General features: G+C 70.8%; 37 protein-coding genes and 5 pseudogenes (1 of these 42 running past the window's edge). 22 read left to right on the top strand and 20 right to left on the bottom strand.

Annotated elements, in window-relative coordinates; translation table 11 throughout:
- The first annotated feature begins 579 nt into the window (after positions 1–579).
- The 6 genes and pseudogenes from AB0D48_RS24285 to AB0D48_RS24260 all read left to right on the top strand — a co-directional run bounded on the left by AB0D48_RS24285 (position 580) and on the right by AB0D48_RS24260 (position 4,067).
- On the top strand, positions 580–1,302 hold the full coding sequence (locus tag AB0D48_RS24285; protein ID WP_362400590.1) for a hypothetical protein: 723 nt from the start codon (positions 580–582) through the stop codon (positions 1,300–1,302).
- A gap of 70 nt (positions 1,303–1,372) precedes the next feature.
- Positions 1,373–1,573, top strand: a pseudogene (locus tag AB0D48_RS24280) (hypothetical protein); the annotation flags it as partial.
- Between the two features lie 23 nt (positions 1,574–1,596).
- Positions 1,597–1,929 carry a hypothetical protein gene (locus AB0D48_RS24275; RefSeq protein ID WP_362400604.1) on the top strand — a complete coding sequence of 111 codons (333 nt, stop codon included), beginning with the start codon at positions 1,597–1,599 and terminating at the stop codon, positions 1,927–1,929.
- Positions 1,930–1,969: 40 nt separating this feature from the next.
- A pseudogene (locus AB0D48_RS24270) lies at positions 1,970–2,275 on the top strand (tyrosinase family protein); the annotation flags it as partial.
- A 337-nt stretch (positions 2,276–2,612) separates the two neighbouring features.
- Positions 2,613–2,891, top strand: coding sequence for a hypothetical protein (locus tag AB0D48_RS24265; RefSeq protein ID WP_362400588.1), 279 nt, complete (start codon positions 2,613–2,615; stop codon positions 2,889–2,891).
- Positions 2,892–2,969: 78 nt separating this feature from the next.
- Complete coding sequence (locus AB0D48_RS24260) at positions 2,970–4,067, top strand: hypothetical protein (protein ID WP_362400585.1); 1,098 nt, start codon at positions 2,970–2,972, stop codon at positions 4,065–4,067.
- A 71-nt stretch (positions 4,068–4,138) separates the two neighbouring features.
- Here AB0D48_RS24260 and AB0D48_RS24255 read toward each other — a convergent pair whose 3' ends face one another.
- Positions 4,139–5,287 (bottom strand): hypothetical protein, encoded by a 1,149-nt coding sequence (locus AB0D48_RS24255; RefSeq protein WP_362400582.1) that lies wholly within the window; start codon positions 5,285–5,287, stop codon positions 4,139–4,141.
- Between the two features lie 196 nt (positions 5,288–5,483).
- Positions 5,484–6,587 carry a substrate-binding domain-containing protein gene (locus tag AB0D48_RS24250; RefSeq protein WP_362400579.1) on the bottom strand — a complete coding sequence of 368 codons (1,104 nt, stop codon included), beginning with the start codon at positions 6,585–6,587 and terminating at the stop codon, positions 5,484–5,486.
- Between the two features lie 329 nt (positions 6,588–6,916).
- Between AB0D48_RS24250 and AB0D48_RS24245 the strand changes: the two are divergent.
- Both AB0D48_RS24245 and AB0D48_RS24240 read left to right on the top strand, forming a co-directional pair.
- Positions 6,917–7,396, top strand: a pseudogene (locus AB0D48_RS24245) (alpha/beta hydrolase fold domain-containing protein); the annotation flags it as partial.
- A 67-nt stretch (positions 7,397–7,463) separates the two neighbouring features.
- Positions 7,464–7,616 carry a hypothetical protein gene (locus AB0D48_RS24240; RefSeq protein ID WP_362400602.1) on the top strand — a complete coding sequence of 51 codons (153 nt, stop codon included), beginning with the start codon at positions 7,464–7,466 and terminating at the stop codon, positions 7,614–7,616.
- A gap of 100 nt (positions 7,617–7,716) precedes the next feature.
- On the opposite strand, the gene AB0D48_RS24235 is transcribed toward AB0D48_RS24240, so the two are convergent.
- A complete protein-coding gene (locus tag AB0D48_RS24235; protein WP_362400599.1) occupies positions 7,717–8,136 on the bottom strand; it encodes a hypothetical protein in 420 nt (139 codons plus the stop codon).
- Positions 8,137–8,371: 235 nt separating this feature from the next.
- Between AB0D48_RS24235 and AB0D48_RS24230 the strand changes: the two genes are divergently transcribed.
- Positions 8,372–9,400, top strand: a complete 1,029-nt coding sequence (locus tag AB0D48_RS24230) for a glutathione S-transferase C-terminal domain-containing protein (protein WP_362400576.1) — start codon at positions 8,372–8,374, stop codon at positions 9,398–9,400.
- A gap of 36 nt (positions 9,401–9,436) precedes the next feature.
- On the opposite strand, the gene AB0D48_RS24225 is transcribed toward AB0D48_RS24230, so the two are convergent.
- On the bottom strand, positions 9,437–10,597 hold the full coding sequence (locus AB0D48_RS24225; protein ID WP_362400573.1) for an alpha/beta fold hydrolase: 1,161 nt from the start codon (positions 10,595–10,597) through the stop codon (positions 9,437–9,439).
- A gap of 84 nt (positions 10,598–10,681) precedes the next feature.
- On the opposite strand from AB0D48_RS24225, the gene AB0D48_RS24220 reads away from it, so the two are divergent.
- On the top strand, positions 10,682–11,659 hold the full coding sequence (locus AB0D48_RS24220) for a winged helix-turn-helix domain-containing protein (protein ID WP_362400570.1): 978 nt from the start codon (positions 10,682–10,684) through the stop codon (positions 11,657–11,659).
- Positions 11,660–11,760: 101 nt separating this feature from the next.
- Here AB0D48_RS24220 and AB0D48_RS24215 read toward each other — a convergent pair whose 3' ends face one another.
- From AB0D48_RS24215 to AB0D48_RS24205, 3 genes and pseudogenes are all read right to left on the bottom strand, one after another.
- The gene (locus tag AB0D48_RS24215; RefSeq protein ID WP_362400567.1) at positions 11,761–12,669 is read right to left on the bottom strand and encodes a geranyl diphosphate 2-C-methyltransferase; all 909 of its coding nucleotides are present in this window, start codon (positions 12,667–12,669) and stop codon (positions 11,761–11,763) included.
- A 2-nt stretch (positions 12,670–12,671) separates the two neighbouring features.
- Positions 12,672–14,009, bottom strand: a complete 1,338-nt coding sequence (locus AB0D48_RS24210; RefSeq protein ID WP_362400564.1) for a family 2 encapsulin nanocompartment cargo protein terpene cyclase — start codon at positions 14,007–14,009, stop codon at positions 12,672–12,674.
- Positions 14,010–14,107: 98 nt separating this feature from the next.
- A pseudogene (locus AB0D48_RS24205) lies at positions 14,108–14,743 on the bottom strand (family 2B encapsulin nanocompartment shell protein); the annotation flags it as partial.
- Between the two features lie 282 nt (positions 14,744–15,025).
- On the opposite strand from AB0D48_RS24205, the gene AB0D48_RS24200 reads away from it, so the two are divergent.
- The 4 genes from AB0D48_RS24200 (at position 15,026) to helR (ending at position 23,193) form a co-directional block, all read left to right on the top strand.
- Entirely contained in the window at positions 15,026–17,548 is a 2,523-nt protein-coding gene (locus AB0D48_RS24200) for a SpoIIE family protein phosphatase (protein ID WP_362400561.1), read from the top strand.
- Between the two features lie 92 nt (positions 17,549–17,640).
- Positions 17,641–17,940 (top strand): trypco2 family protein, encoded by a 300-nt coding sequence (locus tag AB0D48_RS24195; protein ID WP_362400558.1) that lies wholly within the window; start codon positions 17,641–17,643, stop codon positions 17,938–17,940.
- Positions 17,941–17,968: 28 nt separating this feature from the next.
- Positions 17,969–20,683, top strand: a complete 2,715-nt coding sequence (locus AB0D48_RS24190; protein ID WP_362400555.1) for a tetratricopeptide repeat protein — start codon at positions 17,969–17,971, stop codon at positions 20,681–20,683.
- Between the two features lie 329 nt (positions 20,684–21,012).
- Positions 21,013–23,193 (top strand): RNA polymerase recycling motor ATPase HelR, encoded by a 2,181-nt coding sequence (helR, locus tag AB0D48_RS24185; RefSeq protein ID WP_362400552.1) that lies wholly within the window; start codon positions 21,013–21,015, stop codon positions 23,191–23,193.
- 123 nt (positions 23,194–23,316) lie between these two features.
- On the opposite strand, the gene AB0D48_RS24180 is transcribed toward helR, so the two are convergent.
- A complete protein-coding gene (locus tag AB0D48_RS24180; RefSeq protein ID WP_362400549.1) occupies positions 23,317–23,643 on the bottom strand; it encodes a hypothetical protein in 327 nt (108 codons plus the stop codon).
- Between the two features lie 391 nt (positions 23,644–24,034).
- Between AB0D48_RS24180 and AB0D48_RS24175 the strand changes: the two are divergent.
- Positions 24,035–24,824, top strand: a pseudogene (locus tag AB0D48_RS24175) (aldo/keto reductase); the annotation flags it as partial.
- A 131-nt stretch (positions 24,825–24,955) separates the two neighbouring features.
- Here AB0D48_RS24175 and AB0D48_RS24170 read toward each other — a convergent pair.
- From AB0D48_RS24170 to AB0D48_RS24150, 5 genes are all read right to left on the bottom strand, one after another.
- Positions 24,956–25,216, bottom strand: a complete 261-nt coding sequence (locus AB0D48_RS24170) for a hypothetical protein (protein WP_362400546.1) — start codon at positions 25,214–25,216, stop codon at positions 24,956–24,958.
- Between the two features lie 327 nt (positions 25,217–25,543).
- A complete protein-coding gene (locus AB0D48_RS24165; protein WP_362400543.1) occupies positions 25,544–25,756 on the bottom strand; it encodes a hypothetical protein in 213 nt (70 codons plus the stop codon).
- Positions 25,757–25,896: 140 nt separating this feature from the next.
- The gene (locus tag AB0D48_RS24160) at positions 25,897–26,604 is read right to left on the bottom strand and encodes an intradiol ring-cleavage dioxygenase (RefSeq protein WP_362400540.1); all 708 of its coding nucleotides are present in this window, start codon (positions 26,602–26,604) and stop codon (positions 25,897–25,899) included.
- A gap of 125 nt (positions 26,605–26,729) precedes the next feature.
- The gene (locus AB0D48_RS24155) at positions 26,730–28,628 is read right to left on the bottom strand and encodes a glycoside hydrolase family 15 protein (protein ID WP_362400539.1); all 1,899 of its coding nucleotides are present in this window, start codon (positions 28,626–28,628) and stop codon (positions 26,730–26,732) included.
- A gap of 82 nt (positions 28,629–28,710) precedes the next feature.
- Positions 28,711–29,544 (bottom strand): class II glutamine amidotransferase, encoded by an 834-nt coding sequence (locus AB0D48_RS24150; protein ID WP_362400536.1) that lies wholly within the window; start codon positions 29,542–29,544, stop codon positions 28,711–28,713.
- Between the two features lie 366 nt (positions 29,545–29,910).
- On the opposite strand from AB0D48_RS24150, the gene AB0D48_RS24145 reads away from it, so the two are divergent.
- Entirely contained in the window at positions 29,911–30,258 is a 348-nt protein-coding gene (locus AB0D48_RS24145) for a hypothetical protein (protein ID WP_362400533.1), read from the top strand.
- A 54-nt stretch (positions 30,259–30,312) separates the two neighbouring features.
- Positions 30,313–31,278 (top strand): NAD-dependent epimerase/dehydratase family protein, encoded by a 966-nt coding sequence (locus AB0D48_RS24140; protein WP_362400530.1) that lies wholly within the window; start codon positions 30,313–30,315, stop codon positions 31,276–31,278.
- Here the strand turns inward: AB0D48_RS24140 and AB0D48_RS24135 are convergent.
- Positions 31,256–32,059 carry a pyridoxamine 5'-phosphate oxidase family protein gene (locus AB0D48_RS24135; RefSeq protein WP_362400527.1) on the bottom strand — a complete coding sequence of 268 codons (804 nt, stop codon included), beginning with the start codon at positions 32,057–32,059 and terminating at the stop codon, positions 31,256–31,258. The genes AB0D48_RS24140 and AB0D48_RS24135 overlap by 23 nt on opposite strands.
- Complete coding sequence (locus AB0D48_RS24130) at positions 32,056–33,579, bottom strand: globin domain-containing protein (protein ID WP_362400524.1); 1,524 nt, start codon at positions 33,577–33,579, stop codon at positions 32,056–32,058. The genes AB0D48_RS24135 and AB0D48_RS24130 overlap by 4 nt, the downstream gene beginning before the upstream one ends.
- 569 nt (positions 33,580–34,148) lie before the next feature.
- Here AB0D48_RS24130 and AB0D48_RS24125 point away from each other — a divergent pair.
- Entirely contained in the window at positions 34,149–35,327 is a 1,179-nt protein-coding gene (locus tag AB0D48_RS24125; protein WP_362400521.1) for a CopD family protein, read from the top strand.
- On the opposite strand, the gene AB0D48_RS24120 is transcribed toward AB0D48_RS24125, so the two are convergent.
- Positions 35,322–36,380 (bottom strand): aldo/keto reductase, encoded by a 1,059-nt coding sequence (locus AB0D48_RS24120; RefSeq protein WP_362400518.1) that lies wholly within the window; start codon positions 36,378–36,380, stop codon positions 35,322–35,324. The genes AB0D48_RS24125 and AB0D48_RS24120 overlap by 6 nt on opposite strands.
- Positions 36,381–36,477: 97 nt before the next feature.
- Here AB0D48_RS24120 and AB0D48_RS24115 point away from each other — a divergent pair, with 97 nt between their 5' ends.
- Positions 36,478–37,086 carry a TetR/AcrR family transcriptional regulator gene (locus AB0D48_RS24115; RefSeq protein WP_362400515.1) on the top strand — a complete coding sequence of 203 codons (609 nt, stop codon included), beginning with the start codon at positions 36,478–36,480 and terminating at the stop codon, positions 37,084–37,086.
- Here the strand turns inward: AB0D48_RS24115 and AB0D48_RS24110 are convergent.
- Entirely contained in the window at positions 36,987–38,264 is a 1,278-nt protein-coding gene (locus tag AB0D48_RS24110; protein WP_362400512.1) for an MFS transporter, read from the bottom strand. The two genes, AB0D48_RS24115 and AB0D48_RS24110, sit on opposite strands and share 100 nt — an antisense overlap.
- A gap of 78 nt (positions 38,265–38,342) precedes the next feature.
- On the opposite strand from AB0D48_RS24110, the gene AB0D48_RS24105 reads away from it, so the two are divergent.
- Entirely contained in the window at positions 38,343–39,242 is a 900-nt protein-coding gene (locus tag AB0D48_RS24105) for a LysR family transcriptional regulator (RefSeq protein ID WP_362400509.1), read from the top strand.
- Positions 39,243–39,244: 2 nt separating this feature from the next.
- Here the strand turns inward: AB0D48_RS24105 and AB0D48_RS24100 are convergent, their stop codons facing one another.
- A complete protein-coding gene (locus AB0D48_RS24100) occupies positions 39,245–40,129 on the bottom strand; it encodes a hypothetical protein (RefSeq protein ID WP_362400506.1) in 885 nt (294 codons plus the stop codon).
- Positions 40,130–40,229: 100 nt separating this feature from the next.
- On the bottom strand, positions 40,230–40,652 hold the full coding sequence (locus tag AB0D48_RS24095) for a DUF4345 domain-containing protein (RefSeq protein WP_362400503.1): 423 nt from the start codon (positions 40,650–40,652) through the stop codon (positions 40,230–40,232).
- An 85-nt stretch (positions 40,653–40,737) separates the two neighbouring features.
- Here AB0D48_RS24095 and AB0D48_RS24090 point away from each other — a divergent pair, with 85 nt between their 5' ends.
- Both AB0D48_RS24090 and thpR read left to right on the top strand, forming a co-directional pair.
- A complete protein-coding gene (locus AB0D48_RS24090; RefSeq protein WP_362400500.1) occupies positions 40,738–41,373 on the top strand; it encodes a helix-turn-helix domain-containing protein in 636 nt (211 codons plus the stop codon).
- The gene (gene thpR / locus AB0D48_RS24085; protein WP_362400497.1) at positions 41,370–41,990 is read left to right on the top strand and encodes an RNA 2',3'-cyclic phosphodiesterase; all 621 of its coding nucleotides are present in this window, start codon (positions 41,370–41,372) and stop codon (positions 41,988–41,990) included. The genes AB0D48_RS24090 and thpR overlap by 4 nt, the downstream gene beginning before the upstream one ends.
- A 109-nt stretch (positions 41,991–42,099) precedes the next feature.
- Here thpR and AB0D48_RS24080 read toward each other — a convergent pair whose 3' ends face one another.
- On the bottom strand, positions 42,100–42,552 hold the 3' end of the coding sequence (locus AB0D48_RS24080; RefSeq protein ID WP_362400494.1) for a saccharopine dehydrogenase NADP-binding domain-containing protein. The gene runs 579 nt beyond the window's last position; 453 of the gene's 1,032 nt are visible here — the last part of the coding sequence; the start codon falls outside the window, past its right edge — the gene reads right to left on this strand; its stop codon occupies positions 42,100–42,102.

Below are 42,552 nucleotides of genomic sequence, written 5' to 3'. Positions count from 1 at the left end.
GAAGCACCGGCCAGAACAACACGACGGGTCGAGAACAGCTTGCTCATGGGAATTCTCCATTCGATGTAAAGAAAAGGGGTTGAATACCGTCCCGCAGAACAGGCCGGGGGATTAGTTTTCCGTCCTCATTTCCTCCGGGGTTTCCCGGTGAGGGCGTACTTCAAATAAACCCTGCGATCGGATGTGCGTCACGCCACTCGAATACGTGGCTTGACACCGAAAACCGATCTTGGTAAAAGCTGCCGCCATACCCGGCGACGAGCTGCACGGCCTACCCGCAGTCCTCCTCTCTGTACAAGGTGGACCCGGGACTCGACAGCAAGTCGCCCCCCTCCCCGCCAGGGTTATCAGGAGGGGCACCGCGGAGGCGTCGGGACGTGGAGAGCGGCCTCGGCCCGCCGTCCAGAGGCATGGCATGCGTAAAACCAAAACGTCAAGCCCCGACATGCCGGGACGTGTCCGCGCCGGTCGGCCCGTGTTTACGTGAATTACGGCCGAAGCGGTCCGTGAAAACTCACCGGCACCAGCCGGCACCGCGCCGGCGCCGTGAATCGCCCCATCCCACACAAGGAGACTCGCATGCCCAAGACACCCCTGACCCGGCGTTTCGTGATGCTGGCGACTTCGACCGCCCTGGTGGCTGGTGGCGCTGTGCTGCCCACGAGCGCATTCGCCGCGACGCCCGACACGACTACAGCAGCCAGTCACGTCAATCTCGTCAACGACAATCACGGTGAAAACGCCGGCCATCACCGAAACGGCAAGGAGAACCGAAACAAGAACCACAAGGGGAAGCAAAACCACAAGAAGGGGGAGAAGGGCCGTCACGGCAAGCATCCCGCCCCCAAGCCGAAGCTTCCGCTGCCCCCGGTACCGCCGCAGATCCCGATCCCGCTGCCTCCGCTCCCGGTACCGCCCAAGATCCCGATCCCGCTGCCGCCCGTCCCGGCGCCGCCCAAGATCCCGATCCCCCTGCCCCCCATCCCGGCGCCCCCGAAGGTCCCGATCCCGGTACCCAAGATCCCGATTCCGGCACCCCCGAAGGGCCCGATCCCCCTGCCCAAGTTCCCGCTCCCCCTGCCCCCGATCCCGGCACCCCCGAAGGGCCCGATCCCCCTGCCCAAGTTCCCGCTCCCCCTGCCGCCCATCCCGGCACCGCCCAAGATCCCGATCCCCCTGCCCAAGATCCCCACACCGCCCAAGATCCCGATCCCCCTGCCCCCGCTCCCGATCCCCCTGCCTCCGCTCCCGATCCCGCTGCCCCCGCTGCCGTTCCCGCTGCCGTTCCCGCTGCCCTTCTGATCGCTGAAACGAGGGCCCGAGGCTGACCGCGAGATCCACGGCAGCATCACAAGGGCGGGCACCCGCAAGGGTGCCCGCCCTTACCCATGGCCGAGACGCCGTCGTGGAGGAGCTGCGCGGGCGGGGGTCCGAGGTAGCGGCGCACGACCTCTACGCCGAGGGGTTCGCACCGCTGCTCTCCGCCGATGAGACGGGGACGGTCGAGTCAGCGGCGCTCGCCCATGACGCGCAGGTGGCGCGGCACCGAACAGAGGTGGGCACGCTGGATGCCATGGTGTTCGTCCACCCGAACTGGTGGGGTATGCCACCCGCGGTCCTCACGGGCTGGATCAGCGCGTACTCGCGCCTGGCGTCGCCTACAAGCTGGGTACCGCGGAGGGCGAACCCGACGGGCTCCTCAAGGCAGGCAGGGCGCTCGTGCTGAACACCTCCGACACTCCCGCCGACCGGGAAGAGAACGAGTTCGGCGACCCGATGCAGAGAATCTGGGCGGCGTGCGTCCTGCCGTACGTCGGGGTCTGCGACGTACGCCGGGTAGCCTTCCGGACCGTCGCCGGCTCAGCCGACGAAGAACGCGAGGCCAGGCTGGACGACGCCCGTCGGCAGGCAGCGGCGCTCCTGGCCTGAATCGCGGCCGGGCACATCACCGTGTTCCACGGGCGGCCCGCCCTGGCACCGCCGCTTCCTGCTGGACTTCGAAGCGGCGTTGCAGAAGGTGGATCCGAAGGTCTCGCTCCCCTACTGGGACTGGACCGTCGACCGGACCGCCGGCTCCTCCCTCTGGGCCGCGGACTTCATGGGCGGCACCAGCCGGGCCCGGGACGGGCAGGTACTCGACGGGCCCTTCGCCCACGCGGCGGGCAAGTGGGCCATCACCGTGGGGGTGGACCAGTGCCAGTACCTGCGGCGCACCCTCGATACGGGCGTCCCCGAGCTGCCGACCAAGGCCGAGGTGAACGCCGTCCTCGCCATGCCCGAGTACGTGACCCCCGCCGACCTGCTGGACCACCGCAAGTTCTACGCCTTCGACACCGAAGCGGCCCCCGCCACCCGCCAGCCGTAGTGCAGTCGAGGCGGCCGGTGTCCACCAGGTGCCCCGGGCACCGGCGGATGTGATCCACGAGGGACCGGCCGCCCCGGCCACGCCCCTGGGTCCCCGACGGGGCCGTCGCCGGCGCGGGCGAGCCGAGCGCCGCGCCGTCCGGCATGCGGGCACGACGCGTGGGCGAGCACAAAATACGCAGCCCCTGTCAGTGCCGAATGGGAGGATCGACGTGCGTCGGGTTTCCGGCCACAACGGGGGGACGGACATGGACAGCGAGAATGCGTACGAGTGGCCGCGAGGGGCGACCCAGTCGGACATGCACCGGTTGGAGACGTGGCTGGCCCGGCACGGCTGGGAGGTCGACCCCACGGTCTACATGGCCGGCGCGGGAGGTGCGGCCGTCCAGGTACGGCGCATCGACGCGGTCTGGGCGGACGGGGAATCGGGCCTGCTGATCCTGCCCGCGGAGATCGTGATGTGGGACGGGACGCGGATACGCATCGCACCCCGGGCTGCCGTCCCGGCCCGCTGCACGGCCTCGTAGCACCCCCGGCTCGTCCGGGACCCTCCCGCCCGACCGCCCGCGCGCGCATCATCGGGAGTGGGACACCTAGGAGTGGTGATGAGGCTGTCGTTCCTGGAACCCCTGTACACGGAGTCCGGCCCGTTCGCCTCGGTGTACCTGGACACCTCGCGGGACACCGAGCATCCCGACCGGGCCATCGCACTGCGCTGGCGCCGGCTGCGTGCGGACCTGACCAGGCAGGGCGCGGACCGGGCGGTACTGGGCGTTCTGGAGGAGGCGGTCGGCGCAGATGTGGAGCTGCCCGGGGTGCACGGGCAAGCGATCTTCGCGGCCAACGGTTCGCTCGTCATGGAGGGGGAGCTGGCCCGGCCGCCCGCCCGGGACTCGGCCCGCTACAGCACCCTCCCGGACGCGATGCCGCTGGTCAGCCAGCATCTGCCGGAGATCCCCTACCTCGCCGTGGTGGTGCACTACGGCGGGCTGCCGACGGCCACGGCTCACGGTTGGGTGACGGTGGAGGCGGAGTCCGGCACCTGGCCGGCTTCCAACGTCACCCCGGGTGAGCGGCTGCACCACAGGGTGCCGGTGGCGAGCTGGCACCAGAGCGCCGTGCGGCTGGGCCACCAGCTGGACGCCTGGATGCGGCGCAGCCACGGCGATGCCGTCGTGGTCGCCGGGGATGAGTGGGCGGGCAACGTCCTGGTCCGTCGGCTGCCGCACGCCCTGCGCGACAAGGTCGTACGGGTCGGTGGTCCCACCCCGACGGACACCCGACGGGCCCTGCTGGAGCCGCAGCTCGACGCCGTCTTCCTCGGCCGGCTGGCCGCGCACGACCAGGACCTGGTGAACATCTTCATCGGCCGGCGGGCCCTGGGCGGGCCCGTCACCGAGGGGCTGGCCGCCACCGTCGCAGCCCTGCAGCGCAGTCAGGTCGCGGCACTGCTGCTGAACAACCCGCCCGGCTCCTCGCTGCGGCTGTGGACCGGCCCGCAGCCCACCCAGCTCGCCCTGAGCGAAGAGGAACTGGTCTCCTTCGGAGTGCGGGCGCCCCGCGAGGAGCGCGCCGATGATGCCCTGGTGAGGGCGCTGGTCGGCACCGCCGCAGAACTGGTCGTCGTACCGGAGAGCGCGCTGAAGCTCGATGAGGGCGTGGGGGCGCTGCTTCGGTACACCCACCCGTGGGCCCCGCTCTGAGGCCCTCCGGGCGCGCGGGCCGAATCGCCGCCGGTCGACCGGTCAGCGGTTCCTGCCTGCTCTGCGGCTGCTCACAGGGTCCAGCGCAGCACTGCCCCCAGTCCGCCCGCCGGGCCGCGCATCCCCTCGGGAACCAGGAGGACGTCGCAGTCGGCCGCTGCGGCGGCGCGCAGCAGGGCATCGTCCGCACGCGCCTGCTCGGGCCTGGGGACACCCATTGCCCGCGCCTCTCCGCGTTGCACGGCGACCTCGTCGACCCCAGGGCCGATCCAGACCTGACGCCCTCCGTCGGACGCGTCCGGGGCAAGCAGCAGGGTGGCTACCTGGTGCTTGCGCGCCGCGTCCACGACGGCCGGAACCCCTTCCGCCGCGTCCCCGGGGCCGGTGTCGACGGAGGACTCGCGGTGCTGGCCGGGCTTGCCCCGTCCGATGTGGAAACGCTCGAGCGTCCTGTGGAGCCGTTCCTGGCCGAACCTCTCGCACGCCTGGGCGATCTCCCGGTCCAGCCCCGCGGTCGAGGCGCCGGCGGAGCGGCTGCCGCTCTCCGCCTCGACGGTGACGGCCAGGATGCGCTCCGGCAACCGGTGGTGAACGGCTCGGCGCTCACGCGGGTCACCGGTCAGGATCAGCAGCTCGGCGCCGCTCTCGGGCCATTGCCGGACCAGCTCGTCCACGATGATGTCGGCGGTTTCGTTCCGGGTGTTCTCGACCTTGTTCCGGTAGTGCCATTCGTGCCGGTCCGCGGGAATGCTGCGGTGTCCGCGGCCCTGCCCCTCCTTGCCGTTCGCCTGGCCCAGGGCAGCCCGGCGGGTCCCCTCCCGGAGCTCCAGGTCGGCGCCCGTGCGGTCGATGTAAGCCACCAGGCACGTCGGGGCATCGCCCCGCAGCCCTGCCAGCGGAGCCACACGGGGAAGGACGGACCACGTCGCCTGACCCGCCGGCGGCGGAACGGCGAGCGGGAGGTCGAGGACCACCTCGGCACCCGTGGCGAAGACGGCCCGGCCCGGCGGTGTCCCGGAGACGGGCTCGTTCGCCAGTCGATCCATCACCGCCCTCGTGGTGTACGCGTCGGCGCCCGCGTCGATGAGCTGACCCGCGATGGCGCGCTCACGAAGTTCCTGCACCTTCGCCCCGTCCTCGGTCGCGCGCGTGGTCTCGATGTACACGGAGGCCCAAGGGCCCGGCCGGGCGAAGAGAGGCTTGAGAAAACCGAGTTCCATGACGTCCCCCAGACGTGTCGGTGCGCCGGCGAGGGGATGCTCCCGGAGGCGCCCGCGCACCCGGCGTGCTCGTACGGAATCAGAGCGTGGTGACCGCCGGCGCGGCCACCCGCTTCTTCGTCATGTGTGGCGCGTGCCCGTGGGTCCCCGGGGCAAACCGTCCCGCCCGCCCTCTCCCGTCGCCCCCGGCGCCTCGCTACTTCAGGCCGATCTCTTCACACGCGGACTTGAGCTTGTCGGTGCAGATTTCGGCGACCGTGTAGACGCCGTCATCGACCACGGTGCTCTTGACGTTGCTCTTGGTCAGCGCGATGCCCGGGACGAGCACCGACGGCACGCGCTTGGTGGTCGGGCTGTCGACCATCTGGTTGATGATTCCGTCGATCCTCTCCCCCTTGGCGAGGGCGACGGCCATCTCCGCGGCGGCCGTGGCCTCGGGGGCGTACCGCTTGTAGACGGTCATGTACTGCTCGCCCGCGACGATCCGCTGCACACCGGCGAGCTCGGCGTCCTGGCCGGTGACCGGGGGCAGCGGGGTCACGCCGGCCGCCTTGAGGGCGGTGATGATGCCGCCGGCCATGCCGTCGTTGGCCGAGTAGACGCCGATGACCTTGCCCTTGCCGAGCGCCGAGAGCGCGGCCGCCATGTTGGTGTTGGCGTTCTCCGGCTTCCACTCGACCGTGTCGTACTCCTTGCCGACGTTCACCTTGCCGTCGAGGACGAAGTGCGCACCGGACTTGAAGAGCTTCGCGTTCGGGTCGGTGACCGAACCGTTCATCATGACGATCTGGCCGTCCTTGGGCTTGTCGCCCAGGGCATCCAGCAACGCATTGCCCTGGACCTTGCCGACGTCCTCGTTGTCGAAGGAGGTGTAGGCGTCGATCGGGCCCTCCGCGAGACGGTCGTAGGCCACGACCGGGATGCCGGCCTCCTTGGCCTTCTTGACCGAGCCGGCGATCGCCTTGGAGTCCACCGCGTCGATGATCAGGACGTTCACCTTCTTGGTGATCATCATGTCGACCTGCGAGTTCTGGACGGCCGCGTCCTGCTTCGCGTTGGCGTAGATCACTTCGCCCTTGCTGCGCGTGAGTCCGGCAACCTGCTTCTCGATCAGCGGCTTGTCGAACTTCTCGTAGCGCGCGGTCTGGTTCTCCGGAAGCAGGAGACCGACCTTGATCGCGTCACCGTTGGCTGAGCCCGGTCTCCCGTCGGTCTCCTCCCCGCTGCCGCAGGCGGCCAGCGAAACAGTGATCGCGGAAGCGGCGACAGCAACGGCGGCACGACCCAGATGTGCGTTCACGATGTAAACCTCCCTGACGAGGCCGTGTCCTTGCGGCCGAGGTAGACGCAGTCAACTCGGCCCCGACACCACCGTCAAGAAGTGAACTATTAACGAGATGGCAACGTTGCCATCACCGTCCGCAGTCGGACAATCCAGCATTTCATATCTCTTTTCCACTGAATTGACCCGGCGACAGCACTTCGACTTATGAAGCGAAAGGCAGATGGGATACGCGGCGCTGCCGGACCGGCGGTGTCGCCCCGGCGGTGTGATTGGCTACGCCGTATGGGTCTCAGGCGAGTGTTCCCCGGGTGCACGCACGCGTGAGCCGAGCTGTCGCAGCGGGGATGCGGGAGGCATCCGGCCGTCCGACCGGGGAGTGGGGCGTGAGTGACCGCCGCGCGCCGTCGGAGCCCGGCCGTGCCCCGGCGCCGGTGGCAGTGCCTCCTTTCGACCCCGAATTGAGCGTCGCGCTGGCGGCCTTGCCGAAGGAGTCGAGGGAGCCGATCACCCCGGACAATCTCGAAGCCCGGCAAGAGCGGGATGCCGCTGCCAGACCCAGGCCGACAGCCGAGGACCTTCGTGCCGACGGCCGCTTCGAGGTGACGGAACTCTGTGTACAGGGACCGCCGGACGGACCGGACGTCTCGCTCGTGAGCGCGCGGCCGTCCGGGCTCGCCGGGCCACTGCCCCTGCTGTACTACATGCACGGAGGCGCAATGGTCATGGGCAACGCGTGGTCCGTGCTGCCCCGGATTCTTCGCGAGTGGGCCCGCCCGCTGGAGCTGGCCGTCATATCGGTCGAGTACCGGTTGGCACCGCGGGCACAGTACCCGGGACCTCGGCCTAGCGGCCGTCTGGCGCCTGCCCTCACTTCACTGGCTGGCGGCAGCGATGTCCGCCTGCGGCGCTGCCGGCCTGATCCTGGCCGCCTACGGCTCCTCGCCCACCGTCATCGCGGCGGTTGCGGGCATCGCCCCGGGCGCCCTCCTCCTCGGCTCGGGCTGGTGGAGCATCCTCGCCCCGCCGAAGCACGGCACCGCCTGACAGGCGGCTTGTCCGCCCTCTGCCCGACTCCTGCCACAGCAGCCGGGGCCGCCACCCGATGTGGTGGCGGCCCCGGCCGGCGGCAACGGACGCGTCGGTGTCACCCGTGGGGGCCGGTCGTGTCCTGGGGGCCGCAGGGCGCGGTGATACAGACCCAGGTGCCGCTCTTGGGCAGCTTGATGCGCGTGTCCGAGCCGGGGCCGCCCTTGTGGCCGTGCTTCTCGCCGCTACGGGGACCGCCTCGGCCGATGGGGTTGACCTTGTCGCCGGATGCGTCCTCGCCCTGGCCGGACCCGATGCGGATGCCTCCCTCCCCGTTGGGGAGGACGAGGAGGAGGGTGGACCTGTTGTCGCTGCTGCCTTGATCCTCGGTGGCCGCGACGCCGTCATCGGCCACGACCGTGTGCGGTGCCGTAGGGACGGCCGCGAACGCGCCGCTCGGCACCAGCACGCCTCCCACGACCACGGCGGCAGAGGCGGCCAACATGAGGAATCGCGGCTTCCGGAAAGGGTGGGTCATGGGAATCTCCTGGGGCTCGAGGCGGTGAAGGGGGATGCGTCCAGTAAGCCCCCGCCCGCCCCACCCGGTCACGCCCCTGATTCCCGTGGCTTGACACACACGAGTGGTCCCGCTAGATGCGGCCCACCGCACCGCGAGCCCGTCCCGGCCCCGCCCGGTGGACCCGGACGGGCTCTCTGGGCCCGCACGGCCGTCCACGACGTTCTCCGCACCCCTTTGCGGGTAGGCGCAAGGGGTGAGCTACGTGACTCCGGGCAAGGAATACTCCCGCGACAGCCGGTACATCACCACGCGGATCACCGTTGACGGACGTGACGGCTACCGTGTGGAGCCGCACCGCTACCGACTGGTGGTCAGCCGGGCCTGTCCGTGGGCGAGCCGCGCGGTTACCGTACGGCGGCTGCTCGGGCTGGAGCAGGCGCTGCCGATGGCCATCGCCGGACCCGTGCACGACGAGCGCAGCTGGACCTTCGACCTCGATCCGGGCGGACGCGATCCCGTCCTCGGCATCGAGCGGCTCCAGGAGGCCTACCTCGCGCGCGAACCCGGCTACGACCGGGGCATCACGGTGCCGGCGATCGTGGATGTCCCGACCGGCGAGGTGGTGACCAACGACTTCCCGCAGATCACGCTCGACATGTCACTGGAGTGGACCGCCCACCACCGGGACGGGGCACCCGCGCTCTACCCGCCGGCGCTGCGGCCGGAGATCGACGCCGTCAACGAGGTCGTCTACCGGGACGTGAACAACGGCGTCTACCGAGCCGGGTTCGCCGGGTCCCAGGAGGCGTACGCCGACGCGTACGAGCGGCTGTTCAGCCGACTCGACTGGCTTTCCGCCCGGCTCTCGCGGTCCCGCTACCTCGTAGGCGACACGATCACCGAAGCGGACGTGCGGCTGTTCACCACGCTCGTGCGATTCGACACCGTGTACCACGGCCACTTCAAATGCAACCGGAACAAGCTCGCGGAGATGCCGGTGCTATGGGCGTACGCGCGGGACCTGTTCCAGACACCGGGCTTCGGCGACACCGTCGACTTCGACCACATCAAGCAGCACTACTACCTGGTGCATTCGGATATCAACCCCAACGGGATCGTGCCGGCGGGCCCCGACCTCTCCGGCTGGCTCGCGCCGCACCACCGCGCCGCCCTGGGCGGACGACCCTTCGGCAACGGCACCCCGCCCGATCCGGTCCTTCCCCAGGAAACGGTACCGGCCGACCACACCCCGGTCCCTGGAAACCGGCCCCAGCCCGGGTGACCGGCGCCTGCGGCGCGCCTCTGTCTCCCGGGCGGATCACCTCCGCAGGTGACGGGCGAAGAACGACCGCACGAGATCGCGCACGGCCCGCACGGTGACGCGCGGGTCGGCCCGCCCCACCATGGCGGCGCGTCCCGCGGCCGTCATCAGGCCGGCCTGGTGGAGCTGGGGGACCAGGGCCGCGTAATCGGTGAAGACCCAGTGCCCGGCGTCGTCGAGCTGCCGCCGGGCGACCGGTCCTCCGTGAGCCAGGAGCGCCGCCCAGGACCGGTCCAGCCGGGCGTCGCGGAAGCCGTCGGTGCCGGCCAGGAGCAACGGCCGGTCCGTCCCCTGCCGGGCCACCGGCAGGAGTTCGCCGTCCATCTGGTCGAGGTAGCCCTCCAGGTTGACGGCGGCGGTGATCCGCCGGTCCTCGTGCAGCGCCTGCGCGGCCGCGGTGCCGCCCGCGGAGTGCCCGTACACGCCCACCCGGTCCAGACCGAGGGCGTCGAGGACGAAGCGGAGGTCGGCGACCCGCGTGTCGATCACGGTGTGGAAGGTCGCCGCGTCCATGTCCGGACGCAGCACGGTCGTCCGGATCCGCTCGCGGCCCGGCCGCTCGTCGGGGAACTCCACCTCGCTCGCGTCCCCGGGGTGATCGACGGTGACGACGATCCAGCCGTGCGAGGCGAGGTCGATCGCCAGGGAGCTGCCCATCGTGCGGGCGTCGCCGCCGCCGGGGCTGTAGAGCAACACGGGGCGCCGGCCGGGCAGCGGCGGGGCCCCGGCCCGGGCATGGGTGAGGGTGGCCGCCCAGTCGACTCCCGCCTCAGGCAGGTGCGGACGGACCAGGTGGGCGATGGAGGCGAACTCTCCGGCGGCGCCGGGCGTGAGCTGCGGAACGCGTGGGAAGCCCAGGCCGGGCACGGCCGGGCGCAGGACGGTGACCATGAGCTCGCGCACGCCGATCCCGGGCTCCCACGGGTCGTTGCGGGAGGGGTCGACGAGGTGGAGGATCCGGGCACCGACGGCGTACGGTCCGGTGGGCGCCGGCAGCCGCAGGACCGGCGGCCCGGCGGCGGAGGCGGCGGAGGCGGCAGAGGCGGCGGAGGCGGCAGAGGCGGCGGAGGCCGGCAGGGCGCCGAGCAGCGTGGCGGCGGCCCCGGCGAGGACGCCCTTGGCGAGGGAACGGCGGCCGGGTGTGGAGGAGTTGGTCATGGACGGCAGCATGGGGGCGTGCGCCGTGTCGGGGCGAAGTGTGCGGCCTGGCCCGAAAGGCTGGCACAGAACGGGGAGATGTGCATGATCCGGATCCATTTCACGGCGGACGATTTCGCCCGGGTGAGGTTCGCGCGGCACCCCTCGCCCGTTGCCGAGATGCACGCCGCCTTGATGATGCTGGGCGCCCGGCACGAGGAACTGCTCTTCGGTCGCTGGCGGAACAGGCTGTTACGGTCCTTGCCGCGCGCGGCCGAGCCGCTCGCGGACCTGGTACCGGACGGGGTGGCTCCCGGATTCCTCGACGTCCTCGGCGACACGCCGCACGAGGGGTTCGCGCTGATCAGAGCGTCCCGCCCGGAGGTGGTACGGGCCGGGATCGAGCAGGTGTACGCGAGACGGCCGGCCCCGCCGTGGATCCGCGCCCTGCACAGTGGGGACGACCACGCCTGGCGGACACTCGGCCGAGCCCAGCGGGCGGCCTACGAGACGGTACTCGCGCCGGTCTGGCCGCTGGTCCAGGACCTGCACCGGACCGAGTTCACCCGTCATGCCCTGACCCTCGCCGAACAGGGCCTCGGCGCCACCCTGACCGGCCTGGCCCCGGGGTCACGGGTGCGCGACGAGGTCTGGGAATGGCCCCTGCCGGGTGTCCCGGGTGTGCGGGAGGTGCGGCTCGGCGGGCGCGGGCTGATCCTGCGACCGACCTTCCACTGGCGGCGCGGCCTCCTCCTCCAGGACCAGCCCGATCGTCCGGTGGCGCTCGCCTACCCGGCGGGCGTGGGGCTGCCGCCCGTCCCGAGCGGGGGCGGCCGGGCGGCCGAGCCCCTCGCGGGAGTCCTCGGGCACACCCGGCTCGCCCTGCTGCGCTCCTTGGACGAAGCCCGTACGACCACGGGCCTGGCCCGTCGTATCGGCGTCAGCAACGCCACGGCCTCCGCCCACGCCTCGGCGCTTCGCGCCGCCGGTCTCCTCACCACCACCCGCACGGGCCGGTCGGTGCACCACACGCGTACCCCGTTGGCGGAGCTGCTGCTCACCGGCGGCGCGGCCGACGGCTGACCCGGGCAGGGTGGGGGCCCCGGCCCGGGTGCACCCCGGCCGCCGCCCCGAAGGGCCGGGCCCGTCGGGTGCCGCCGCCGGCCCTTTCAGTGGGCGGTCCGTCAGATCCGGTCGGCTGCGATCAGGAGGTACTGGAAGGACCCGTCCTTGTACGAGTTGATGAACGCCTCTTCGATACCGGTGACCAGAGGAGACGTGGCCCGCAGCTCCCAGTAGGGCAGGGTCGCGGGAGTCAGGTCGATGACGGCCTGCGGTACGAGACGGTTGTCGACCATGGCGCGCATGTACTCCCGGCGGGAGTGGATGTTGCATTCGAAGTGCGCGTTGATCTGGGAGACCCACTTCGAGGGCTGGCCGTACCGCGGGTTCCAGCAGCCGGTGATGGTCACGTAACGGCCGCCGACCGCGAGGATGCGGGAGTGCTCGGCGAAGAGGTCGTGCAGGTCGACGTACATGCTCGACTCGTTGTTCCACGAGGCCGCTGTTTGCCCGGTGTCGAAGGGCGTGCCGAGCATGTTGCAGACGCGGGCGTGGACGTGGTCCTCGATGCCGAGTTCGCGGGCGCGCTGGTTGGCGAAGTCGGCCTGCTTGGCCGACAGGGTGACGCCCTCGACCTTGCATCCGAAGCGCTGGTGGGCCATGACCATCGAGCCGCCGCGGCCGCAGCCGGCGTCCACGAGCGTGTCGTCGCGCCCGATGGCGCCGAGGTGGTCCAGGAGGAGTTCGGCCTGCGCGGACTCCAGCCGGTGGAGCTCGGCGATCAGCCTCTTCTCGTATCGGCTGTCGTCGGCGTCGCCGAGGGCGGCCTGGTCGACGTCGCCGATGCCGTAGTGGTGGTGGTAAAGGCCGTCGACATCGCCGAGACGCAGGTTCACGGGCCGTGCCTCGTGGTCCCAGTAGCGGGCGATGTCCCCCTGGTAGGGCGTCACCGGGCCAGGGATGATCACGGAGGGTCCGGCGGAGGTGCCGTTGGTGGTGGTGAGATCGGTGCTAGTCACGGATAAGTCCATCCTTACCAGAAGTCGGGCAGGCTGTAGCGGTAGGTGTTGGTCTGGTGCCAGTAGTGGTTGCCGTCGACCCACGCGGCCACTCCCCGCAGGAAGCGCAGCACGCTCGGGACGGGGCAGGCGGCGGCCAGGGCGGCGGCTTCGGCTTCGAAGTCGTGCATGAGCTCGTTGTGGACCTCGACCGCCTTGAGGTAGGCCTCCCGGTCGGAGACGCCCTCGCGTTCGGCGATCACCACGGGCAGGTTCAGGTGCCGGCCGGGGCTGGCGAGTTCCTTGGTGTAGGAGTACAGGTCGTTGACGATGGTGGTGGCGTTCCCGGCGAGCGCGATGACCCGCTGCATGGGGGGCAGGGCATGGAGGTCCGCCGGCAGTTCATAGCCGCCGACGGTGTCGGTGATGGTGGGGCAGGGGCGGAAGTTGTTGAACTGCCGCATCGCCAGGTACTCCCACACCTCGGGGACGTGATCCGTCTGCGCCCACGCGGCCTCGGCGAGGTACCCCAGGTGCAGACGGGCCATGTCGTGCCGGTACCGGTCGGCCTGGGAGGGGCTGGCCTCCTGGAGGAAGTACTCCATGGCGGAGCGGTAGGCCCGCCGGGGCGCGTCCGCGTGGAGCGACTGCGCCCAGTCCGGCTGGTACTCCTTCGTCGTGTGGAGGGGGTCGAGGGCGGTGTGCGCCAGCAGAAGGCGTCCGCCGAGTCCGATGGGCGAGCCGCCGTGGTCCTCGCAGTAGCAGTCGTCGACCGCGTTCTCCGCGACCATCAGCCGCGTCGCGAGCATCAGGTGCTCGATGCTGGGAGCGTCCGGATGGCAGGCGACCATGTAGCGCCCGACGTGGAAGCCGTCGAACTGGTCCGCCCATTCCTCGGGGTACAGCTCGACCTCGTCAAGCGCCCAGGCCTTGATCCGGCGGCTGACCTCCTCCACCCGCGCCGGATCGGGCTCCGGCACCGGGTGGTGGTAGAGGCCCGGGATCGGATGGCCCGCCGCCGGTGCCTCGGGGGCCGGAGGCACCGGAGTCTCCGCACGCCGGGCCGGGTGCAGGCTCGCCGTGCCCAGACCACTGGGGCCGCGCAGGATCCGCTCCAGCGCAGCGCTCGACCGCCTCACCGCGGCTGCGCCCTCCTGCGCGGGCTGAGCGACCGCGTCGCCACCCGGGCCGCCGTCGGGGACGGGGACGAAGGGCAGGGCGGGCGGGCAAGGGAGGGCGTACCGGGCGCCGGCGACGGGTTCGACGCCGGAGGCGGGGGCGAGGACGTGGGTGTGGGTGAGGACGTGGGCCCCGAAGCGGGCCGCAGCGGCCGGCAGGCTCGACTGCAGAGGGGAAGGCCCAGGATCGGGCATCCGTAGCTCCTTGGTGAGGTGGGTGGGCTGTCCCGGGTCCCGGGCATGCTCGGTCGGCCCGGGAAGGTCCGGGCTGTCATGGCCGTCGGGCAGGTCCTCTAGTCGCGCCTGCGGGCGATCTGCACGTTCTCCAGCACGCCGAGCGCGTCGGGCACCAGGATGGCGGCGGAGTAGTAGGTGGTGACCAGGTAGGAGATGATCGACCTTTCGTCGATGCCCATGAAGCGCACCGACAGGCCCGGCTCGTACTCTTCCGGCAGACCGGTCTGGCGCAGACCGATGACGCCCTGGTTGTCCTCGCCCGTTCGCATGGCGAGGATCGAGCTGGTGTTCTCCTTGCTGATCGGGATCTTGTTGCAGGGCAGGATCGGGACCCCGCGCCAGGCCGGAACCTGCTGCCCGCCGACGTCGACGTGGTCCGGGTAGAGACCGCGCGCGTTGAACTCACGCCCGATCGCCGCGATCGTCCGGGGGTGGGCGAGGAAGAGCTTGGTGCCACGGCGGCGGCAGAGCAGCTCATCGAGGTCGTCCGGGGTGGGCGGCCCGGAGTGGGTCTGGATCCGCTGCTTGAAGGCGGCGTTGTGGAGCAGACCGAACTCCCGGTTGTTGACCAGTTCGTGCTCCTGGCGTTCGCGCAGCGCCTCGATCGTGAGCCTGAGTTGCTCCTCTGTCTGGTTCATCGGCCCGTTGTAGAGGTCGGCGACCCTCGTGTGGATCCGCAGCACGGTCTGCGCGTCATCGGGCGAACGCTCCTTCGTGCGGGCGCGGTGATCGGCGTACGTGCACGTCACCGGTGAAAGAGGGAAAAGAGGGTGAATATCCGGGAATGCATCCGGACCCGGGAACAGTAGCGGCCGGTATGCCCGTCCGACCCTGAGAACCATTGGCATTACCTCGATGCAGTGATCTTGCCCCGGCCGACTTGCCCGGCCAGACGGGCTACGTGTAATCACATCATCACTCTGAGTCATCACCGTGGCCGGGCTGACCCCCGCAGGTCTGCGCACACTGGAAACATGCCCGGGATGACTTTCGGCGGTACGGCGGCGCGTGAGGAGCTGCTCGCTGCCGCTGCTGTCGAAGCCGTCGAACGAACCAGCGCCTACGCCGGGAGTGTCTTCCTGCGTTCCCGCGACCGCCGGTCGATCACGCTCGCCGCCGCGTGCGGGGTGCCGCCGTCCCTGCTCGGTGGCTGGCGCCTGATTCCGGTGAGCAGCCCCATCCCGGTCGCCGTGGCGTACAGCGCGGGGCGTACGGTCCACCTCGCCGACGCAGAGGAGACCATGCGCCGCTACCCCCAGCTCGCGGTGGCCCTGCCACACTCCTTCGGCTCGTGCTCCGTGCCGGTGAGCGCGGGAGGAGAGACGTTCGGAACGCTGGCGATCGTCTGGGCGGTGTCCCCCGGCAGGAAAGGGCTTCCCAAGGCGGAGCGCCGCCGCGTGCGGACCATCGCCAGACGGCTCGGTGCTTCCCTCGCCGCCCTGCGGGCGCGGACCGGCGATCCTGTGGAATGTGACCCGGAAACGGTTCCCGTCGAGGTTCCGGCTCCCTCGGCGGCGGCCGTGCGGGTCGGCCTGTTCGACTGGGACCTGGACTCCGGCACCCTGACCTTGGACGATCAGAGCTGCGCGATCTTCGGTCTTGACCCCCGTGCTTTCGACGGACGAGCCGAAACGGTCGCTTCCTGCCTGCATCCCGGCGATCTCGCCTCCTTCCGGGCTTCCGCTCGGGCGGCGGCCGACACGGGCCGGCTCAGGGCGCGGCGGCTGCGCGTGCGGGATGACACGGACAGCGACGGGAGCTACCGCACGGTCGAGCTGTGGGGCCGCCTGCCGGAGGTCGACGACGCGCGGGCACGCACCCATCTGGTCGGCGCGGTCGTGGACGCACGGGCCGGCCACGAGGCCGTCGCAGCGGTCGAGCGGCTGCGGGACGGGCTGTTCTCCCTCGCCCCCGAGGGGCGGGTCACGTACGCCAACGCCGGCGCGCTGCAGCTATTGGACGTTCCCGGCGACGCGCTGCTGGGCCGGTGCCTCTGGGAGGCGCTGCCGTGGCTGTCCGATCCCGACATCGAGTACCGGCACCGCTCGGCGATGATCTCTCAGACGCCGGTCTCCTTCCTGGCCTGCCGCCCGCCCGACCAGTGGCTCGCCTTCTCCCTCCACCCGGCCCCGGAAGGAGTGACCGGCCGGGTCGTGCCCGTCCGTCAGCCACCTCGCGCCTCGACGCCACCCGCCGCCCCGGTCTCGGTCTCGGCCCCGGCAGCGCCGGTCCCCGCCCCGGCGCGCATGGGCGTCATGTACCACGTGTTGCAGCTCGGCAGCGCGCTGACCGAGGCGGTCACGGCCCGCGAAGTCTGCGAAGTCGTCTCCGACCAGCTCCTTCCGGCCTTCGGAGGCCAGCAGCTGGCGATCTACGTGGTGCGCGGCGAATCGCTGCACCTGCTCTTCCACACCGGCCGCCACGAGGACTTCCTCGACTGGCTGGAGGGCGAACCCCTGCACGCCCACCTGCCGGGCACGGAAGCCCTGACGTCCGGCGCCCCGCTGTTCATCGAGTCCCAGCAGGACCTTGCCCGGAGCTACCCGGACATTCCCACGGGTGGGGTGAGCTCCTGGGCGTACCTGCCGCTGATCGCCTCCAGTCACCCCGTCGGCACCTGCGTCCTCGGCTTCGACGAGATCCATCAGTTCACCGAGAAGGACCGCGGCGTCCTGACCGCCCTCGCCGGTTTGATCGCGCAGGCTCTGGAACGAGCGCGGCTCTACGACTCGGAGTTCAACCTCGCCCGCGGCCTGCAGCAGGCGCTCCTGCCGCACCGGCTCCCCGTACTCCCGGGCATCCGTACCGTCGTGCGCTATCTGCCCGGCACCAGGGGGATGGAGATCGGCGGTGACTGGTACGACGTCATCCCCACCGACAGCGGGGTCTGTCTCGTCATCGGAGACGTGGAGGGCCACAGCATCGCCGCCGCGGCCACCATGGCCCAATTGCGCAGTGCGGTACGCGCCTTCGCGGCCGTGGGACATACGCCCGCCGATGTGATGGCGGGCGTCAACCGAACCCTCATCGACCTGGACCCCGGGCTGCTGGCCAGCTGCTGCTACATCTACCTCGAACCCCACGGCCACCACGCGTACGCCGTTACCGCCGGCCACCCCCCACCCCTGCTCCGCCACCCCGACGGGACGACCGACGTCCTCGGCCTGAACGTCGGCCCCATCCTCGGTGTGGAGCGCACGAGCGTGTATTCCGAAACCGGGATCACCCTTCCGCCGGGGTCCGTCCTCGCCCTCTACACCGACGGCCTGGTGGAGGAACCCGGAGCCGACATCGACGTGGGGATCGACCGGCTGCGAGCATCCCTGGCCCACACCCGCGCCGGCTCACTGGAAGAACTCGCCGACCGGCTCCTGCACAACGCCCGCGGCTCCGCCTACCGGGCTGACGACATCGCCCTGCTGCTCACGGAGATCCGCGCACCCCACCCTGAAGAACACAACGGTGGAGCGGGAGGGGTCCCGCCCGGCGACCTGTAGCTGCCACGGCCGGACGAGTGGCTTTTGCTTCCGGAGCGGGAAGACTTGCTGCGCGTCCGTGCAAGGGCAGGGCATCCGGAGGGGGAACCACGGTGAAGCTGGGACTCGCGGAAACCATCGCGGCGTTGCGTACCGAGCTGAACGAGGCGGTCGCAGCGGCCGACGACGCCGGCATCCGGTTCGAAGTAGGGCCCATCGAGCTCGAGTTCCACGTCGGAGTGACCCGTCAGGGCGGAGGCAGGACAGGGGTGCGCTTCTGGGTGGTGGAAATGGAGGCCGAGGGTTCGTACGCCAGGGAACAGGTGCAACGGATCACGCTCACCCTTCAGCCTCCCGTGAACAGCCAAGGGGAAACCGTCAAGGTGTTCGACGAGAGTCACCACAAGCCCTGACCCGTGCCGACAGACGGGACGATGAACGGTGAACCTGACTGATCACGCCGTGGAGGTACTGCGCCGGCGCTCGGGCGGGGTCGGTGCGTCGGTGTGGACCGTGGGCTCGGGCTACGCGGTCGGCGCGTCGTACGTGCTCACCGCGGCGCACAACGTGACGACCGGCCCCACCCCGGACGAGGAGGTGCTGGTACGCCGACTCGATCACCGCGAGTACAGGGCGACCGTGGTTGCCGCCGGGCCGCCGGGCGGCCCCGACATCGCCGTGCTCGACGTCGCGGCCGAGGACTTCCCCCGGCCCCCGTTCACGGTGGCGTTCGCCCGGATCGACCGGAGCGGGATCGGCCCGGTACCGGACTGCTGGGCGATGGGCTTTCCCGGGTTCAACACGCACCCGGCTCACGCTCCGGACCTGCCTCGGCTGCGGGACAGCGTCGAGGTGTACGGCAGCGTCCTGCCGGGCTTCCACATCCGGCGCGGACTGCTGCACCTGGAGACCGGGGCCACCCCACCGGTCCCGCCTGCCGGGTCGGCGCGCAGATCGCAGTGGCAGGGCATGTCGGGAGCGGTGGTGTTCGTGCAGGATCCCGTGCGAGGTCCGCTCGCTGTGGGAGTGATCTCCGGGCACCACGGCCCGGCGGGCCCTTCGTCGCTGACCGTCGTGCCGGTGACCGAACTCGCCGCCCTCGACGAAAGCCGCAGCAGCCGGTGGTGGCGGCAACTGGGCCTCGGGGCATGGGTCACGATCCGCCCGCGTTCCCCGTCCGGCCCTTCGGGCCCGGCCACCCTCACCGGCGGGCGGCTGGCGCTGGGGCGACCCAGCGCTCATTTCACCGACCGCGAGCAGGAAGCCGCCGAAGCCACGGCCCTGCTCACCCGGGACCTCAGCGAGTCGGTCCCGGTCGTCGTCCTGTACGGCATGGGCGGCGTCGGCAAGACCACGCTCGCCCGGCAGCTCGGCCACCGGCTGGGGTCCGTGTTCCCGCACGCACGAGTCCTGGTCGACCTCGGCGGAGCCTGCGAAGCGGCCGTCTCCACCGACGCCGCCATCGTCCAGCTCCTCGGCCACCTCGGGGTGAAGCCCGACCGGATGCCTCACCAACCGGACGAACGGCGCCGTGAGTTGAAGAACATCTTGCGCCAGGGGCCCAGCCTCGTCGTCATCGACAACGCGGTGAGCGCCCGGCAGGTCGAACCGCTGCTCCCCGACGCGCCGGGCAGCGCAGCGCTCGTGACGAGCCGTTCGGCGCTCACGGCGCTCGACGGAGCCGACCTCCTGCTGCTCGACCCGCTGCCCGCTGACGAGGGCCTGCGCCTGTTCGAACGGATGGTGGGCAGCCGTGCGGTCCCCCGCGACCGCGAGGCCTCCCGTTCCATCGTCTCGCTGGTGGGCGGACTGCCACTGGCGATCCGGGTCACGGCGGCGGCCGCCGCTTCGCCGACGCTGCGCCGTCGTCCCCTGTCGGTCCTGGCTGACCGACTCGCCGGCAACAGTGCGTCATTGCTCGGCCTACGGAGCGGAGACACTGGATTGCGCAGCAGTTTCGACCTCAGCTACCAGCTCCTGCGGGAGGAGACCCAGGGCTTCTTCCGCTGCCTCGGCCTCCTGCCGGGCGCCGACTTCAGCGCCGAGGCCGCCGCCGGGGCCACCGCGCTGTCCGCGCCGCACGCGGAGGAACTCCTCGCCGAACTCGCCGACCAGCACCTGGTGGAGGTCCGGGGCGAGACTGCCGCCCGGTACCAGCTCCACGACATGCTGCGGCTCTACGCTCGCGAACGGGCGGAGAACGAGGACCCCGAAGCGCACCGGAGGGCCACCCTGCGCGGTGCGGTCCAGTGGTACGAGCGCTCGCTGGCCGCGTGGATGTCCTTGCCCGGCGCGCACGAACGGCCGCCCGAGGACGCGCTCGTCTGGTACGCCCAGGAGCACACCAACGTACAAGCAGGCCTGCGCGCCGCCCACGAGAGCGGCGAATGGGACCTGGTGACCGCGCTGAGCACGTCGCTGTACGGGCTGCTCGCGTACCGCGGCAGGTGGGAGGACCTCGAAGCCGCCAAGACGTGGGCAGTGGAGGCAGCACGGGAACAGCACGACCTCCCCGCCGAACTGGGCTCGCTCATCCATCTGGCCGAGGCTCGCCGCCTGCTCGGCCGGACCGACGGGATCGCCCCCCTGTACGAGCGCGCCCTGGAGATCACCACCGAGCGGGGGGACGACGGCCGCCGTGGCTGGGTCCTCACGCACTACGGCGACTTCGCGTGCCAGCTGGGCCGCCCGGAGCAAGCCATGCTCCGGTACGCGGAGGCAGGCCGTATCTACGACGCTCAGGGCGACACCGCGGCACGGATCTGGCTCGCCGCCCACATCTCGGACGCCCAGTTGCAGAGTGGGCGTCCCGACGACGCCGTGCGTACTCAGGAGGAGGCACTGCGGCTGAGCCGGGACCGGGACGATCGCGGTGAGGAGGCCTGGTGCGCGTGGCACCTCGCCCTCGCTTACGACGCGGCGGGCCGCTACCCGGAGGCCGAGAACGCGATCGGCACTGCGATCGCCTTCCACCGGACCGAGCGGGATCGCGGCGCTCTCGCCACCATGCTCGCCGCTCTCGGCCGCGTCCACGAGCACAGCGGCCGACCTGACCTCGCTCGCGAGGCGCTCCAAGAGGCACTCGCCCTCGTACGCAGCCTTGACGCCCCGAGCCGCGAGGAGGAGATCCGCGCCGAACTCGCCCGCCTGTCGTGATCCGGTGAGACGACGACCGGCACGCGGTGGCTGAGCGATGGGATCTGACGAAGACAAAGAGGATTGCCCACTCCTTGCCACTCTCAACTTATAGCGCACCAGGGGGCTTGCGGCAAGATCCACCTCGTCGGGCAGAATCGCGGACCGAGGTCAGGACTTGCCACATGAGGAGATTCACGAAGTGTGTTTTTTGTTGTCGGTTTACGGGTCTCGCGGTGCCACCGACCCGATCGTGGGACGCGGGCTGAGGTTGCGGGCACCCGACACCGGCGTGCGGGTGTGCGCCCCGCTGGACGTCGTGGCAGCAACCGCGAACCGGAGCTGATGACGTGAACCCGTTGACCACCAGCGCGTTCGCGCTTCCCGACGGCCTCTCCCCCAAGGCCGACCCGGCTCTGATCGGCGCCGACGAGCGGCACTTCGCGGACATCGCGGAGAGCCTCGAACAAGCGATCTCCGAACTGTCCGACCGCCTCGAGACCGAGCGCCGGGCTCCCGGCGGCATCGGCCGGGAGGCGATGGAGCGGGACATGGAGATCCACCGGCTGACAGGTCGTCTGCGCGCCCTGCGTCGCTTCGGATTGGACCTGTGCCTGGGACACATCGTCAGTACGGACGATCCCGAGCCCGTGTACATCGGACGCCTTGGCCTCACCGACAGCGCGGGGCGTCGGCTGCTGCTCGACTGGCGCTCCCCCGCGGCCGAGCCGTTCTTCGCGGCGACCCACGCCAACCCGATGGGTCTGGCGAGCCGCCGCAGGTACCGCTGGACCCGCGGCCGGATCAGCGACTACTGGGACGAAGTGTTCACCGCCGACGGGCTGGAGGGACACGCCGCCCTCGACGACCAGTCCGCTTTCATCGCCAGCCTGGGCGGCAACCGGTCGGCCCGGATGCGCGACGTGCTCGCCACCATCCAGGCCGACCAGGACGCCGTCATCCGGGCAGGATCCCGCGGCGCTCTCGTCGTCGACGGTGGTCCGGGTACGGGCAAGACCGTCGTCGCTCTGCACCGCGCAGCCCACCTGCTCTACTCCGACCCCCGCCTCGGTCACCGTCGGGGCGGCGTGCTGTTCGTCGGTCCGCACCAGCCCTACCTGGCCTACGTCGCCGATGTCCTGCCCAGCCTCGGCGAGGAGGGCGTACAGACCTGCACCCTGCGCGACCTCGTCACGGAGGGGGCCGGAGCAGCGATCGAGACCGACCCGAGCGTGGCCCTCCTGAAGTCGTCCGCGAACATGGTGAAGGCGATCGAGGCGGCCGTCCGGATCTACGAGGAGCCGCCCACCGAGGGGATGACGGTCTCCAGCCACTGGTCCGACATCTGGCTGAGCGCCGAGGACTGGGCGGCGGCGTTCGAGGCGGTGGAGCCGGGCACTCCGCACAACGAGGCGCGTGACCAGATCCGGGAGGAGCTGCTCACGATCCTGATGGACAAGGACGACAGTGACGTCGCGCCCGAGCTGCTCCGGAAGTCGCTGCTGCAGGACCGGGACCTGATCAGGACCCTCAACCGTGCGTGGCCGATGCTCGAAGCCGGTGACATCGTCGGAGACCTGTGGTCGGTGCCCGCCTACCTGCGCAAGTGCGCTCCCTGGCTCGGCCCCGATGACGTTCGCACACTGCAGCGCGAGGACGCCCAGGCCTGGACGGTGTCCGACCTGCCGCTCCTGGACGCGGCGCGGCAGCGGCTCGGCGACCCGGATGCGTCCGTACGCAAGCGCCGGCACGAAGACTCCGTCGCCGCCGAACGGGCGCGCAGGGCCGACGTCATCGACGGCCTGCTGGAGGCCGACGACGACGGCGAGGGCGCGGTGACCATGCTGCGCGGACGGGACCTGCAGGACACCCTGATCGACGAGAGCGCACTGCCCGGCACCGAACCTGACCGCCTCGTCGGCCCGTTCGCACACGTCATCGTGGACGAGGCCCAGGAACTGAACGACGCCGAATGGCAGATGCTGCTGCTCCGCTGCCCGTCCCGGAGCTTCACCATCGTCGGGGACCGCGCCCAGGCCAGGCACGGGTTCACGGAGTCGTGGCAGGAACGGCTGGAGCGGGTCGGGCTCGACCGGATCAGCGTGGCATCCCTGAGCATCAACTACCGCACGCCGGAGGAGGTCATGGCGGAAGCCGAGTCGGTCATCCGAGCCGAGCTCCCGGACGCCAACGTGCCCACCTCCATCCGCAGCAGCGGCATCCCCGTCGTCCACGGCTCGGTTGCGGATCTGGACGCGATGCTCGACACCTGGCTCGCCGCGCATGCGGAGGGGATCGCCTGTGTCATCGGCACTGGTGACACAGTCGAGGGCGCCTTCACCGGCGAGGGGGCGTTCCGGACGAGGTCGCGCGTCCGGTCGCTGACCCCGGAGCTCTCGAAGGGGCTTGAGTTCGACCTGGTCGTCCTGCTCGACCCGGAGGAATTCGGCAAGGGCGTCGAAGGGGCGGTCGACCGCTATGTCGCGATGACCCGGGCGACCCGGCAACTCGTCATCCTGACGAGTTCCTGACGCCGGCCAGGACGACGATCCAGCCGAGCGGAACCAGGCCCTCGGGCCTCGCGGGCCGGTAGCCGAGGGGCAGGGGACCGCCCCCGCCCCCTCGGTCGCCGGCCACCGCTCGGTGGAGTCACCTCATCCCACGAAGCCGCTGCACTCGGTGTGCTGGTTGCCCTGCGACACGGAGTACTTGGCGTTCTCCACGTTCAGCATCTGGAAGCCGCCGTCCTCACCGATGTTGAACTGCCCGCCCGCGGCGGTGGGCGAGGAGAGGAACGCGGGCCCCGGCGTGAAGCCGCCGCCGGACAGGTGCACCTTTCCGTTGTCCAGGACGCCGGAGATGGAGCAAGTGGCGGCGGGGACGGCAACGGCTGCCGGAGCCCATGCGAGGGCGGCCGGCGAGACGAGGAAGGCGGCGGCGACGAAGGGAGCGAATGCGGACAGACGTGTGGGGCGGTTCATTGTTCTTCCTCCCAGGAGGAGAGAGGTCTGCGTCCATTCCATCGTGTGCCCACCGTCCGCAGGCGTCGACCGGGGCCGGCCTCGCCCAGCTCTCCGCCGAAATCTGCGGGCAGCCCGAGGGACGTGCGTACGGGCCGCTACGTTCCGTAACCAGGTCGACAGGAGTGCTTGCCGATCCCGGGGAAGGGGGCACACCAGGCTGCGGAAACTGCCCTGAGCAGGATAAACGCACGTGAAACGCACATTTCGCTCCTGGCTGGGTAGGTTAAAGGTGCGGGGTGCGGTCCTGGCCACCATGGCCGCGACGGGGGACCGTGCCCCGCCGCTGATCCACCCGGGCCCGCCCCGGGCGGTGCGCATCCCCTGCCGGTGGTGAACGGCGGTCAGTTGACTCGGACGGGCCGTCGCCGGGCGCCGCGCCGAGGTGGTGCTGGCCACGAAGTTCGGCTTCGCCAACCGCCTGGGCGAGCCCACCCGGGTCCGCGGCGACGCCGCCTACGTGCGGCAGGCGTGCGAGGCGTCGCTACGCCGGCTCGGGGTCGACCACATCGACCTCTACTACCAGCACCGGGTCGATCCGCGGGTGCCGATCGAGGAGACCGTCGGCGCCATGGCCGAGCTGGTGCGGGCCGGGAAGGTCCGCCACCTCGGACTGTCCGAGGCCGGCGCGCACACCATCCGGCGGGCGCACGCGGTACACCCGATCGCCGCCCTGCAGAGCGAGTGGTCGCTGTGGACCCGCGACCTGGAGGCGGAGATCGCACCGGTCTGCCGCGAACTGGGCATCGGCATGGTCCCCTTCTCCCCGCTCGGGCGCGGCTTCCTGACCGGTCGGTACAGCTCGGTCGAAGGGCTGGCCGAGACCGACGTGCGGCGCACCCAGCCGCGCTTCGCCGACGGCAACCTCGTACGAAACCTGGCGATCGTCGCGAAGCTGACCGAGCTGGCCGCGGCGAAGGGAGTCACTACCGGCCAGCTCGCCCTGGCCTGGGTGCAGTGCCGGGGCGACGACGTGGTGCCGATCCCCGGAACCCGGCGGCGGCGCTACCTGGAGGAGAACCTCGCGGCCCTTGCCGTGGAGCTGTCCCCGAGGACCTCGCCGCCATCGAGGCCGCCGCCCCGCCGAGCAGATCGCGGGTACGCGCTATGACGCGACCAGCCTCACCTTCGTCAACAACTGAGCCCACCGCAGCTGTTCGCCCGGGCGCTGCCGCCCAGGGCGAACAGGGCGGTCGATCTCCGTCGGCCGCGCTCGACGGTCGGCGGCGGCGTCCGGCGCCTTGCCGGGTCCGCCGCCGACAACGGGCCTGGACTAGTACCAGTAGCTGAGCCCCGACTTGTACGGCGTCAGGCTCCGCTGTCCCACGACGCCGCGGTAGGTGTACCAGCCCCACTTCTTGCACATGGTCTGGTAGCTGAGGGTGTTGTACGCGCCGGACCCCACGCGCACGCGCGGGTAGACGACGTTGTCACCCCAGTCGCCGGTCGCCGGACCGGTCGAATAGGCGTCCACCGCCCAGTAGACGCCGACCACCGAGCCGCCGGCCGGGCAGTTCCAGTTGCCGAAGTTCACCCAGACGTTCCCCCCTGTCCAAGCGCTCGCCGGTGCGGCGCTGAGTCCGACGATCCCGGCTGCCATCAGTGAGCCCGCCAGCACTCCACGAGCCTTTCGCAACAACGATCCAGGCATGGAACCTCCCCTACGCGGCTGCGCACCATCGCGCATCTCGCCCTCGTCGGCAGAGCTTCCCACCAGAACCAGGCGATTGTCTGACTTACGAGGAGATTGATTGAAAGTCGAACGGATGGCCGATAGTCGATGATTTGACCATCCCCGGAATCCGGCACCTGACATCCGGCAACCCGGCACCCGGGATGAACAGCGGGGCGGAACTCCCTCTCAGAGGGATTCCTCGGCGACGTCCTCGGCCGCGCGGCTCTCCGCGGTGTGCGGGTCGAGTTCGCTCAGCGTCAGGAGGGACACGTCGTCGGCGAGACGCTTCTCCCATGCGGCGGCCATGTCCTCCTGCCGCTCGCGGGGCAGCTGCTGCACCTCCTCTCGTCTGGCCGGGGCGAGGGCTTTGAGGAACCGCGTCAGCGAATCGGTGTCCATGGCTGCGTCCTTCGGGTCCGTGGCCGCGCGGGCCGCGCGCCCGGGGTGGTGGGTCCTGGGGCATCCCTTCCCGGCACTTCGGCCGGAGGATGCACCGGGCGCCACCGCGTCACCCCCGCGCGGGGCAGGGGCCTCACGGCTCAGTCGATCCCCACGGTGTACGCGGCGCGGTAGCCGGCGCCATCGGCTGCGGGGGCCAGGGTCAGGGCGTTTCCGGAGTCCCGGTACCGGCTGTCCCGGGCGTTGGGGTGCTCCGGCACCGGACGGCGCGCGTAGGGCTGCTTGGCGTACAGCCGCCGCAGCAGGTCCTCGGGGAAGAAGAGCTGCGACGAGGTCTCGGTACGGGTGTCGGGGCGACGCACCTTGAAGTGGATGTGCGGGGCCAGGCCCGCGTACCAGCCGGGCACGATCGTGCGGAACACGCACCTGCCCGCACCGTCGCTGACCTGCGTACCGCGCAAGAACACGTCCTGGCCGCTCGAGTAGGTGCCTTGGGCATCGGCATGCCACACGTCGACGGCGACGCCCTTGACGGGGCGGCACCCTTCGGAGACGCGGACCACCGTCAGGTCCAGGCGCAACGGCACGCCTTCCCGGCCGTCCGTGATGTCCGACCGGACCCGGTCGAGGTCCAGGTAGTACGGTCCGGTACCCCACTCCGTGGTGAGGACACAGCCAGGAGTGGAGGTTCCGCGAGGTGGGGACGCGGGCTCCGACGTCTGCTGCGGCGCCGTGCGCAACGCCACGGTGGACGTACCGCAGGCTGCGGTCAGCGCGCCGACCGCAGCCGACCCGGCGGCCAGCAGCACCGCACGGCGGGTGGTGGGGGAGATTTCGTTCTCGGCCATGCACAGCCCCTCACACGTACGTTCCGTCCTCAGGCCGCCGCCTGCGGACGGCCGCGACCACGGTGCCGGAACCCGAGGAGACCGGCCACGGCCGACACGCTCCCTCACCCGGTCGGCAGAGAAGATCACCCCCGGGACGCGCCCCGCGGGGGGCGTCCCGGGTCCTCTGCGCGCCGTGCGGCCCTGTCGAGTTCGTCGTCGAGTGCCAGGGCGGCGGTGATGAGGGCGAGGTGGGTGAAGGCTTGGGGGAAGTTGCCGAGCTGTTCGCCCGTCGGGCCGATCTCTTCGGCGAAGAGGCCGACGTGGTTGGCGTAGGTGAGCATCTTGTCGAAGGCGTAGCGGGCCTGTTCGAGCCGTCCCGCCCTCGCGAGTGCGTACACGTAGAGGAAGCTGCACAGCGAGAAGGTGCCTTCGGTGCCTTCGAGGCCGTCCGGGGAGGCCTCCGGGTCATAGCGGTGGACGAGGCTGTCGGAGACGAGCTCGGTGTCCATTGCGTCGAGGGTGGCGAGCCAGCGCGGATCCCTGGGGGCGATGAAGCCGACGAGCGGCATCAGCAGCAGGGAGGCGTCCAGGACGGTCGTGCCGTAGTGCTGGACGAACGCCTGCCGATCGGTGCTCCACCCGCGGGTCATGATCTGCTCCATGATGGCGTCGCGTACCGCCATCCAGCGGGTCAGGTCCGCCGGACGGGCGTTGGCCACCGCCTGACGGATGCCTCGGTCGAAGGCGACCCAGCACATCAGGCGGCTGTAGGTGAAGTCCTGCCGGCCGCCGCGGGTCTCCCAGATGCCCTCGTCCGGGCGGTCCCAGTTGCCGCACAGCCAGTCGAGCACACCGGCGGAGCGTTTCCAGGCGTCGTAGCCGACGACTTCGTTGACCTGGCCGGATTGGGCGAGGGCGTAGACGGCCTCGCCGTAGATGTCCAGCTGCAGTTGATCGGCGGCGCCGTTGCCCGCGCGTACCGGGGCGGAGCCACGCCACCCTTCCAGGTGGTCGAGGACCTCTTCGCTCAGGTACGGGTCCCCGTCGACGCGGTACATGATCTGGAGGGGTTCTCCGTTGGGGGCGCCATCCTCCAGCCGCTGCCACAGCCACCTGCGGAAGGCGTCGGCTTCGTCCGTGAAGCCGAGGTCGCGCATGGCGCGGACCGAGAGGGAGGCGTCGCGGACCCAGGTGTAGCGGTAGTCCCAGTTGCGTTCGCCGCCCTCCTGCTCGGGCAGGCCCGTGGTGGCGGCGGCGATCGGCGCGCCCGTGGGGGCGTAGGTGAGGAGCTTGAGGGTGATGGCGGAGCGGTTGACCATCTGCTGCCAGCGTCCGCGGTAGGTGCACCGGCCGATCCATTCGTGCCAGAAGCGGCGTACGGCGGTGAACTGTTCCGCCATGTCGGCCGCGGCGACGGGCGGCGGGGGCCCGCTCCGGGCGTCGCACACGGTCAGGGAGACGGCCGCACGCTCGCCGGCGTGCAGGGTGACGGTTGCGCGCACGTCCTTCTCGTCGGCCTCCAGCGGCACGGGGCCGACGGCCTGCAGGTACGCGGTGACTCCCGGCCCTTCGAAGCGCGCGGTGGAACCGTCCAGAGCAAGTCCGTGCCGCGCCCGGCCGTAGTCGAAGCGGGGACGGCACTCCAGCATGAAGCGCACGGTCCCGCGTACCACCCGCATGACCCGCACCACCTGGTGGCGGTCGGTGGCCGTGTGCTCCTCGTGGACGGGCATGAAGTCGACGACCTCGCCGACGCCCTCGGCGGTGAGGAATCGAGTGATGAGCACCGCGGTGTCGGCAAGGTAGAGCTGGCGGGTGACGACGCCGGCTCTGCCCTCCGGCCCCTCGTCGGCGCCGGAGGGCGCGCCCGCGGTGATGGCGAAGTGGCCGCCGCGGCCGTGGTCGAGGAGGGCTGCGAAGATGCTGGGCGAGTCGACGCGCGGCGAGCAGAACCAGTTGAGAACGCCCTCGGACGAAACGAGCGCGCAGGTCTGCAGGTCCCCGATCAGGCCGTGCTCGGCAATCGGCGGGTACGGCCGCATCACCCCTCCACGTGGGGAGGGAGCTCGCCGGGCTTCAGCTCGCGTTCGCCCGGAGTGGCCGGACGAGCGTCAGCCGAAGGCGTCATGCCGGTTCCGGTGTGAAGCGAAACATCTCGTCCGCGCCGGGCTGTACGACGCCGTAGGTGCTTTCGGGTACCTCGTTCCAGGCACCCGGCAGGTCACCGAGGGGCTCGGACACGATGAGTCGGGTCTCATCGGAAATGTCTTGCAGGAACGCCACATCGGGGTGCAGCCTGCGCAGTGCGTCCACTCGGCTGCTGTAGAACAACGACCGGGACTTGTGCTCGCTGGAGTAGCGGAAGGCCCAGACGGATTCGCCGTCGGTGATGGCGAGCGTCATCTGGAGCGGGAACTGCACTCCGTGCTCGCGCCCGGCGCGCTCCACCACGCCCGCCATCCGGGCCACGGCGGCCGGCGGGTCCTGGTCCAGGCCGAAGGTGAGGGCCAGGTAGAACATCACCTCGGAGTCCGTCGTCCCTTCGATGTCGGAGTACAGGGCAGGGTCGACGAGCAGGGTGAGGTCCCGGCGCATGAGGTGAAAACCGGCGACGGACCCGTTGTGCATGAACATCCAACGGCCGTGACGGAACGGGTGGCAATTCGATTGCTGCACGGCGGTCCCGGTCGACGCCCGGATGTGGGCGAAGAACAACGGGGAGCGGACATGATCCGCCATCTCCCGTAGGTTGCGATTGTTCCAGGCCGGGCCGACGTCCCTGAGGAGCGCAGGCGTGGTGTTGTCCTCCGTGAACCAGCCGATGCCGAAGCCGTCGCCGTTCGTCGTCTCAACACCCAGCTTGGAATGCAAGCTCTGGTCGATCAGCGAGTGCGCGGGTTTGTACAGGATGGTGTCGAGCAACATGGGTGTCCCCGAGTAGGCGAGCCATCGACACATGTGCGATCACCTGTGTTCCCAACTGCTAACTGCGGAATTTCCGCCTGGTCCCGCTCGGCCCGTATGCGGGGCCGTCAAGCGTTCGGGGCTCGTCGCTTCGTCCCGCAGCGCTGCGCACCCGGTCCGGGCCCGCCGACCGGGCGCTGCCTTTCCGGCAATCTCATTCTCGCGGCCCCCTCCGGTGATCGCCAGGTGGGCGGTGGGACCGGTGCGGGGGACCAGTGCGTGGGGTCCGGTGCGATCGCCGCGGGACGCCCTCCCTCCTTCGGCCGTCATCCCACCGGGTGCGCACCGGATGCCTCCCGGCGCGCGGCACGCCAGGCTGCGGTCAAGGGCAGCCATCACTGGACAGACGAGGACCGAACCATGTCCCACATCCGGCATATCGGCGTCATCACCGGGGCGGCGCTGCTGCTGCTCACGGCCACGGCCTGCTCGGCCGGCAAGACCACCCTGGGCGAACTCAGCTTCCGCGGCCACGACTCCCCGATCGAGCTCACGTACACGAACACCCCCGTCCAGGGCTGCCACGAGATCCGTCTGCCGCACGGCGCGACCCACGTGGAGAACTTCACCGAGCTCGACGTCGTCCTGTACCGGACACCGAAGTGCCAGAAGAACGACGAAGCTCCCGGAATCTACGTCCCGACTTCCACCTCGAACGTGACCGCCTCCGGCAGTTTGCCGTGGCGCAGCTTCAGCGTCGTCCACTGACTCACGGCGCGGGTGCCGGATGAGCGCTGCACGCCCTCGCGCTAGTGTTCGTGCGTGAGCCTTCATGTCGTGATGGGATTCGGGCCCGCCGGGGCGGCCACCGCTCGGCTGCTGGCCGAGCAGGGGCGTTCCGTACGGGTCGTCACCACATCCGGCCGGCGCCCCGAGCCCGGCATCGAACACATCGCGCTGGACGCGACGGACAGCCGGCGGCTGATCGAGGCGGCGCAGGGCGCCGACGCGATCTACAGCTGTGCCGCGCCGCCCTACCCTCGCTGGACCAGCCAGTGGCCGCCGCTGGCTTCGTCGGCCCGCGCCGCGGCCGAGGCGACCGGGGCCGTCCTGGTCGTGCTGGGCAACCTGTACGGCTACGGGCCGGTGGACGGTCCCATGACCGAGAAACTGCCGCTCGCGGCTACCGGCCCCAAGGGCAGGGTGCGCGCCGCCATGTGGGAGCAGGCGCGGAGCCTGCACGAGCAGGGTCGCATCAAGGCGGTCGAGGTGCGCGCCTCGGACTTCTTCGGGCCCGGCGTGACCGACGGCGGGCACCTGGCCGCGCGGGTCGTGCCACGGGTCCTGCGCGGCAAGCCGGTCACCACGCTCGGGGATCCGGACGCCCCGCACAGTTGGACCTACCTCCCCGATGTGGCCAGGGCCCTGGTCGAGGTCGCGGGCGAGGAACGGGCCTGGGGGCGGGCCTGGCACGTCCCCACGCAACCTGCGCTGACGACCCGGGAGATGGTCGACCGCCTTGCCGCCGAGGCCGGCGCCGGGCCGGTCGCGGTACGCAGACTCTCGCCGGCCGTGCTGGGTGTCGTGTCCGTCTTCTCCCCGCTGATCCGCGAACTGAAAGAGATCCGCTACCAGTTCGACCGTCCGTTCGTCGTGGATTCGAGCGCGTACGAAGCTGAATTCACCGTCCGGGCCACCCCCGTCGACGAGCAGGTCGGGGCGACGGTGGGCTGGTGGCGTGAGCGACTGGGCGCCACGGGCCCGGTCAGCGGAGCAGCCGACGTCTGAACCAGCCGCTGAACACCTGCTGCTCCTCGGCCCCGGCGGACCGCTGCGCGGCCCTCTCCAGGGCCCGTTCGGCCTCCGCGCGCCATGTCGCCGAGTCCGCACGGGGCGGGGGCATGAACGGGCCTCGCTCCGGGGCTTCGGCGGCGGCTCCGAAGAAATCGCCGCCCTTGCGCTTGAAGTCGTCCGTTCCCCACGCCCGGCCGCGGGCGTGCGCGGGCACTTTCTGCAGATGGGGAATGTGCTTGGCACAGTGGATGTACGCCTCATCGACGGCGATCTCCACCCACACCTGGGCACGGCGGCCGGGCACGGTATCGACAGCGAGCCCGAAGTGGGCCCGGCGCATGTCGTCGTCCGCCACGACCCGTGCCCTGCCGTTGACATGGAGCCCGATGCGGTCCCGGAGGAAGTCCACCATGAGGATGCCGACGTGGGGGTTCTCCTCGATGTTGCCGAGGCTGGCCTGTACGCCGTTGCCCCGGTACTCGGGGTAGGCGAGCGTCACGTCGTCCAAGACGTGGAGGAAGCCGGGCGGGCCGGCGCGGAAGGTGTTGTCGCACTCGCCGTGCCGGTCCGAGGTCGCCAGGAAGAACATCTCCTGTCGTGCCACGAACTCCCGCATCCGGGTGTTGAGCCGGTCGAGGACCTGTTCGGCATAGAACGTGTCGGCACGCTCGGCAGTGCCCGCGCGCTGCTGGACCAGGTGTTCGCCGTCGCTGCCCGGGCGTGTGGTGCGTACCGGCGCCACGTGCTGGCGACCGGCATGTTCGGATGTGCTCAATTCCTTGCCCCGACCAGTTCCTCGATGGAGTCGTGCCGTATGCGGTGCGTGGGCATGCCGATGCCCACCAGGGTGTCGACGCCGCGGCGGATCATGCCCGGCGGGCCGGACAGGTACGCGTCGTAGGTGTGCCACGGTCCGTACTGGCAGACCGCGTCCGGGAGTTGGCCGCACAGGTTGCCGTCGAGGCCGTCGTCGACGACCGGACGGACCAGGAGCCAGGGGTGCGACTGCTGCATGCGGAGCATGGTGTCGATGTCGTACAGGTCGTGGTCGTGGCGGGCTCCGTAGAACACCTGGACGGAACGTCGCCGGCCGTGCTGGGCCACGTCCTCGATCAGGGCTTTGATGGGCGCGATGCCGGTGCCGCCGCCGAGGCAGAGCAGCCCGTTGTCGGTGCTGTGGTCCACGGTCATGGATCCGGCGGGGGGACCGAGACGGATCACGTCCCCCGGGCGGGCGCGGCGCACGAGGGCACTGGAGACCCAGCCCGCCGGCACGGCCTTGACGTGGAAGGAGAGCAGCCCGTCGGAACGGGGGGCCGAGGCGAAGGAGTAGTGCCGCCAGACCCGCGGCCACCAGGGCGTCTCCAGGGCCGCGTACTGCCCGGCGAGGAAGGGGTAGGGCGCGTCGGGCCGGACCGTCACGACCGCGATGTCCGGCGTCCGCATCTCGTGGGCGACCACTTCCGCCTGCCACCAGGCGGGTGCGCGCAGCTCGTCCTGGGCCGCGGCGTCAATCATGATCTGGGAGATCGCGGTGTAGGCGCCCACCCAGGCGGCCTCGGTTCGTGGACCCCAGCTCCGTTCGGCGTACTGGGAGAGAGCGCCGAGGAGGCACTCCCCGACGGCCGGGTAGTGCTCGGGAAGGGTGCCGTACTTCCGGTGCCCCCGGCCGAGATGGGACAGGTACGCGGTCAGGGTGGCGGGGTCGTCCACATGTGTCGCGGCGGTGAGCAGCGCTTTGAAGAGGCGGTCGCGCTGGGTGTCCATCGCTGCGGGGAAGAGGGCCCGCAGGTCGGGGTGCCGGAGGAAGAGCAGGGCGTAGAAATGCGACGTGACCTTGTCGGCGATCGGATCGATCTCGGCCAGGGTGCGGCGCAGCAGCGCGGCGTCCGAGGTGTCCTCGGGCGCCGTGGCCCGTCTGTCCTGCGCAGTTGGTGCGGAGTCACGGGCCGGCGGTACGGAGTCGCGGTCTGCCGGTACGGACCGATGGGCTGCCGGTACGGACTCGTTTGCCGTCGGTACGGACTCGCGGGCAGGCTCCGGGTGCGCGGTCGGCCGGGGCGGCGGAGCCGGCGCCGGCGCGGGCGTCCCGGGTGCCGTACGGCTCCTGTCGGCACCGCTGCCCACAGGGCGTACCGGCGTGACCGGACGGCTGGGTATCCGGTCCTCCACGTCCCGGCGCTGCCGGTCCGTCCCCGTCGTTCCCCTGCTCGGGCTTCGGCCGAACCAGCCCCCGTCCCGACTCGTTCCGCCGGAGCCGTGGTCATCAGCCGACGTGTTGGTCGGAGCATCCATCGGTTTGCCTCGCCTCAAACGTCTCTCGGTCGGTCTTCGGACGTGGAGTCCGCGTGTGCCCCGATTTCCCTCGCCCTATCGGAATTCCCGGCGATTCACACCCATCTCTTCAAAGCTGCTGATACATGCCGCACTTGATGCTCGACGGGCATCCGGGCGGGCGAACGGGCTCGACCATACCCCGCCTCCGCGAATTCACGAACGCGCCCCTCGACCACCAGCACGGAGGCGGATTCTTGCTGGTCAGGACGCCTTATGGGGCAGGAACTCGGAGCGGCGGGAAAGTTACCACCGAGTTGGACCGAAGCCACAAGCCGCTCGCCACGCAGTTATGAGGGATGCGCCGAAGATGAACTCGCGGGGCCGCCCGAACTCCTCACAGAGCTCTCGCGGGGTCTTCACAATCCCTCCCCCTCAACAACGCTCCGCGGACGGCCCCCCGGCCGTCCACCCCGAGCGCGCACACCCGAGGGCCGGGGCCCGGCGGTCAACCGGCGGCCAGAGGTAACGGCTTGGTCATGCACAGGGGGCCTCGACGGATGCGGTCAGACTTAGGTTAGCCTGCCCTTATGATTTCCATACCTCTGGCCGCCGAGGCCGGCTACACGGTGCCTCCGCTGTGGCGCATCCTCACCAAGTCCGGCTACTTCATCGGCCTGTCCGGAGCCATCGGCGCCACGGTGACCTACGCCGCGTCCATCCGGCCCGCACTGCGCGCACCGGATAACAGCAGCGGTGACATCGACGTCGTGAGACGAAGAACGGCCGGGTACCTGGCCTGGGCGGGGGTGGTTCTGTTGGTCGCGGGCTACTTCCAGCTCGCCGCCCGCCTGGCCCGGGCCGGCAAGGGCATGCCGTTCGGTGACGCCCTCGCGCCGGGACGGATCTGGGACTTCCTGCTCGCGCCTGCGGCGAAGGGGGCCTGGGTCGCGCAAGGCACGATCTACCTGGTCCAGAACCTCGTACTGGTCCTTGCGTCCGTCGCCTTGATCTCGCTCTTCCTTCCCCGGGCGCGCCGGCACGTGAATGCCCTCGCGATGACCGCCCTGCCCCTGAGCCTCGCGGTGACGCTCGTCGCAGCGGTTCCGGCCACCAAGCCGAAAGACGCGGACAAGTGGCTGGACCTCGTGTTCGCACAGACCCACATCGTCAGCGGCGTGGTCTGGGTCGGCGGTCTGGCCCTGCTCGCCGCCCTCGCCGGCGGGCGCAGCCGTATGAGTGAGAACGCGGGCGCACTGTGGGCCGACATCTGGCGCCGCTTCGCATTCGTCGCCCTGATCTGTGTCGGCGCGGTGTTCACCTCCGGTCTGTGGATGAGCTGGAAGCACGTCGGCTCCATCAGCCAGCTCTGGACGACGACCTACGGGCTCTTCCTCCTCGTCAAGATCCTCCTGGTCCTCGGCATGGTCACGGCCGGCGGCATCAACCAGTTCTGGCTGATGCCCCGTATCGCCCAGGCCCGCCGCGACGATGCCACGTCCTCCCTCCTGCACCTGACGCTGGGGCACTTCCCGAAGGTGGTCTGGGCCGAGGTCGCCCTCGGGATCGCCGTCCTGGCTGTCGTCCCCTTCCTCGGTGGCTCGGCCCGTTCCGAGGCGGGCAGCCCCCCGGCCGTGTCGAGCGGCAGCGTCTTCGCGATGGGCGCCGTCCTCGTCCTCGCCCTCGCGGCTTCGCTCTACATCACGGTCAGGACCTCGGACGCGCTCGCGCGGCGCACGGCTGCGGCACCGGTCGCGGCCGCGTCATGACGCCTGCCGGAGCGCGGGAGAGATCAGCGGCGGGTTGAGGCGCGCGAAGCCTTCCTGCCGCTCGTACGGGAAGTACGGGTACGGCGCCGGCTTGTGACTCGCCGCGTCGAGCCGGGCCGTCTGCTCGGCCGTCAGCTTCCAGCCGACCGCGCCGATGTTCTGGCGGAGCTGTTCCTCGTTGCGCGCGCCGATGATGACGGAGGACACCGTGGGACGCTGCAGCAGCCAGTTGATGGCCACCTGCGGAATCGTCCTGCCGGTGTCCTTCGCCACCTCGTCGAGCGCATCGACGACGTCGAAGAGGCGCGCGTCCTCGACCGGCGGCCCGTAGTCGGCGGTCTGGTGGAGCCGGCTCTCCGGGGGCAGCGCCAGGCCCCGGCGCACCTTCCCCGTCAGGCGCCCCCAGCCCAGCGGGCTCCACACCATCGCGCCAACGCCTTGGTCGTGGCCGAGGGGCATCAACTCCCATTCGTAGTCCCGGCCGACGAGCGAGTAGTAGACCTGGTGCGCCACGTACCGGGGGTAGCCGCCCTCGTCGGCCGCGGCGAGGGACTTCATCAGCTGCCAGCCCGCGAAATTGGACACGCCGACGTACCGGATCTTGCCGGCCCGCACCAGCTGGTCGAGCGTGGAGAGCACCTCCTCGACCGGAGTGCCGGCGTCGAAGGCGTGCATCTGGAAGAGATCGATGTAGTCGGTGCCGAGCCGGCGCAGGGCGTCCTCCGTCGCCTTGATCAGGCGCGAACGGGACGAGCCGGCATCCCCCGGCCCGTCCCCCGTCGGCAGGCCGGTCTTGGTCGACAGGAGCACCCGGTCACGCCTGCCCCTGATCGCCTCCCCCAGTACCTCCTCCGACGCTCCCGCCGAGTACACGTCCGCGGTGTCGAACATCGTGATGCCCGCTTCCAGGCAGATGTCCACGAGCCGGCGCGCCTCTTGCGCGTCCGTACTGCCCCAGGCGCCGAACAGCGGCCCCCGGCCACCGAACGTGCCGGCTCCGAAGCTCAGAGCGGGGACCTTGAGACCGGACGCACCGAGTTGCCTGTATTCCATGACGAAACCCCTCCAGCGAGCATTAACAGCACCACAGACCCTTTAAGGTGAGTACAACGTAACAGCGAACGACGACTAATGGAACCGGAGACCCGTTATGGCGACCAGAGAGCCCGATCCGGGGACCGTGCGTCCCGGTGGGCGTACGGCACGGGTCCGGGCGGCGGTGCTGCAGGCGGCCGGGGACACCCTGGCCGAGTTCGGCTTCCACGGACTGGATCTCGCCGAGGTCGCCCGGCGCGCCGAGGTCGGGAAGACCACCGTGTACCGCCGCTGGGGAACCGTGGCCGCCCTCGTCGCGGACCTGCTGACCGACATGGCCGAGCAATCGCTGCCGCACGCCGAGACGGGCTCGCTGCTCGGCGACCTCCGGGCCAACGCCGAACTCGTACGGCGCACGCTGGCGGATTCCCGCCAGGGCGCGCTGTTCAAGGCGGTGATCGCCGCGGCCACGACCGACGAGAGGACCGCCGAGGCGCTGCACCGGTTCTACGAGGTACGCGTCACGGAGTGGGCGCCCTGTGTCCGACAGGCCGTCGAGCGGGGCGAGTTGCCGACGGGCACCGACGCCGAAGAAGTGGTCCGCGCAGTCTCGGCCCCGCTGTACTACAGGTTCCTGACCACCGGCGCCCCCCTCGACGAGGCCGCGGCCGAGCGGGCGGTACGAGCAGCCGTGGCGGCGGCGCGCGCGGGAGCCTTCACCTGAGACCGCTCCAGTACCCGGAGCACCACGGTCCCGGCGGAAAGGGCGGCGCCCAGGACGCACACGCCGGTCCAGCCGCCGTTCACCCAGAGCACCGATGTGAGCGCGGAGCCCGCGGCGCCCCCGGCGAAAAGGGCGGTCAGGAAGGCGGAGTTGATCCGGTTGCGCGCCTCGGGACTGAGCGCGTAGAGGACGTTCTGCGTGCTGTTGAGCACCGCCTGATGTGCCAGGTCCAGCACGATCACGCCGACGAGCAGCCAGACGAGCGAGCGCGCCCCCGCCGCGATCGCAAGCCAGGACGCCAACAGCAGGACCGTCCCGGCGCCGGTCACGATCTGTACGTGCCCGCGGTCGGCCAGGCGTCCTGCCACCGTGGCGGTCAGCGCGCCCGCGACGCCGACCAGGCCGAACAGGCCGATGGCCGACTCCGACCAGCCGTACGGCGGCCGTACGAGCAGGAAGGTCAGTGCCGTCCACAGCACGCTGAACGAGGCCAGGCTCAACGCGCCGATGCCCGCCCGCCACCGCAGCAACGGCTCGTACCGGAACATCGCGACCGTCGAACGCAGCAGCCCCGGGTAGGAAAGGCGTCGGCCGTCTCCGCCGAGCCGGGGCAGGAAGACACGCAGCAGCACGGCCATCAGAGCCATGAGGACCGCATGCACCCAGTAGACCGTCCGCCACCCGCCCAGCTCCGACAACGCTCCGGACGCGGTCCGCGCCAGCAACAGGCCGAGCATCAGCCCGGTCATCACCGTACCGACCACCCGACCGCGTTCCGCCGGATCCGCCAGCGTCGCCGCGAACGGCACCACCACCTGCGCTCCCACCGAGGTCAGCGCGGTCAGGGCCGTACCGGCCAACAGCACCGTACCGCTGGCCGCGGTGGCCGACACCAGCAGGAACACCGCGGTCGCCGCGTAGAGCGACACCGCCAGCCGCCGCCGCTCCAGCAGATCGCCGAGCGGCACCAGCAGGATCAGTCCCAGCGCGTACCCGCCCTGCGCGACCGTCACCGTCAGCGCCGCCAGGGTGGGTCCGAGCGCCAACTCCCTGCTGATCAGGTCGAGCAGGGGCTGCGCGAAGTAGTTGCCCGCGGCCGCCAGGCCTGTCGCCACGGACATGAGCAGGAGCAGGCCGCGCGACAGGCTACCGTCCGTGCGAGGTCTCGTCATCGTCATGCGCCCAGCCTCGGGACAGGGCATCGATGAGTCCAACACATGTTTGTCATCGAACCGATCGTGGATCACGATTGATCCATGGAGCTTCAGCAGATGCGCTACGTCGTCGCTGTCGCGGAGACGCGCAACTTCACCCGCGCCGCCGAGCAGTGCCTGGTCGTCCAGTCCGCCCTGAGTCACCAGATCGCCCGCCTGGAACGCGAGTTGGGTGCCAAACTGTTCGACCGCACCAGCCGCCGCGTCCGGCTGACACCCGCCGGCGAGGCGTTCCTCCCCGCGGCCCGTCAGGCTCTCGACGCCGCCGAACGAGCCCGCGCCGAGGTGGCGGCCGCAGCAGGTGAGATCCGGGGCCGGCTCGCCATCGGCGCCATACCCACCGTCGTGGCGGTCGACCTCCCGTCCGCGCTGCAACAGTTCCACTCGCGCCATCCGGAGGTACGGATCAGCCTGCGCGCGGGCGCGAGCGAGGAGCTGATCGAACGGGTGCGGCAGGGCACTCTGGACGCCGCCTTCCTGGGGCTCCCCCCGGGGGCACGCCCCGAGGGCGTCCGCGGCCGCGAACTGGCGCGCGGTGAACTGGTCGCCGTGGTGACACCCGGCCATCCGCTGGCGGACGAGGAGCCCGTGGACCTGCACCAGCTGTCGGACGAACCGTTCGTGGACTTCCCCCCGGGCACCGCCGCGCGGGTCCAGTCGGACGAGGCGTTCGCAGCGGCCGGGGTCCGGCGCGACGTCGCCTTCGAAGTGACGAACGTGGACTTCATGGCTCGCCTGATCCGGCAGGGCCTGGGCATCGGGATGCTGCCCGCCGCCTTCGTGTGCGAACTCCCCGACCTGCCCGTCGTCCGGCTCCGCGACGCTCCCGCCCGGGTGGAGCACCTCATCTGGAGCCGCTTCCCTCCCTCCCCCGCCGCCGCCGCGTTCCTGTCCGCCCTCGGCATCCCGGCAGCGGAGTCCTCACGCCCGTCAGGCTCGTGACCTCAGACGTCCGTCGGGGCATGGAGGGTCAGGGTCATGGTCCAGGTGTGGACGGTGTGCCGGGTCGGGCGACGGGGGTGCGGCGCGGCAATGACCGCGGTGATGTACTGGCCGTCGCGGCGCAGACCTTCCGTGCGGCCGGAGGCCTCGTCGGGGTCGGAGGGCAGGAGTTGTGCGAGGACCACGGCGCCGAGTTCGCGGTCGACAGCGCGCAGCACCCCCGCGTCGAGGACGAGGATGGTGCCGTCCTCCAGGACCAGCGGACGCGGGGCCGTCGGGCTGTTCAGAAGCGGTCCGCGTCGGACGATGCCGCCGGGCAGCAGACGGACCACGCGGCTGCTGGTCGGAACGTTGCGGTCGGTCTCGACGACCCGGATGCCGGTGCCGATGACGTAGTGGCCGTAGCTTCGCCAGGAATCGGTCAGAACGCCGTCGCGGTCGTGCTCCCAGGTGTCGAAGGAGTCGTAGCCCTCCAGGCCGAGCAGGAAGCGGCCTCCGCGGAGGGCTGCGCCGCGCTCGCCGCGCAGTTCGGCGATCTGGGTGCCGTCCGCCAGGTCGAGCAGCAGGGCCGGGCCGAGGTGGCCCCAGGCGGTGTACTCCAGCGAGTCCGTGGTGACCAGGACCCGGCCTCCGGAAATGTGGGCGGCGTTGGGGCGGCCGGCGCAGTGGCGGGTCCACCGGGTGTGGCCCGAGGCATCGATGCAGCTGACCGTCCTCACCCCGCCGTGGATGCGCAGACCGTCCCGCGAGGCGAGCGGCCGGAGGTCTCCGGCCTCGTGCCGCTCGTACGGCGGACGGCCGGTCTTCCGCGTGTGCTTGACCACGCTGACACGCCAGTGCGCGGAGAACTCCCCCTCCGCGCGGCTGCTCTCCCCCTGGTTCACCATGGCCGCGAGGCTAGCCGCCGTCTCCGCAAGGACCGGCACCCCATCCGCTGACCAGGCCGGTGCAGGTCAGCGCCAAGCGCCTCGGACCCCGCTGCACCCCTTATCCCGTGGACGGGTCAACGACCTGGACCCGGGCCCTGAACGTCTTCTCCTCGGCGTCCGCCAGCCAGAAGAACAGCGGCGGCAGCGCCAGTTCGACGACCGCCAGCACCACCTGGAACCAGTGCGGCCACCCGGCCACGGCGAGGGACAGCAGCCGTCCGAGCGCACCCAGCAGGAACACCCCGGCCAGCCACCGCACCGCCCCCGCAGGGACCGGTGACTGCCGGGCCGCCCAGATCCAGCCGAGGCCGTACCCGGCGAAGATCGCACCGAAGAACCGCCCCAGGCTGTCGACCGTCGGCCCTGCCGAGCCGCCGCCCGGGATCGAAGCATTGCCGAGCAGCACGTGGAGAAGCCCGATCGCCACGCAGGCGTACCCCATCGTCAGCACGAGCCCCCGAAGCACACTGGCCCTCGTCATGGTCCGGCCACCACCCCTCCGCTAGTAGACACGCGTACACCAGGGTACGGCCGACTAGTAGACGCATGTCAAGTAACATGCACCCGTGTCTCCCCGTCAGCGGCTCAGCCCCGCCGAACGCCGTGCCCAGCTCCTCGCCGTCGCCGCGCAGCTCTTCGCCGCGCACCCCTACGACGACGTGCTGATGGAGGACGTCGCCGTGCGCGCCGGGGTCTCCCGGGCGCTGCTCTACCAGCATTTCCCGGGCAAGCGCGACCTGTTCGCCGCCCTCTACCAGCAGGTGGCCGAGCAACTGCTCGCCAAGACGCGGCTCGATCCCGCCGACACCCTGATCGAGCAGCTCGTCCAGGGCTTGGACGCGCACATCGAATACTTCGCGGAAAACCGCCACACCGTGCTGGCGGCGAACCGGGTACTTGCCGGAGACCGCCTGGTCCAGACGATCATCGCCGACGAACTGGACGCCCTGCGCGAGCGGCTGCTCGGCGTGCTTCCGCTCGCCGACGACGGCACCCGGAAGGCCGTGTCGGGCGTCCTGAAGAGCTGGCTGGTGTTCGTCCAGGTGCTGTGCGTGGACTGGCTCACCGAAGAGACCTGCACCCGTGCCGAACTGCGCGACGTGTGCATCGGCGCCGTGCTGGGCGCCATCCGGCCGCTTCTCGACGAGGATCCCGCCCCGGACTGGCCCCCCGCTCCACTGCCCGCACGGAACAGACCATGACCGAACGACCCGAGAGCGGTACGAAGTCCCTCGTGAGCGAACATATTCAGGTCTCGACCGTGCGCGTGTTCATCGCCCTCGCCCCGCCCGACGACGCGAAGGAGGAGCTGGCACGCGAGCTGGGGCCCGCCTACGACGCGTACCCGCGCATGCGATGGAACCGCATCGAGGACTGGCACATCACCCTGGCGTTCCTCGGCGAACTCCCGGTGACGACCGTGCCACTGCTGCAGCCCCCCCTCGCCGACCTGGCGGCCACGCGCCGGCCCCTGCAACTGGCCTTGCGCGGTGGCGGACACTTCGACGAGCGGGTGCTGTGGAGCGGGATCGACGGAGACCTCGAAGGACTGCACCTCCTCGCCACGGAGGTGCGCACCATGGTCAAGGAATGCGGTGTCGCCTATGAAGGCCGGCCGCTGCGGCCCCACCTGACACTGGCCCGCTCACGCCGCAGCGATCCCTCCAGCACGGTGGAAGCCGCCGCGGCACTCGCCGCGTTCACCGGCCGCCCTTGGCGAGCCGAACGCCTGCACCTGGTCGGCAGCAACCACAGCCGCGGACCCGGGCCGATCCGCTACCGCGACATCGAAGCCTGGAACTTCGGCGGCAGGGTCTGAAAGGCATCCTCGCACCGGGCCGAAGTGTGGCGGGCCGGCCGCACACCCGAACGGACACCGGGACAGCCGGAGGAGCACGTGCCGGGACAGCTGCGCAAGAGCGCGGGCGTCAGTGCGGGAGTTCGACGGACAGGTGGGGGGTCAGCGCGCGGAGGAAGTCCGCCGCGTCGAACATGGCCCCGGCCGAGGCCACGCCCGTTGTCCTCGTGTGCCCGTCCAGGATGCGCGCGACGGCCTCCACCGCCAGGGGGGCGGTGATCGCGTAGATGTCCTGACCGCGCGCCGTGGCACGGCGCTCGACGCCGCCCGCGCTGACCAGGACGTCGACGACGAACGTCTGGTCCGACCGTCCGAGGGCGTCGACCGGCTCCGGCGCCGGTGTGTTCTCGTCGGCCAAGTCCCTCGCGGCTTCGACGGCCATGTGGGTGCGGACTTCAGGCACGGCCAAGTGGCTCGGAACGGTGACGACATCGGCCATGGTGAACTCCGCGATCACCGCTCGCCGCCCCAGTGGCTCCGGAAAGACCCACTCCTGCTCCGATGCCTTGTCGTCGTGGTACTG

The sequence above is a fragment of the Streptomyces sp. NPDC048269 genome, from assembly GCF_040652395.1.
In the GTDB taxonomy this organism is placed as follows: Bacteria; Actinomycetota; Actinomycetes; order Streptomycetales; family Streptomycetaceae; genus Streptomyces.
Note: the sequence above shows the minus strand (reverse complement) of the source record. Positions and strands in the feature narration are given on the sequence as shown.

Excerpts from the sequence above, each read along its gene's own strand:
- AB0D48_RS24265 (WP_362400588.1), top strand. The coding sequence starts at position 2,613 with ATGGACAGCGAGAATGCGTACGAGTGGCCGCGAGGGGCGACCCAGTCG.
- AB0D48_RS24130 (WP_362400524.1), bottom strand. The coding sequence starts at position 33,579 with ATGGATGCTCCGACCAACACGTCGGCTGATGACCACGGCTCCGGCGGA.
- AB0D48_RS24145 (WP_362400533.1), top strand. The coding sequence starts at position 29,911 with ATGTCCCACATCCGGCATATCGGCGTCATCACCGGGGCGGCGCTGCTG.
- thpR (WP_362400497.1), top strand. The coding sequence starts at position 41,370 with ATGACCGAACGACCCGAGAGCGGTACGAAGTCCCTCGTGAGCGAACAT.
- AB0D48_RS24240 (WP_362400602.1), top strand. The coding sequence starts at position 7,464 with ATGTCCGCCTGCGGCGCTGCCGGCCTGATCCTGGCCGCCTACGGCTCC.
- AB0D48_RS24285 (WP_362400590.1), top strand. The coding sequence starts at position 580 with ATGCCCAAGACACCCCTGACCCGGCGTTTCGTGATGCTGGCGACTTCG.
- AB0D48_RS24220 (WP_362400570.1), top strand. The coding sequence starts at position 10,682 with ATGATCCGGATCCATTTCACGGCGGACGATTTCGCCCGGGTGAGGTTC.
- AB0D48_RS24235 (WP_362400599.1), bottom strand. The coding sequence starts at position 8,136 with ATGACCCACCCTTTCCGGAAGCCGCGATTCCTCATGTTGGCCGCCTCT.
- AB0D48_RS24100 (WP_362400506.1), bottom strand. The coding sequence starts at position 40,129 with ATGGTGAACCAGGGGGAGAGCAGCCGCGCGGAGGGGGAGTTCTCCGCG.
- AB0D48_RS24125 (WP_362400521.1), top strand. The coding sequence starts at position 34,149 with ATGATTTCCATACCTCTGGCCGCCGAGGCCGGCTACACGGTGCCTCCG.
- AB0D48_RS24225 (WP_362400573.1), bottom strand. The coding sequence starts at position 10,597 with ATGACCAACTCCTCCACACCCGGCCGCCGTTCCCTCGCCAAGGGCGTC.
- AB0D48_RS24210 (WP_362400564.1), bottom strand. The coding sequence starts at position 14,009 with ATGCCCGATCCTGGGCCTTCCCCTCTGCAGTCGAGCCTGCCGGCCGCT.
- AB0D48_RS24200 (WP_362400561.1), top strand. The coding sequence starts at position 15,026 with ATGCCCGGGATGACTTTCGGCGGTACGGCGGCGCGTGAGGAGCTGCTC.
- AB0D48_RS24120 (WP_362400518.1), bottom strand. The coding sequence starts at position 36,380 with ATGGAATACAGGCAACTCGGTGCGTCCGGTCTCAAGGTCCCCGCTCTG.
- AB0D48_RS24260 (WP_362400585.1), top strand. The coding sequence starts at position 2,970 with ATGAGGCTGTCGTTCCTGGAACCCCTGTACACGGAGTCCGGCCCGTTC.
- AB0D48_RS24150 (WP_362400536.1), bottom strand. The coding sequence starts at position 29,544 with ATGTGTCGATGGCTCGCCTACTCGGGGACACCCATGTTGCTCGACACC.
- AB0D48_RS24255 (WP_362400582.1), bottom strand. The coding sequence starts at position 5,287 with ATGGAACTCGGTTTTCTCAAGCCTCTCTTCGCCCGGCCGGGCCCTTGG.
- AB0D48_RS24155 (WP_362400539.1), bottom strand. The coding sequence starts at position 28,628 with ATGCGGCCGTACCCGCCGATTGCCGAGCACGGCCTGATCGGGGACCTG.
- AB0D48_RS24110 (WP_362400512.1), bottom strand. The coding sequence starts at position 38,264 with ATGACGATGACGAGACCTCGCACGGACGGTAGCCTGTCGCGCGGCCTG.
- AB0D48_RS24165 (WP_362400543.1), bottom strand. The coding sequence starts at position 25,756 with ATGGACACCGATTCGCTGACGCGGTTCCTCAAAGCCCTCGCCCCGGCC.
- AB0D48_RS24160 (WP_362400540.1), bottom strand. The coding sequence starts at position 26,604 with ATGGCCGAGAACGAAATCTCCCCCACCACCCGCCGTGCGGTGCTGCTG.
- AB0D48_RS24115 (WP_362400515.1), top strand. The coding sequence starts at position 36,478 with ATGGCGACCAGAGAGCCCGATCCGGGGACCGTGCGTCCCGGTGGGCGT.
- AB0D48_RS24105 (WP_362400509.1), top strand. The coding sequence starts at position 38,343 with ATGGAGCTTCAGCAGATGCGCTACGTCGTCGCTGTCGCGGAGACGCGC.
- AB0D48_RS24180 (WP_362400549.1), bottom strand. The coding sequence starts at position 23,643 with ATGAACCGCCCCACACGTCTGTCCGCATTCGCTCCCTTCGTCGCCGCC.
- AB0D48_RS24095 (WP_362400503.1), bottom strand. The coding sequence starts at position 40,652 with ATGACGAGGGCCAGTGTGCTTCGGGGGCTCGTGCTGACGATGGGGTAC.
- AB0D48_RS24215 (WP_362400567.1), bottom strand. The coding sequence starts at position 12,669 with ATGGACTTATCCGTGACTAGCACCGATCTCACCACCACCAACGGCACC.